Source organism: Paracoccus broussonetiae, assembly GCF_031854425.1.
In the GTDB taxonomy this organism is placed as follows: Bacteria; Pseudomonadota; Alphaproteobacteria; order Rhodobacterales; family Rhodobacteraceae; genus Paracoccus; species Paracoccus broussonetiae.
Window position 1 is genome coordinate 171,192 of the sequence record NZ_JAVRQI010000007.1, and the last position, 57,092, is coordinate 228,283.

52 protein-coding genes (2 of these 52 cut by a window edge) are annotated in these 57,092 nt (G+C 65.8%); 25 read left to right on the forward strand and 27 right to left on the reverse strand.

All coding sequences use genetic code 11. The features are described 5' to 3' along the window. Nucleotides 1–20, forward strand: the end of a protein-coding gene (locus tag RM190_RS10780) for a RidA family protein (RefSeq protein ID WP_311759441.1). Its footprint begins 490 nt before the window's first position; the window shows 20 of its 510 coding nt (coding positions 491–510); the start codon falls outside the window, past its left edge; the stop codon is at nt 18–20. Here the strand turns inward: RM190_RS10780 and RM190_RS10785 are convergent. Continuing rightward, on the reverse strand, nt 8–805 hold the full coding sequence (locus tag RM190_RS10785) for an IclR family transcriptional regulator (protein WP_311759442.1): 798 nt from the start codon (nt 803–805) through the stop codon (nt 8–10). The two genes, RM190_RS10780 and RM190_RS10785, sit on opposite strands and share 13 nt — an antisense overlap. A gap of 81 nt (nt 806–886) precedes the next feature. Here RM190_RS10785 and RM190_RS10790 point away from each other — a divergent pair, with 81 nt between their 5' ends. Then, a complete protein-coding gene (locus tag RM190_RS10790; RefSeq protein WP_311759443.1) occupies nt 887–2,110 on the forward strand; it encodes an aminotransferase class V-fold PLP-dependent enzyme in 1,224 nt (407 codons plus the stop codon). A 223-nt stretch (nt 2,111–2,333) separates the two neighbouring features. Continuing rightward, the gene (locus tag RM190_RS10795) at nt 2,334–2,996 is read left to right on the forward strand and encodes a sulfotransferase family 2 domain-containing protein (RefSeq protein WP_311759444.1); all 663 of its coding nucleotides are present in this window, start codon (nt 2,334–2,336) and stop codon (nt 2,994–2,996) included. Between the two features lie 14 nt (nt 2,997–3,010). Here RM190_RS10795 and RM190_RS10800 read toward each other — a convergent pair whose 3' ends face one another. Together RM190_RS10800 and RM190_RS10805 are read right to left on the reverse strand one after the other, a co-directional pair. Then, nucleotides 3,011–4,006, reverse strand: a complete 996-nt coding sequence (locus tag RM190_RS10800) for a DNA topoisomerase IB (protein WP_311759445.1) — start codon at nt 4,004–4,006, stop codon at nt 3,011–3,013. 3 nt (nt 4,007–4,009) lie between these two features. Further along, nucleotides 4,010–4,228 carry a hypothetical protein gene (locus RM190_RS10805; RefSeq protein ID WP_311759446.1) on the reverse strand — a complete coding sequence of 73 codons (219 nt, stop codon included), beginning with the start codon at nt 4,226–4,228 and terminating at the stop codon, nt 4,010–4,012. A 320-nt stretch (nt 4,229–4,548) separates the two neighbouring features. Between RM190_RS10805 and RM190_RS10810 the strand changes: the two genes are divergently transcribed. The 3 genes from RM190_RS10810 to RM190_RS10820 all read left to right on the forward strand — a co-directional run bounded on the left by RM190_RS10810 (nt 4,549) and on the right by RM190_RS10820 (nt 8,596). Beyond that, nucleotides 4,549–5,022: a pyridoxamine 5'-phosphate oxidase family protein gene (locus tag RM190_RS10810; protein WP_311759447.1), complete on the forward strand. Its 474-nt coding sequence runs from the start codon at nt 4,549–4,551 to the stop codon at nt 5,020–5,022. Nucleotides 5,023–5,198: 176 nt separating this feature from the next. Next, nucleotides 5,199–7,994 (forward strand): calcium-binding protein, encoded by a 2,796-nt coding sequence (locus tag RM190_RS10815; RefSeq protein ID WP_311759448.1) that lies wholly within the window; start codon nt 5,199–5,201, stop codon nt 7,992–7,994. A gap of 176 nt (nt 7,995–8,170) precedes the next feature. After that, nucleotides 8,171–8,596 (forward strand): globin domain-containing protein, encoded by a 426-nt coding sequence (locus RM190_RS10820; protein ID WP_311759449.1) that lies wholly within the window; start codon nt 8,171–8,173, stop codon nt 8,594–8,596. Between the two features lie 3 nt (nt 8,597–8,599). Here RM190_RS10820 and RM190_RS10825 read toward each other — a convergent pair whose 3' ends face one another. Then, on the reverse strand, nt 8,600–9,268 hold the full coding sequence (locus RM190_RS10825; RefSeq protein ID WP_311759450.1) for a response regulator transcription factor: 669 nt from the start codon (nt 9,266–9,268) through the stop codon (nt 8,600–8,602). 87 nt (nt 9,269–9,355) lie between these two features. On the opposite strand from RM190_RS10825, the gene RM190_RS10830 reads away from it, so the two are divergent. The 4 genes from RM190_RS10830 to RM190_RS10845 all read left to right on the forward strand — a co-directional run bounded on the left by RM190_RS10830 (nt 9,356) and on the right by RM190_RS10845 (nt 14,598). Continuing rightward, nucleotides 9,356–10,084: a response regulator transcription factor gene (locus RM190_RS10830; protein ID WP_311759451.1), complete on the forward strand. Its 729-nt coding sequence runs from the start codon at nt 9,356–9,358 to the stop codon at nt 10,082–10,084. Beyond that, entirely contained in the window at nt 10,081–13,215 is a 3,135-nt protein-coding gene (locus RM190_RS10835; protein ID WP_311759452.1) for a PAS domain S-box protein, read from the forward strand. Before RM190_RS10830 ends, RM190_RS10835 begins: the two co-directional genes overlap by 4 nt. A 119-nt stretch (nt 13,216–13,334) precedes the next feature. Then, nucleotides 13,335–13,640, forward strand: coding sequence for an antibiotic biosynthesis monooxygenase family protein (locus RM190_RS10840; protein ID WP_311759453.1), 306 nt, complete (start codon nt 13,335–13,337; stop codon nt 13,638–13,640). A gap of 100 nt (nt 13,641–13,740) precedes the next feature. Then, on the forward strand, nt 13,741–14,598 hold the full coding sequence (locus RM190_RS10845) for a sigma-70 family RNA polymerase sigma factor (protein WP_311759454.1): 858 nt from the start codon (nt 13,741–13,743) through the stop codon (nt 14,596–14,598). Nucleotides 14,599–14,649: 51 nt separating this feature from the next. Here the strand turns inward: RM190_RS10845 and RM190_RS10850 are convergent, their stop codons facing one another. The 3 genes from RM190_RS10850 to RM190_RS10860 all read right to left on the reverse strand — a co-directional run bounded on the left by RM190_RS10850 (nt 14,650) and on the right by RM190_RS10860 (nt 17,266). Continuing rightward, nucleotides 14,650–15,072, reverse strand: coding sequence for a glyoxalase superfamily protein (locus RM190_RS10850; RefSeq protein WP_311759455.1), 423 nt, complete (start codon nt 15,070–15,072; stop codon nt 14,650–14,652). Nucleotides 15,073–15,431: 359 nt separating this feature from the next. Continuing rightward, the gene (locus tag RM190_RS10855; protein WP_311759456.1) at nt 15,432–16,259 is read right to left on the reverse strand and encodes an aminoglycoside phosphotransferase family protein; all 828 of its coding nucleotides are present in this window, start codon (nt 16,257–16,259) and stop codon (nt 15,432–15,434) included. Between the two features lie 35 nt (nt 16,260–16,294). Further along, entirely contained in the window at nt 16,295–17,266 is a 972-nt protein-coding gene (locus RM190_RS10860) for a bile acid:sodium symporter family protein (protein ID WP_311759457.1), read from the reverse strand. 90 nt (nt 17,267–17,356) lie between these two features. On the opposite strand from RM190_RS10860, the gene RM190_RS10865 reads away from it, so the two are divergent. Next, entirely contained in the window at nt 17,357–18,082 is a 726-nt protein-coding gene (locus tag RM190_RS10865) for a FadR/GntR family transcriptional regulator (RefSeq protein WP_311759458.1), read from the forward strand. Here the strand turns inward: RM190_RS10865 and RM190_RS10870 are convergent. The 3 genes from RM190_RS10870 to RM190_RS10880 form a co-directional block, all read right to left on the reverse strand. Continuing rightward, on the reverse strand, nt 18,068–18,481 hold the full coding sequence (locus tag RM190_RS10870) for a VOC family protein (RefSeq protein ID WP_311759459.1): 414 nt from the start codon (nt 18,479–18,481) through the stop codon (nt 18,068–18,070). The genes RM190_RS10865 and RM190_RS10870 overlap by 15 nt on opposite strands. A gap of 152 nt (nt 18,482–18,633) precedes the next feature. After that, nucleotides 18,634–19,362, reverse strand: a complete 729-nt coding sequence (locus RM190_RS10875) for a hypothetical protein (protein ID WP_311759460.1) — start codon at nt 19,360–19,362, stop codon at nt 18,634–18,636. 182 nt (nt 19,363–19,544) lie between these two features. Continuing rightward, a complete protein-coding gene (locus tag RM190_RS10880; protein ID WP_311759461.1) occupies nt 19,545–20,447 on the reverse strand; it encodes an arginase family protein in 903 nt (300 codons plus the stop codon). A gap of 235 nt (nt 20,448–20,682) precedes the next feature. Between RM190_RS10880 and RM190_RS10885 the strand changes: the two genes are divergently transcribed. Both RM190_RS10885 and RM190_RS10890 read left to right on the forward strand, forming a co-directional pair. Further along, nucleotides 20,683–21,267 carry a hypothetical protein gene (locus RM190_RS10885; protein WP_311759462.1) on the forward strand — a complete coding sequence of 195 codons (585 nt, stop codon included), beginning with the start codon at nt 20,683–20,685 and terminating at the stop codon, nt 21,265–21,267. Between the two features lie 27 nt (nt 21,268–21,294). Continuing rightward, nucleotides 21,295–21,654 (forward strand): DUF1622 domain-containing protein, encoded by a 360-nt coding sequence (locus RM190_RS10890; RefSeq protein WP_311759463.1) that lies wholly within the window; start codon nt 21,295–21,297, stop codon nt 21,652–21,654. On the opposite strand, the gene RM190_RS10895 is transcribed toward RM190_RS10890, so the two are convergent. The 6 genes from RM190_RS10895 to RM190_RS10920 form a co-directional block, all read right to left on the reverse strand. Further along, the gene (locus tag RM190_RS10895; protein WP_311759464.1) at nt 21,645–24,764 is read right to left on the reverse strand and encodes an efflux RND transporter permease subunit; all 3,120 of its coding nucleotides are present in this window, start codon (nt 24,762–24,764) and stop codon (nt 21,645–21,647) included. The genes RM190_RS10890 and RM190_RS10895 overlap by 10 nt on opposite strands. Then, nucleotides 24,761–25,897, reverse strand: coding sequence for an efflux RND transporter periplasmic adaptor subunit (locus tag RM190_RS10900; protein ID WP_311759465.1), 1,137 nt, complete (start codon nt 25,895–25,897; stop codon nt 24,761–24,763). Before RM190_RS10900 ends, RM190_RS10895 begins: the two co-directional genes overlap by 4 nt. 214 nt (nt 25,898–26,111) lie before the next feature. Continuing rightward, nucleotides 26,112–28,556: an AMP-binding protein gene (locus tag RM190_RS10905; RefSeq protein ID WP_311759466.1), complete on the reverse strand. Its 2,445-nt coding sequence runs from the start codon at nt 28,554–28,556 to the stop codon at nt 26,112–26,114. A 396-nt stretch (nt 28,557–28,952) separates the two neighbouring features. Continuing rightward, the gene (locus RM190_RS10910; protein WP_311759467.1) at nt 28,953–29,777 is read right to left on the reverse strand and encodes an SDR family oxidoreductase; all 825 of its coding nucleotides are present in this window, start codon (nt 29,775–29,777) and stop codon (nt 28,953–28,955) included. A 24-nt stretch (nt 29,778–29,801) separates the two neighbouring features. Then, nucleotides 29,802–30,824 carry a zinc-dependent alcohol dehydrogenase family protein gene (locus tag RM190_RS10915; protein ID WP_311759468.1) on the reverse strand — a complete coding sequence of 341 codons (1,023 nt, stop codon included), beginning with the start codon at nt 30,822–30,824 and terminating at the stop codon, nt 29,802–29,804. A gap of 21 nt (nt 30,825–30,845) precedes the next feature. Continuing rightward, on the reverse strand, nt 30,846–31,241 hold the full coding sequence (locus RM190_RS10920) for a (R)-mandelonitrile lyase (RefSeq protein WP_311759469.1): 396 nt from the start codon (nt 31,239–31,241) through the stop codon (nt 30,846–30,848). A gap of 190 nt (nt 31,242–31,431) precedes the next feature. Between RM190_RS10920 and RM190_RS10925 the strand changes: the two genes are divergently transcribed. Continuing rightward, on the forward strand, nt 31,432–32,325 hold the full coding sequence (locus RM190_RS10925) for a LysR family transcriptional regulator (protein ID WP_311759470.1): 894 nt from the start codon (nt 31,432–31,434) through the stop codon (nt 32,323–32,325). 165 nt (nt 32,326–32,490) lie between these two features. Here RM190_RS10925 and RM190_RS10930 read toward each other — a convergent pair whose 3' ends face one another. Together RM190_RS10930 and RM190_RS10935 are read right to left on the reverse strand one after the other, a co-directional pair. Further along, nucleotides 32,491–33,828 carry a HipA domain-containing protein gene (locus tag RM190_RS10930; protein WP_311759471.1) on the reverse strand — a complete coding sequence of 446 codons (1,338 nt, stop codon included), beginning with the start codon at nt 33,826–33,828 and terminating at the stop codon, nt 32,491–32,493. Then, nucleotides 33,825–34,085, reverse strand: coding sequence for a helix-turn-helix domain-containing protein (locus RM190_RS10935; protein ID WP_311759472.1), 261 nt, complete (start codon nt 34,083–34,085; stop codon nt 33,825–33,827). Before RM190_RS10935 ends, RM190_RS10930 begins: the two co-directional genes overlap by 4 nt. 244 nt (nt 34,086–34,329) lie before the next feature. Here RM190_RS10935 and repA point away from each other — a divergent pair, with 244 nt between their 5' ends. The 4 genes from repA to RM190_RS10955 all read left to right on the forward strand — a co-directional run bounded on the left by repA (nt 34,330) and on the right by RM190_RS10955 (nt 38,814). Next, nucleotides 34,330–35,517: a plasmid partitioning protein RepA gene (repA, locus tag RM190_RS10940; RefSeq protein ID WP_311759473.1), complete on the forward strand. Its 1,188-nt coding sequence runs from the start codon at nt 34,330–34,332 to the stop codon at nt 35,515–35,517. Further along, nucleotides 35,514–36,461, forward strand: coding sequence for a plasmid partitioning protein RepB (gene repB, locus RM190_RS10945; RefSeq protein ID WP_311759474.1), 948 nt, complete (start codon nt 35,514–35,516; stop codon nt 36,459–36,461). The genes repA and repB overlap by 4 nt, the downstream gene beginning before the upstream one ends. A 175-nt stretch (nt 36,462–36,636) precedes the next feature. Continuing rightward, nucleotides 36,637–37,728, forward strand: coding sequence for a plasmid replication protein RepC (gene repC / locus RM190_RS10950; protein WP_311759475.1), 1,092 nt, complete (start codon nt 36,637–36,639; stop codon nt 37,726–37,728). A 690-nt stretch (nt 37,729–38,418) separates the two neighbouring features. Beyond that, nucleotides 38,419–38,814, forward strand: coding sequence for a MerR family transcriptional regulator (locus tag RM190_RS10955; protein ID WP_311759476.1), 396 nt, complete (start codon nt 38,419–38,421; stop codon nt 38,812–38,814). Here RM190_RS10955 and RM190_RS10960 read toward each other — a convergent pair. From RM190_RS10960 to RM190_RS10970, 3 genes are read right to left on the reverse strand one after another with little or no spacing between them, the layout of a single operon-like run. Continuing rightward, entirely contained in the window at nt 38,811–39,674 is an 864-nt protein-coding gene (locus RM190_RS10960; protein ID WP_311759477.1) for a DMT family transporter, read from the reverse strand. The two genes, RM190_RS10955 and RM190_RS10960, sit on opposite strands and share 4 nt — an antisense overlap. After that, nucleotides 39,674–42,001: a PIG-L family deacetylase gene (locus tag RM190_RS10965; RefSeq protein ID WP_311759478.1), complete on the reverse strand. Its 2,328-nt coding sequence runs from the start codon at nt 41,999–42,001 to the stop codon at nt 39,674–39,676. Before RM190_RS10965 ends, RM190_RS10960 begins: the two co-directional genes overlap by 1 nt. 56 nt (nt 42,002–42,057) lie before the next feature. Then, nucleotides 42,058–43,305 (reverse strand): ROK family protein, encoded by a 1,248-nt coding sequence (locus RM190_RS10970; RefSeq protein ID WP_311759479.1) that lies wholly within the window; start codon nt 43,303–43,305, stop codon nt 42,058–42,060. Between the two features lie 221 nt (nt 43,306–43,526). On the opposite strand from RM190_RS10970, the gene RM190_RS10975 reads away from it, so the two are divergent. The 6 genes from RM190_RS10975 to RM190_RS11000 are packed head-to-tail and all read left to right on the forward strand — an operon-like array spanning nt 43,527 to nt 50,095. Continuing rightward, a complete protein-coding gene (locus tag RM190_RS10975) occupies nt 43,527–44,786 on the forward strand; it encodes an extracellular solute-binding protein (protein WP_311759480.1) in 1,260 nt (419 codons plus the stop codon). Between the two features lie 60 nt (nt 44,787–44,846). Continuing rightward, on the forward strand, nt 44,847–45,779 hold the full coding sequence (locus tag RM190_RS10980) for a carbohydrate ABC transporter permease (protein ID WP_311759481.1): 933 nt from the start codon (nt 44,847–44,849) through the stop codon (nt 45,777–45,779). Then, complete coding sequence (locus RM190_RS10985; protein ID WP_311759482.1) at nt 45,779–46,621, forward strand: carbohydrate ABC transporter permease; 843 nt, start codon at nt 45,779–45,781, stop codon at nt 46,619–46,621. The genes RM190_RS10980 and RM190_RS10985 overlap by 1 nt, the downstream gene beginning before the upstream one ends. A gap of 2 nt (nt 46,622–46,623) precedes the next feature. Further along, nucleotides 46,624–48,138, forward strand: a complete 1,515-nt coding sequence (argH, locus tag RM190_RS10990; RefSeq protein ID WP_311759483.1) for an argininosuccinate lyase — start codon at nt 46,624–46,626, stop codon at nt 48,136–48,138. Next, nucleotides 48,138–49,175 carry an ABC transporter ATP-binding protein gene (locus tag RM190_RS10995; RefSeq protein ID WP_311759484.1) on the forward strand — a complete coding sequence of 346 codons (1,038 nt, stop codon included), beginning with the start codon at nt 48,138–48,140 and terminating at the stop codon, nt 49,173–49,175. The genes argH and RM190_RS10995 overlap by 1 nt, the downstream gene beginning before the upstream one ends. After that, nucleotides 49,175–50,095 carry an ROK family protein gene (locus tag RM190_RS11000; protein WP_311759485.1) on the forward strand — a complete coding sequence of 307 codons (921 nt, stop codon included), beginning with the start codon at nt 49,175–49,177 and terminating at the stop codon, nt 50,093–50,095. Before RM190_RS10995 ends, RM190_RS11000 begins: the two co-directional genes overlap by 1 nt. 18 nt (nt 50,096–50,113) lie before the next feature. On the opposite strand, the gene RM190_RS11005 is transcribed toward RM190_RS11000, so the two are convergent. Genes RM190_RS11005 through RM190_RS11030 form a run of 6 tightly spaced genes read right to left on the reverse strand, consistent with a single transcriptional unit; the run spans nt 50,114 to nt 56,307 of the window. Then, on the reverse strand, nt 50,114–51,712 hold the full coding sequence (locus RM190_RS11005; protein ID WP_311759486.1) for a GMC family oxidoreductase: 1,599 nt from the start codon (nt 51,710–51,712) through the stop codon (nt 50,114–50,116). Between the two features lie 24 nt (nt 51,713–51,736). Continuing rightward, on the reverse strand, nt 51,737–52,735 hold the full coding sequence (locus RM190_RS11010) for a branched-chain amino acid ABC transporter permease (RefSeq protein ID WP_311759487.1): 999 nt from the start codon (nt 52,733–52,735) through the stop codon (nt 51,737–51,739). Between the two features lies 1 nt (nt 52,736). After that, nucleotides 52,737–53,624, reverse strand: a complete 888-nt coding sequence (locus tag RM190_RS11015) for a branched-chain amino acid ABC transporter permease (RefSeq protein WP_311759488.1) — start codon at nt 53,622–53,624, stop codon at nt 52,737–52,739. Between the two features lies 1 nt (nt 53,625). Beyond that, entirely contained in the window at nt 53,626–54,330 is a 705-nt protein-coding gene (locus tag RM190_RS11020; protein WP_311759489.1) for an ABC transporter ATP-binding protein, read from the reverse strand. Next, the gene (locus RM190_RS11025) at nt 54,327–55,106 is read right to left on the reverse strand and encodes an ABC transporter ATP-binding protein (RefSeq protein ID WP_311759490.1); all 780 of its coding nucleotides are present in this window, start codon (nt 55,104–55,106) and stop codon (nt 54,327–54,329) included. The genes RM190_RS11020 and RM190_RS11025 overlap by 4 nt, the downstream gene beginning before the upstream one ends. Nucleotide 55,107: 1 nt before the next feature. Beyond that, nucleotides 55,108–56,307: an ABC transporter substrate-binding protein gene (locus RM190_RS11030; RefSeq protein ID WP_311759491.1), complete on the reverse strand. Its 1,200-nt coding sequence runs from the start codon at nt 56,305–56,307 to the stop codon at nt 55,108–55,110. 173 nt (nt 56,308–56,480) lie between these two features. Between RM190_RS11030 and RM190_RS11035 the strand changes: the two genes are divergently transcribed. Then, nucleotides 56,481–57,092: the 5' portion of a LysR family transcriptional regulator gene (locus RM190_RS11035; RefSeq protein ID WP_311759492.1), read on the forward strand. The gene runs 291 nt beyond the window's last position; 612 of the gene's 903 nt are visible here — the first part of the coding sequence; it begins with the start codon at nt 56,481–56,483; the stop codon falls past the right edge of the window.

Below are 57,092 nucleotides of genomic sequence, written 5' to 3' on the forward strand. Positions count from 1 at the left end.
AGCCGGATCAGTCGCGGTGATTCAGTCCCAGCGCCCTTTCGACGGACCGCGCGGCCTCGCGCACCGCGCGCGCCACATGGTCGAACTTGTCGGGCACGCGATGCTTGGGCATGACCACGGACAGCGTCAGCTCGCAGGTTCCGTCCAGCCCGCGAATGGGCGCGGCGATGCAGGCGACCTGATCTTCGGATGTGTCGATCTGGACGGAAAGCCCGTTCAGGAAATCCTCGCGCGAGGTCTGGGCCAGCTTTGCGGGATCGGTTTCGGCAAGCCCGGTATTCGACGGCCGGGCATAGTCGCGGAACACCGCCAGCCGGGCATCGTCGGGCAGATGGCCGATCAGCAGCCGCCCCGATGCGGTCCAGTTCAGCGGCACCCGCGTGCCCACGTCCGAGGTGACGCGGAACGGCCCGGTCCCCTCGGCCATCGCCACGACCTGCATCATGCCTTCGTCGCGGGCGCAGATCTGGACCATTTCGCCGACCTTCTCGTTCAGCGCGAACATCGCCCGCTCGGCCTCGCCAAAGGCGCTCATCCGGGCGCGATAGGCCAGGCCATAGCGCATCAGCCGCGGTCCCAGCCACACCCGGCCATCACCGCTGCGCGACAGGGCCGCGCGCTCTTCCAGCTCGTCGATCAGCTTGTAGATGGTCGAGGGCGGCGCACCCGCCACCTTGGCCAGTTCATAGGCCGTCATCGGCGTATGCCGTTCGGCCAGAATGTCCAGGATTTGCAATGCCCGGTCGATGCCGCTGGTGCGCGATCGCCGTTCCGTGCCGTCCGTCATCGCCATGTCGCCCTGCATGAGTTGCATACCGCCAAGTTATACGCAGTTTTGGCATAGATACTACAATTATGGAACTTCAAAGGACCGAAAGACGAAGCCATGCTTAGAAATACCGAATATCCCATCGACTGGTCTTGGCACGATTCCGAAGGCTTCAAGCGGCTTGTCAACGTCTCGGGGACGATGACATCGCTGGGCGGGTCGATTGCAACGCCGCGCGTCGCCGCGGCAACCGCCGCCGCCATGCCCCGCTTTGCCCGCATTCATGAAATGCAGGCCCGCGCGTCCGAGGTGATCGCTCGCCTGACCGGGGCCGAGGCCGGGTTCCTGACCGCTTCGGCCAGCGCCGGGATCACCCTTGCGGTGGCGGGCGCGATCACCGGCATGGACCCGGCGCGCGCCGAGGCGCTGCCGACCGCCCCCGGCGCACGCAGCGCGGTCGCCGTCCAGATGGGGCATCTGTGCGAATATGGCGCGGCCGTGTCGCAGGCCATCGCGCTGGCGGGGGGCAGCACGCGCATCGTGGGTCAGTCGACGCTGGCCAAGGATTACCAGCTTGCCGCCGCGCTGGACGAAACCTGCGCCGCGGCGCTTTATGTCGTGTCGCACCATGTCGTCGATTACGGGATGATCCCGCTGGAGACCTTTGCCGAGATCGCCCATGCCAGGGGCGTGCCGGTGATCGTCGATGCGGCCTCGGAATACGACCTGCGTGGCCTGCTGGCGAAGGGCGCGGACATCGTGATCTATTCCGGCCACAAGTTTTTGGGCGGGCCGACCTCGGGCATCGTCGCGGGACGCAAGGATCTGGTCCGCGCGGGCTATCTGCAGAATATCGGCATCGGTCGCGGCATGAAGATCGGCAAGGAAAGCATCGCCGGCGCAATCGCCGCCATGGAGCAGTGGCTGGAACGCGATCACGAGGCCGTCCGCGCCGAGGAAAACCGTGCGCTGGACCTGTGGCAGGACGCCATTTCCGGTCTGCCCGGCATCACCCCGGTGCGCATTCCCGACCCCACCGCGAACCCGCTGGAGCGGTTGCAGGTCTGGGTTGATCCCGCCAAGGCCGGTGCCAGCGCCGCGCAATTCGCGGAAGCCTTTGGTCGCAACGATCCGCCCCTGATCGTGCGCGGGCACGAGGTCGAACACGGCTATTTCCAGCTGGACCCCTGCAACCTGATGCAGGGCCAGGCAGAGCTGGTGCGCGATGCGCTGGTGAAAGTCCTGACGGATGCCGAAAGCGCGGCGCGGTTCGACACGCGGGCGGCGCTGGCAGCGGCACGCAATGGCGGAACCCAGGCCTATATGGACTGGCTGGCCTAGTCGGCGCAGGGCCGGGGCGGGCCGGGCGGCGCGAAAGGGTCAGCCCGGCGAACCAGCGCGACGCCTGAAGGGGGGGGCGGCTTTTCCCCGCCGACTCCCCGCCATCGGAACGCACAAAACCGCCTATTCAAAACGGCAGCTGGTCCGGTGTCTGGAGGCGTGGCGCCGCCCCTGCTATGCAGGCCGGCGGTGGCACAGAATGCCGGCAAAAGACCGAACGAACATGACGACCAAAACCACGGCCCCCGATTTTTGCCTGGGGGACGATCCGACGCCCCGCATCCCTGGTTTCGACAACCGCGACGCGGGATGGGGCGGCAAGCTGCACCTGCGGCTGACGCTGGGCGGAATGCGGATCCGATATGCCTATATCCGGAAAAACGGCTGTTCCAGCTTCAAGACAGCGCTGGGATACTCATCCACGGCGCGCGTCTCGGATCTGGCGCGCAGCAGTCGTGCGCCGCTGTTCCGGCGATACGATGCCACCATCTTCGTCTGGCGCGATCCGGTCGCGCGTCTGGTCAGCCTGTATCGCAACAAGATCCTGGATCGCCGCGGGGCCGAGGATATCCTGCGCCGTTACCGCGCGCGCATGAACGAAGAGCCGACAAGCTTTGAACGCTTTGTCGAGTTTGCGGGTCTGCAAGCCGATCCCCATTGCCTGCCTCAGGCGAAACACCTTTACCCGATCAGGTATACCCATGCGATCCCGCTGGAGCGCCTGCATGAAACGATGTCGGTGCTGGTCGGCAAGGATGCGGCGCGGCCCTTTGCCCGGCGCGTCAACGCCTCGGATGCGCAGCCGGTCACGGTCAGCCTGCGCGCGCGGCAGATGATCCGGTCGATCTATGCGGCGGATTACCAGCTGATCGACCAGTTGGCCTAGGGCCTTGCCCGGCCTCAGGAAGACGCGCCCAAAAATGCCAGCAGCCTGACCTCGCTTTTCCGCAGGTCGGCGATGTCGGGGCCGGTCAGGTTCTCGAACAGGGCAAGGCGCTGTTCCTGGGTCCGGTCGGCCAGCGCCAGAACCTTGGGGTGGATATAGGATTTCCGGCAGATCGTCGGGGTGTTGTACAGGCGTTCCGCTGCGGCCTCGCACATGGTGCGGGCCGTCAGGGGGACACCCGGCGCGGGGTCCAGCGCCAGTTCGAACCCCGCCAGCGTCCCACCCCAGGTGCGGAAGGTCTTGGCGGTCATCCCTTCGCCCGCAATCTCGGCAAGGTATTCGTTCACGTCCTGCGAATGCAGGCTGCGCGGCTCTCCCTCATCGTCGAGATAGGTGAAGATATTACGCCCCGGCAGATCGCCAATGCCCTGCAGGATGCGGTTCAGCCGCTTGTCGCGCAGCACATGGCGGCAAAACTTGCCGCCCTTGGCGCGGAACTTCAGCTGGACCAGCCCGTCGTCGCTGAGGCTGAGATGCCGGGTCAACAGCGTCGAGGCGCCAAAGCTGCGGTTCGCGGCGGTATAGGCGGGATTGCCGATGCGCAGATAGGTCCGGTCCAGCAGCAGGACCAGCGCGGCCAGGCTGAAGTCGCGGTCCCCGACCTCGGCGCGCAGGTCGCGCCGCAGGCGGCGGCGCAGGGCGGGCAAGGCCTGTCCGAAGGCCAGAAGCTGGTCGAACTTGGTCTTGGACCGGGTTTCGCTCCACCTCGGGTGATAGCGGTATTGCTTGCGCCCGCGTTCGTCGCGACCGGTCGCCTGCAAATGCCCGTTCGCCAGCGCGCAGATCCAGACATCGCGGTAGGCCGGAGGTACGGCCAGCGCCCGGATGCGCGCCAGCTCGTCCCGGTCCAGCGCCTCGCCCGTCGGGCCACGATAGCTGAAGCCCTTTCCCGCGCGGCGTCGGGAAATGCCGGGCTGGCTGTCCGAGACGAAGACCAGTCTTTCGCCCATGCCTCAGTAATTCGCCGGAGGGTCGCTGGCGGGAAAGGACTGGTCGGCCTGTTCATCGACCATGTCCCAGTCCGAGGGTGTCTCGCGCATCGCCTCGGGACCGGAATCGCGGACCTTTTCAAGGCGAGGCGTCGCCTGCATCCGCCGTGCGTCCAACGCCGATTTCAGCAAAAAGCCCGCGGCGATACCAAGGCCAAGGCGCAGGATCAGGTTGTTTGTCATGCTGGCTCCTCTTCAGGCTGGACCGCATCGAGGGCCCGGAAAGGGCCGGGATTCTGCGGTGCGTGGTGCCTTGGGGAAAACCCGCCTGCCGGTGCATGGTTCCAGCCCCGGTTCCAGCCCCGGTTCCGGTCCCGGTCATGGCCCCGGTCATGGCGCGGGGAACCATGACCGGCGCGGGACGTTCCAACTGCAAGCCGGGCAAGGTGGCGTCTCGGTCACCTGCTCAAGACGATAACCCGATCTCGATCAGCAGAAGCAGCGAACGCGTGGACCCCTGGGCCAACGCGGTGGCGGTGCTTGGCCAGCGAAAGGAACGCATCATGGCAGATGAACAGCAGACTTTCTGGAAGCGCCTGGACGGCATCAATGCCGGCATGCTGGGCACGCGCGACCGGCTGAAACTGGTCCCGATGTCGCATTATGCCGACCCGGACGAAAACGCCCTGTGGTTCATCACCGCCGAGGGCACGGATATCGTGGCGGAAGTGAAGCAGGGGCCGAAGCCGGCCTTGCACATTATCGGCGATGCGGGGGGCAAGCTTTGGGCGCAGATCGAAGGGCAGCTTGAGCTTTCCGCGGACCGCGAAAAGCTGGACGAGATCTGGAGCAGGGTCGCGGCGGCGTGGTTCGACGAAGGCAAGCAGGATCCCGATCTGCGCCTGCTGAAATTCAGCCTGGCACAGGCTGATGTCTGGTCAACCTCGGGCGGCCTCGGGTTTCTTTTCCAGATCGCCAAGGCCAACCTGACCGGGGACGAACCCGATATCGGCGAGCATTTTCACCTGAGCTTCTGAAGACGCGCCGCGTCCAGACTTGCACGCCATGCCGCGCGGCCCCCGCCGCGCGGCCTTGAAACACAGCTGCAATATCCGCCCCGCCGTGACGGCATCGCCCTGAAACACGCGGGGCGCAAAACCTTGCGCAGATCCATTCCGGGCGATCCCGCCCGCAGACATTCGGAGAGCGCGGCATGCCACAAACCCAGATCACCCTGACAGGCTCGGTCCATACCTGGACCGCGCCGGACAGCGGCAGCTATTACGTCACCGGGACGACCTTGGCGGATACCATCACCTCGGCGGGCGGGGACGACCTTCTTGACGGCGGGGCGGGCAATGATTTCCTGACCTCGGGCGATGGCGCGGACATCGTCTATGGCGGCGATGGCAACGACACCATCGAGGTCGGCGACAAGGGCGTCTACAACGATACCGGCGATGCGACCGTCTATGGCGGGCAAGGCGATGACCAGATCATTTCCCATGCCGACACGGCCCTGATCTATGGCGGGATCGGCAATGACCGCATCACCATCGACGGTCCCAGCGGCACCGCCTATGGCGAGGATGGCGACGACATCATCAGCATGCAGGCCGATGGCACGGTCAATGGCGGCAATGGCAACGACCAGTTCTTTCTGACCGAGGGCATCATCGATGTCGCCATCACCGCCAATGGCGATGCCGGCAATGACACCTTCACCTTTGGCATCGACAGCGCGTACAGCCCCGGTTCGACCTTCCGCGCCTATGGCGGGGCCGGCAATGACACCTATGTCAATGTCGGCAGCGACCAGTCCCACGACGTGACCATCGGCGAGAACGCGAATGGCGGCACCGATACCGTCGTCGTCCTGCTGGGCAACGACTACACGCTGGGCGCCAATATCGAAAACCTGCGCGTCGATACCTATGCCTATGACAAGTATTACTACGATACGCCCGAGGGCGGCAGCACGCTGACCGGGAACGCGCTGAACAATGTCATCACCGGCTCGATCCGCGCCGACAGCATCCGCGGCGATGCCGGAAACGACACCCTTGCGGGCGAGGCGGGCAATGACACGCTGCGCGGCGGCGCGGGGAACGACCAGATCGACGGCGGCGCCGGTTCGGACACGCTTTATGGCGAGGACGGCAATGACAGCCTGACCGGAGGTCCGGGCGACCGGCTGGAGGGCGGGAACGGCGATGACAGCTATCTGATCGGCAGCGCCACGACCGTCATCGCCGAGACCCTGACGGGCGGCACCGACACGGTGCGCGCGCTCGTGACCCATTCCCTGGCCGCGAATGTCGAAAATCTGGTGCTGCTGAATGACAGCGCGGCGACCAACGGCACCGGCAACGCGCTGGACAACCGCATCACCGGATCGGCCACCGCCAACGTCATCAGCGGCATGGCCGGGCGCGATTTCCTTTACGGCATGGGCGGGAATGACAGCATCCTTGGCGGCGACGGCAATGACGTCGCGCAGGGTGGCGACGGCAACGACACCATCATGGGCGATGCCGGGGACGATATCCTGAATGGCGGGACGGGCGGCGACTCGATGCGGGGCGGCGCGGGCATCGACATTCTGACTGGCGAGGACGGGAACGACTATCTGAACGGCGAAGGTGATGCCGATGCCATCAACGGCGGGGCCGGAAACGACGTCGGTGTCGGCATGGACGGCAACGACCAGCTGTTCGGCGGCGACGGCAACGACTCGCTTTACGGCGGAGCGGGGGCGGACAGCCTGCGCGGCGATGCCGGGGCGGATTACCTGGATGGCGGGACCGAGGCCGACAGCATGACCGGGGGTCTGGGCAACGACGTCTATATCGTCGACACCACGGCCGACAAGGTGATCGAGGCCGCGGGCGGCGGCACGGACGAGGTGCGGACCTGGACCTCCAGCTATTCCCTGGGGGCCGAGGTCGAGAACCTGATGAAGCTTGGCAGCGGCACCTTTCTGGGGACGGGCAATGCGCTGAACAACCTCATGACCGGAGGCATGGGGAATGACACGCTTTGGGGCATGGACGGCAATGACAGCCTGATCGGCGGCAGCGGCAATGACGTGCTGGACGGCGGGGCGGGAAACGACCTTGTCTTCGGCGGACAGGGGCTGGACACGATGATCGGCGGGGCGGGCAATGATACCGTCAGCTTTGCCGCCAATGCCTATGGCGTCGGCGTGAACCTGCAGACGAATTTCGTCGGAGGCACCGATGCGACTGGCGAAAGGATCTCGGGGTTCGAGAACGTGATCGGCAGCAATGCCGCAGACCAGATCGTCGGCTCGGCCGAGGCGAATATCCTGAACGGCGGCGATGGTAATGACATCCTGACCGGCGGCGCGGGCGCGGACCGGCTGGACGGCGATGGCGGCATCGACATCGCCAGCTATGCAAATTCGGCGGCCGCCGTGACCGTTGCCCTGGATAGCGCGTCCAGCACCCAGGTGCAGGGCTATTACGGCACCGGCAGCGGGGGCGACGCCCAGGGCGACATGCTTCTGGATATCGAATCCCTTTATGGCTCGGCCTTTGGCGACCGGCTGACGGGGGCAATGGCGGGTGGCAGCCTTTACGGCCTTGCGGGCAATGACCGGCTGGAGGGGCGCGATGCGGTCGACCTGCTGTCGGGCGGGGACGGCGCCGACCAACTGATCGGGAATGGCGGCGCCGACGTGCTGAACGGCGGTGCGGGCAATGACAAGCTGACCGGCGGGGCTGGCAACGACCAGCTGACGGGCGGCGCGGATGTCGATCAGTTCATCTTCACCTCTGGCGCCATCGCCGGACAGACCGACACCATCACCGACTTCCAGGACGGGACCGACCGGCTGGTCTTCGACGCCGCGCTTCAGGGCCATGTCACCGCCACCGACGTGGCGGGCGGCACGCAGCTTCACGTCGATACCGGCGCGGGCGATTTCACCGTCTTCGTGCAGAATGTCACGGGTGCCCAGGTCATGGACCAGCTGGCCTATATCTGACCCGCCCGGCCAGAAGCGCTGACCAACCCGCCCCTTGGGGCGGGTTTTTCCGTGCCTGCATTGCAACGCCTGTAACGCGGCCCGCGCCCGCGCGGCATCAAGCGGAAACACCCACGCGGCATGTTGGGGCCAAGAAGCCGCCCCGCGCCGGGACGGCCGGGAGACAGGAGGAACCCATGCTCCCCTCGGACATCGCCTTGATCAGACGCCAGTTCGCCACCGTCAAAGGGCAGGAGGCCGCTTTCGGCGCCGCCTTTTACGCGCGGCTTTTCCAGGATGCGCCCCGGTTGCGGGTGCTGTTCCCGCCGGATCTGGCCGACCAGTCGCGCAAGCTGATGATGACGCTGGGCTTTGCCGTCGCAAGCCTTGACCGGGTCGAGGCCCTGCGCCCGGTCGTGGTCGAACTGGGTTGCCGTCACGTGGCTTACGGCGTCGATGCAGGCATGCTTGCCCCGGTCGGACATGCGCTGCTGGCGACGCTGGCCGATACCTTCGGCCCCGGCTTCGACACGGATGCCCGCGCGGCCTGGCTTTCGGCCTATTCCACGCTGGCGGCGATGATGGCCGAGGGGCTTGATGCGGCGCGCAACCGCGTCGCCTGACCCCTAGTCCGGCTCATAGCGAAAGCCCCGCCCCCGCAGCGTGACGATCTGCGCGGTGCCCAGCTTGCGGCGAAGCCGGGCGATGCGGCTGTCGATGGCGCGGTCCAGCGCCTCGGTCGTCTCGGCCGGGGCAAGCTCCAGAAGCTGGTCGCGGTCCAGCACGCGATGGGGGTTTTCGGCAAAGGTGCGGATCAGCGCGACCTCGCCCGGCGACAGGGGCGCGGTCAGCCCGTCAGGATACAGGATCCGGGCCGCGGTCAGGTCGGCGCTGGCATTCTCGAAACTGACGATCTGGCGCTGCCGTCCCAGCCGGCGCGCAAGGACGCTGCCGATCCGCGCCGCCAGCTCGCGCAGATCGACCGGCTTGACCAGATAGTCATCTGCCCCGGCCTCAAGCCCCACGATCCGCTCGACCGCGTCGGGATTGCCGGTCAGGACGATCACCGCCGCCCTGCCGATCAGGTCGCTGTCATCCAGCAGGTCGAATCCGGTCCGGCCCGGCAGGCCAAGGTCAAGCAGGATCAGGTCGCGCGGACCGGCGCGCAGGGCCGCGTCCAGCGCGATGCCGGTCGCCACGATCTCGGTCTGATAGCCAAGATCCTGAAGGAATTCGGCCAGGGCTGATGCAAAATCGGGCTCATCCTCGGCGATCAGGATACGGGCGCGCAACATCTTCAATCCCAACCCGAAATTAATTACCGCCCGAACCCCCGCATCGTATAATCGCCACCGCCGGATGTCGAGTTGCGCAGGGGAATCGTGGTCTACAGGGTCGCCATCGCCGATGACGAGATCGATCTTCTGGAAGCTGTCGCGGAATATCTGCGCGGCCACGGCTATGAGGTCCTGACCGCCGCCAATGCCGCCCAGTTCCGCGCGCTGGTCGCGGACCACGCCATCGACGTCGCGATTCTGGATATCGCCATGCCCGGAGAGGACGGGCTGTCGCTGGCAAGATGGGTCCGGCGGCAGGGCCATACCGGGATCATCTTCGCCTCGGCCTCGGGCAGCGCGATGGACCGGATCGTCGGGCTGGAGATCGGGGGCGACGACTACATGTCGAAACCCTATGACCTGCGCGAGCTTCTGGCGCGCATCCGCAGCGTCCTGCGTCGGCTGGATGCGCGTCCTTCGGCGGTGCCTTCGCCAGCCGTTGTGGCGCCTGCCGCCCGCCCGGTCAGCTTCGGCCCCTATCGCATCGATATCGACGCCCGGCGCCTGTTTCATGCCGAGCGGGGCGAGATCGTCCTGACGGCGGCCGAATTCGACCTGCTTGCCGTGCTGGCCCGGCGCCCCAATCGCGTCCTGCCACGCGGACAACTGGTCGAGCTGCTGGGCGACGAGGTTCCGGACAGCGAAAGCGACCGGCGCATCGACGTGCGGATCGCCCGCCTGCGCCGCAAGATCGAACCCGAAAGCGACCGCCCGACCTTTATCCGCACCATCCGGGGACTGGGCTATGTCCTTGATACCGACGGTGCCGCGTGAACGGGCAGGCCCAGGGCCCCGCGCAGCGCCTGCGCCGCCAGTTCGGCTGGCTGATGCTGGCCGCCGCCGTGCCGCTGGTCAGCGCGATGCTGTTTCTGGGCTGGCGCGAATTCGGGGCCGCCCGCACGGCGATCCTGAAGGACCTTGAAAACGCGCAGGGTCTGCGCCGGGCGCGGCTGGAGCAGATCGTCGATGTCGTCGATACCCATGTCGACACGATGCGCGCCTTTGTCGCGCAGAACCTGACGCATGAGGGGACGCTGCCGGAATATGCCGAGCCGCTGGATTGGCCGGGCGAAACCCGCGATCCCGCGGCCAGCCAAGGGCTGGTCATGGGCGATCCCGCCCGCATGACCCCCGCGATCCGGCGCGAGATCACCGCCGTGACACCGCTTTTCGCGCTGGCCCGCGCCATGCAGGCCTCGCGCCCCTATCTGCGCTGGAGCTATTTCTTCTCGGACAGCCGCGGCTTCGTCGCCATCTATCCGTGGAGCGACCCATCCGCGATGATCGACCCCGCCGATCCGCACAAGTCCCTGCAAGGCTATTTCGATTACCCGCTTTACACGCTGGGCCTGCCGGTCAACGACCCCGAGAAATCCGCCTATTGGTCGCCGGTCTATGTCGATGCCGGGGGCGCGGGGCTGATGGTCACCTATGCCGCCCCGGTCTGGAGCGGCGGGCGCTTTCGCGGCGTGGTCGGCACCGATGTTCTGCTATCCTATCTGTCAACGCTGCTGGCGGACTTCCCCGAGAACGAGGGCACTTTCGCGGTGATCGACCAGGACGGCAACCTGATCGCGACGCGCGACGGCGGCGCGGCCCATGCCCCGTCCCCGGTCCCGGCGCGCGGGGTGTTCGGCGCGACCGACCTGTCGCCGACACAAGGTGGATTTGACCGGCGCGGGGCGGATCTGGTCTCCAGCGATCCCATTGCGGGCACGCCCTGGCGGCTGGTCGTGACAATCCCCAATGAACGGGTCGGCTGGCTGGCGCTGAAGCGGCTTTTGCCCTTTGCGATCCTGCTTCTGGGGCTGGCGGTCTTGCTGGCGCTGGTCATGCGCGCCTTTACCCGTCGTTTCGTCGGCCCGGCGATGCGGCTGGCGGATTTCGGCGCGATGCCCCCTGATCAGGCCGCCGCCGCCCCGGTCCCGCAGGGCCTGCCCGCACCCTTCCGCGCGCTGGCCGCAAAGATCGGCGAGGCCGCGCGCAGCCATGTCGCGCAGACCAATCACCTGCGCGCGATGGTCGATGGCGTCCCACTGCGCGTCGCCTATCTGGACCCGGAGCTTGTCTATCGCGACGTGAACGCGGAATTCCTGAACTTCCTTGGGCTGGCACGCGATCAGGTCATCGGCCATCATGTGGCCGAGATCCTGGGCCCCGAGGTCGTCCGCCAGTATGAACGCGTGACCCCGGCGATCCGCCGCGGAGAGTTCGGCCGCTTCGACGGCTGGATCGACTATGTCCACCACGGTCGGCGCTATCTGCAGGTCTCGGTCCTGCCCTATCAGGGTGGCGACGCGCAGCTTCCGGGCTTTCTGACCTTCACGCTGGACCTGACGGAACATCGCAAGACGCAGGAAGCCGCGCTGAGCCACCTTGCCGCCCTGACCGAACGCGAGGAACGCTATCGCTCGGTCGTGGCGTCGGCGCTGGACGCGATCATCGTCATGGACGAGGCCGGGGTCGTGGTCGAATTCAATCCCGCGGCCGAACGTATCTTCGGTTATTCCGCCGCCGAAGCGGTCGGGCGCAGCGTCGGCGCGCTGATCGTGCCCGACGAATTCCGCGCCGCCCATGAACAGGGCCTGACCCGCTATCTGAACGGGGGCGTGGCCCGGGTGGTCGGCAAGCGGGTCGAGGTGCGGGGCCGGAACCGCGCGGGCGCGCTTTTGCCGATCGAACTGACGGTGACCGAAATGCGGCTGGCCGGTCAGCGCCTGTTCGTGTCGCATCTGCGCGACCTGACCGAGGCCAAGCGGCTGGAACGCGAGATGCAGGAAGGGCGAGACCGGCTTTATCAGGTCGAGAAGCTGTCGGCGATGGGCTCGCTTCTGGCGGGCGTCGCGCATGAGTTGAACAACCCCCTTGCCATTGTCGTGGCGCAGGCGACGCTTCTGGCGGACAAGGCCACCGACCCCGACATGCAGACGCGCGGCGAACGCATTCGCGCCGCCGCCGATCGCTGCGGCCGGATCGTGAAAAGCTTTCTGGCCATGGCCCGGCAGAAGCCCGCGCAGCGGCAATTGCTGGACATTGCCGAGGTCATCCGCACCTCGTTCGAGGTCGTGGGATACGGGCTGCGCAGTTCGGGCGTCGAAACCGCGTTCGACCTGCCCGACACGCTGCCTCGGGTTCTGGGCGACCGCGACCTGCTGGGGCAGGTCTTCGCCAATCTGGCGATCAACGCGCAGCAGGCGCTGGCCAGCCGCCCCCTGCCCCGCCTGATCCGGGTGACGGCCCGAGGCGAAGGCGGGCAAATCATCATCCGGTTCGAGGACAATGGCCCCGGCATCGCGAAGGATCTGGCTGAGCGGGTCTTTGACCCTTATTTCACCACCAAGGCGGTTGATGTCGGCACCGGGATCGGGCTGTCGATTTCCCGAAGCGTCATCGAGTCCCACGGCGGCAGCATTGCCCTGACCCAAGGCTCGCTTCCGGGTGCCTGTCTGCAGGTCGTGCTGCCCTGTGCCGATGGGGTGCCGCAGGCCCAGCCCGTCCAGCCCGCGACCGGGGGCAGGGCGATGACCGTGCTTGTCGTCGATGACGAACCCGATGTCGGCGCAAGCCTTGCCGAACTGATCGCACGCGAAGGACATGCGACGCAGTGCACGACCTCGCCGCAAGAGGCGCTGGCAATGCTGGGCAAGACACGGTTCGACGCGATGTTCACCGATCTGCGGATGCCCGGCATGGACGGTGCCGACCTTGCCCGGCAGGCGCTTTTGCTTCAGCCCGGTCTGAAGGGCCGGATCGTCGCGGTCACCGGGGCCATCCTGACAAACCTGGGCTCCATGGCGCCGGGGATGGAGCAGGGGCTGATCCTTCTGGAAAAGCCGTTTTCGACCGAAGAGGTCGCACTTGCCCTGCAAACACTTGCGGCGGGGAACGCATCCCACGCCCCCTAGGCCGGTCAGGTTGCAATTCTGCCCGGCCGTTCTCGCGTCCCCAAAATAAAACCGCGCCACCCGATCCGTTTTCGGTCGCCGCTTCGTCCTTGGTGTGTCTCTCAGGAAAGGAACCACCGATGACAAGCAAACCCGTGGTGCTGATCAATCTGCTGAAGGTCCGGCCGGGCCAGCAGCAGGCGCTGATCGCGCTTTTGCAGCGCAATATCGAAACCGTCGTCAGCACGCTTGGCGGCTGGCGGGCAAGCCGACTTATCGCCGGTGGCGACGGCGCAAGCGTCGTCATTCATTCCGAATGGGACACGCCCGAGGCCGTCGCCGCAATGCGCAACGACCCGCGCATGAAGGCCTATTTCCCGAAGATCCTGGAAATGGCCAGCTTCGAGTCGGTCATGGGCGAGGCGGTGTTTGGCGACAGCAAGTGACATTCGGGCAGAACCAAACGCGGCCCGCTTGACGGGCGGGTCGCGGATATTCTTACCTCCGGCGTCGGGGACAAGTCCGCAGGCTGATGGGACAGGGGACATGACGACCCAGGAACTGGAAGACCGCCTGAACACGCTTCGGCCGCGGCTGCACCGTTATTGCGCGCGCATGACCGGCTCAACCGTGGATGGCGAGGATATGGTGCAGGACACGCTGCTCAAGGCGCTGCGCGCCAGGGCCGCGGGGACGCAGGTTGACGACCTTGAGCCCTGGCTGCTGCGGATTGCGCATAACACCTGCCTTGATTTCCTGCGCCGCAGGTCGCGCCACGGCACCACCCCCCTTGTCGAGGATGTCGCCGATGCGCCCCTGCCCGAAGGCGAGATCGTCTCGGTCGGGTTCCACAGCTTCCTGCGCCTGCCCGAACTGCAACGCTGCGCCGTCATCCTGAAGGACGTCCTTGGCCATTCGGTCGAAGAGGTGGCGGTGATCGCCGGCTGCTCGCCCGCCGCCGCCAAGTCCGCGCTGCAACGCGGCCGCGCGGCCCTGCGCAAGCTGGCCGAATTGCCCGAGGATACCCGGCTGCCCCTGCTGCCGGATGCGCAGCGTCAGAAGATGGCGGCCTATGTCGCCCTGTTCCAGCGCGGAGAATTCGATACGATCCGGGACATGCTGGCCGAGGATGTCAGGCTTGAACTGGTCAACCGGCTGAGGCTTGAGGGTCGCCAGAATGTCGGGCTGTACCTCACCCGCTATGCCGAAGCGACGCAATGGACCTTTGCATTCGGGGCTGTTGATGGGCATCCGGCGATGCTGGTCTTCGACAAGACCGGTGCCATGGAACGCCCCGCGCATTTCGTCCTGATCGACTGGCAGGATGGCAGGATCGCGGCGATCCGCGATTTCCTGTTCGCGCCCTATGGGATCGCAGCCGCCGAATGGGTGCGGCTGGACTGAAGGCCGCCCCGGACGGCGATGCGGCATTGACCTCCGGGGCGGTTTTTCGATCTAGGCGCCGGCCAGTTCGACCACCAGTTGCGGCTGGCCGTCCGAGGTGTGGCGATGCGACCGGCCGTGTTCGTCGATCACAGCCCTGATCTGGCGGCGCAGGTTCGAAAAGCTTTCGAACCGCACGACGTCCACCGGCTGGTCAAAGCGGATCTCGATCTGGCGGTGGCTGGCCGGGCCGGACAGGCCGATGACGGTGCCGGAAAAGCCCTGCCCCAGATAACGGCCCCGCACCTGATCGCCGACCGCCAGTTCGGGCGGCGCATTGCCAAGCGCCAGCCGCGCGTGAAGCGTGTTCCAGTCCCTTGCCCCATGCTGGCGCGCGACCAGTTCCAACGCCTGCGCGTGGCTGATCGCGGTTCCCTGCTCGGAAAGCGCCGCGCGCAGCGCCCTTGCCTGCGCCTTGGCTTCATCGATGGTCATAGGCTGCACTCCCGATGCGCCAGCGCCTTCGGCGCGCCAAGGCGACCGACGCGATCTGGACCGGGTGAAGACGGATTAACTTGTTGGACAGCGTGCCGGACAGACATCGCCCACTCCTCTTGCAGAGGCATTTCAGGATGGATGGGAGCCTGCATTGCCCACCACGCGAAATGCTTCGAGGGTGAGATGTCGTCGTCTTCCGGGCTTCACCGTGACTCGCGTCCGCAGGCGGCAGGTGCCCGGCACCTTGATGCGGCTGGTAACGCGCCGCAGCCCTCGGGTCAAGCCGTCGCGGGCGCAGCTCTTGCGCAGCATGATGACGGTGCCGGCCAGCCGCAACTTGTCCGGTCCCTCCGCCGCTATCGCACCAGTTCCGCCGCAGCAAGGGAGGCAATTTCCAGATCTACCCGGACCAGAGGGTCGTTGTCCTGTAGAAACCACGCAGCCGACAATCCGGTCCATGCCAGGATCCACTGCAGCAGGCGGCGACGATCCATGCGAGCCGCCCCGGCCACCACCTCAAGCCGTTGCTGAAAGTGGCCGGGCAGCGTGGCGACGGGTCGCGTCGGATCGCTCAGGTCGGGATTGGTGAAGATGTTCGCGAAGTCGAAGCCGCGTTCGCCAAACAGCGCGTGCGGATCGATGGCTAGCCAGCCCCGCGGCCCGAAATCAAGCACGTTGTCGTGGTGCAGATCGCCGTGCAGGACGACCTGATCCCTTGGATCGGCCAGCAGCATCCGCGCGGTTTCAAGGCTGTGGGTCAGGATCCCCCCATGCGCCGCCACAGCGGGCTCAAGGTCGCGGAACCAGTGTGGCAGGGGCACCAGCTCGGGGATCGGGCCGGGTCTTTTGCGATGCAGCCGGGCGGCGGTGGCGCAAAGGATGCGACAGGCCCTGGCATCGTCGCCGCCACGGGCCATGTCGCCAAGGGACCGGCCACCCGTGGCGCGTTCGATCAGCAGCGCGGTTTCGTCGCGCGCGATGATCCGCGCCGCCCCATCGCCACCCCACCACTCCATCAGCGCGGCGCCGCGCCGCTGATCGGGGTTCGAGGACAGTTTCAGCATCGCGCGGGTGCCGTTCTGCAGCACCGGAACAAGCCGGGCCGCCGGGGTGGTGATCGGCTGTCCATCCGCGACAAGGTTCCACCGGTCCAGATATGGCTTGAACATCGCGCCCCCTGTCATGCGACCCGCATGTTGGCAAAAGACTTGGCCGGGATTCAAGCCGATGTGGCGGCAGCCCGTTCGGCATATCGCCGGGCCAGGACCGCGCCGACCATGATCTGGATCTGGTTGTACAGCATGATCGGCAGGACGATCATGCCAAAACCGGTCGCCCCCGCGAACAGCACCTGCGCCAAGGGCAACCCCGAAGCCAGGCTTTTCTTTGACCCGCAGAACACGGCCGCGATCTCATCCTCGCGCGACAGGCCCAGGAAGCGCGCGCCTCTGGTGGTGAAGGCGATGACGACCAGAAGGATCGCAAGGCAAAGCGCACAGGCCATGACCAATCCGCCCAAAGGCAGGACCTGCCAAAGCCCGCCGGTGACGGATTGCGAAAAGGCGGCATAGATGATCAGCACGATGACGCCCTGGTCATAGTTCGACAGCCACCTGCCATTCCGTTGCAGGGTATTTCCGATCCAGCGATGGGCCAGCTGGCCAAGGCCGAAGGGCAGCAGAAGCTGCAGGCAGACATCGCGCAGGGTCTGGCCCAGATCCATCGCTCCGCTGGCGGCCGAGCCGATCAGAAGGCTCATCAGCAGCGGCGTGAGCAGCAGCCCAAGGACGTTCGATCCCGCCGAGTTGCAGACCGCCGCCGGCACATTGCCCCGCGCCATCGCCGTATAGGCGATCGACGAGGACACGGCCGAAGGCAGCACCCCCAGATAGACGAAGCCCAGGGCCAGGTCGGCGGGCAGGATCGCCTCTGGCAGCAGGCGCAGCGGCAGGACGATCACCGGAAAGACCACGAAGGTGCTCATCAGGATGAACAGATGCAGCTGCCACTGCTTCAGCCCGTCCAGGATGGTGCGCGGCGACAGCGCCGCCCCGTGCAGGAAGAACAGCATCGCAACCGCAGCCGTCCCAAGGCCATCGACGACACCCGCCGCCCGTCCCGTGGCGGGGGCCAGCGTGGCCAGCACAACCGCGCCGATCATCAACATCAGGAACGGATCCAGTTTCTTCACGGCGGCGACCTCCTTCGGTGGACACAAAGCTTGCACGGCGATGCGCCAGCCTTATGAGAGGAATGGATTGGTCTGCAAATTGGTCTGTTCATGAACGAAATCCCGGCTTCCCGCCGCAATCATGCCGAAGTCACCGCGACATTGCGGGGCTGGATCGAGGCCGGGCGCTGGCAGCCGCAAGAAGCCCTGCCGCCCGAACGCGCGCTGGCAGTCGAGCTTGCCTGCAGCCGTGAAACCCTGCGCCGCGCATTGCACACCCTCAGCGCCGAGGGGCAGATCTGGCGCCATCAGGGCAAGGGCACCTTTCTTGGACCCGGCGCCGCCGACCGGACATTGCCCTTGCAGGTGCTGATCGAAAGCGCCTCGACCCATGATCTGATCGAGGCGCGGCTGGTCTTTGAACCGGCCCTTGCCGCGGCGGCGGCGCTGGCCGCAAAGGACAGCGACATCAGCCGGATGCGCGAACTGGCGACCGCGACCGGGACGGCGGCGAACTGGCGGGATTACGAACGTCTGGATGACGCATTCCACAGGTCGATCGCGCAGGCCAGCGCCAACGCGCTGCTGATCGGGCTTTACACCAACCTGGTCGCAATGCGCGGACGCGCGCGCTGGCAAAGGCACCATGACGCGGTCTATCGCAAGGCGCAGAAGCTGGAATATGCCACCGCCCAAAGGGCGCTGCACCTGGCCATCGTCGAGGCCATCGCAGCCCGCGACCAGACCGCGGCGCATCGGGCCATGACCGAACACCTGACCGCGATCCGCAGGCTTTTGCGGGAAGCAGAGGATGGGTTGCGGTCAGGCCGCGCCTGATCCCTGGCCGGGCGGGACGGGAATGTCCTCGTGCAGGCAAAGGATGTTTCCCTCGGTATCGTTGAACCATGCCGCTTTTTCGGAACCCAGGACGCAGACATGGCCCTCGGTCTTGAAGCCCGGAAGGTCATAATCGGAAAACACCACGCCACGGCTTTCCAGCTGGTCGATCGACGACCGAATGTCCTCGACCCGGAAACTTAGCGCGGTGTGTTCGGCCTTGGTGCCCTCGTCCCTGGGGAAAAGCGCGATCTCGGTGTTGCCGCAGCGATAAACCACCTTGCCGTCCGGGCGCGCCTGACCCGCCGGCAGGGCCAGCAGCCGTTCATAGAAATCCCGCGCCCGGGCAAGATCCCGGACCGGCAGCATCACGGTGACCTGACTGCTTTCCAGTTGCATGGCCTTGCCCGCCTTGGACCGTCGCCAACGATCTTACGCCGGGAACTGATTCCAGACCAGCGCCGTCAGGGGGCATTCCCCGGCGCGCAGGATAAAGGGCCGGGGGATTTGCGCCCCGGCCCCTTGCCCTTCGCGTCCGTCTTGCAAGCCGATCAGCCGCCAGCCCCTTCCGAGTCCGAGCCGCCGTCGCTGCCCGATCCTCCATCGCCGGAGCCGCCATCGCTGGACCCACCGTCGCTGGAGCCGCCATCACTACCCGAGCCGCTGTCGCTGCCCGAACCACTGTCGCTACCGGAATCGGTGCCGCCGCCCGTATCGGTGCCGCTGCCGCCGTCATCGGTGCCACCACCGTCCATGCCGCCGTCGTCCGATCCGGTTCCGCCGTCATCGGTTCCACCGTCGGTCGCGCCATCATCGTCGGTATCGTCACCCGGCGTCGCACCCGCCCCCGGGTCCACGGCCGAGGGGCTGGCGGCATCATCGGTGCCGTTCGCCTTCTGGTCCTCTTCGCCCAGAATACGCTCGCCATTCACCTTGATCAGGCGGCCCTCGACAAGGTTATAGACCAGGTTGATGTCATTGTTGTCGCGTGTCGCGGTGATGGTCATCAACGAGCCTTCGCGCAGAATATGGATATTCTGGAAACCCTGCGCGACAAGCGTGCTCGCGATGTTTTCGTCGTTCATGGATTGATTGAAGGCCGGATATTCCGAAATCACCTGAGTCGCGACGGGCGGAACGCCCTTCGCCTCGGTGGCGGCTTGCGGCACCACCGTCGTCTGGCCATTTCCGGTCACGACCTCCGCGGCGGCCTGGGCCATTGCATAGCTGCTTGCTCCAGCCGTCAGAACAACCGCGGTCAGCATCCCTTTCACAAACATGTCGCCACTCCCATACACTTTGCGACCGCTCAACGCCGTCTAGGGGCCGCGGGTTCTGGCATGTAACGGGAACGTCAATTGACGGCATACGCGGGGCGATTGCGGATCGCGCCCCGGCTCGGAGGGTTCGGGAGGGATTTCGCGGCCCGTCCGACCGCCGATGACGCCGCCTGCCGGTCCCGCTATCGCAGCGGCAGGCGCGACAGGATATCCACGATGACCGCGGCATAGGCGCCATCGGGATCAAGGTCGGGATCGAACACGGTCAGGGTCATTCCGATGCAGCCCGGTTCCGCCACGCACCGGCCAAGGACATGGACGACCTCATCGACGTCCAGGCCCGGAGAGCCGGGCGAATCCACCGCGGGCATGATCCTTTGGTCAAGGACATCGACATCGAAATGGACCCAGAACCCCCGGCCCGGCAGCCTGTCCAGGGTCTGGCGGATCCTGTCGACGACGGCGGGCATGCCGATCCGCCTCGCCTCGAATATGTCCAGGCGCTCGATCTCGGTCAGGTTCACGTCGGGCCAGGCGAAGTCGGGATCCCGGCTTTCCCTTTCCCCCAGCTGGACCACGTTCCGGTCCTGAACCAGCGGACCGGTCACGCCCGGCCAATCGGTCATCAGCGCCTCGCCGCGCCCGGTGGCCAGGGCAAGGTCCATCCCGGCGACCGCGCCCAGCACCGAGGCCGGATCGTAATTGCCGGGATGGCGGAAATCGCTGTGGCCGTCGACATGCACCAGCGACAGCTGCCCGTGCCGCCGCGCCCCGGCCAGCGCGCCCAGAAGGACCGAGCAATCGCCCCCGACCACCAGCGCAAACCGGCCGTCCTGCACCGCCCGGTCGACCTCATCGGCCAGCACAAGGTTGAAGCGGCGCATTTGGGGGCCATTCCTCAGCCGCGTTCCCGGCTGTGCCGCCGCCGAGTAATCGGGGCGCGCAAGTTCGACGATCCCGCCGGGATCGGTGGCGCTTTTCAGCCCCGCAGCCATAAGGGCGGCGGGCGCGCGCCACGCACCGGGTTCGTGGCCGGGCCGCAGTGGCCGCAGGCCAAGGTTCGAAGGCGCAAGGATGATCCGCATCCGGCAGTCCTGCTTGGGGTCTTGTCGCCCGCAAGGTTAGACAGGTTTCCCGACCTTGTCCGCTTCGATCGCTTGGCCCGGACGAACGCGCGAAACCGGCATGCCCGCGCCGCGTGGCGGAAAAGTCGCGGTCGGGGCGCGGCACCGCGTCATCCGGTCATTCCCCTGTTGAGCGGGGCCGAGTCACGCTTCACCCTGAAAACACCCACGGACCACGAGGATGACGGACTTGCGATTGACCGCGCTCGCCCTCTCGATCGGCCTTGTCGCCTCTGCCGCTGCCGCGCAGGAGGCCCCGGCCGGTCCCGACCGGAACTTCTTCGTCTTCACCGGCCGTATGCTGGACGCCGATATGGGGGAAAGCGTCAACGTGATCGGTGCCGATTACGAGGACAATTACATCACGGGGCTGGGCGTCCAGAGCTTTTTCCTGCATTCGCGCCGGACCAGCGTCGGATATGAACTGGGGATCGCCACGCGCTATGGCGAGGATCGCACGACCGAGGCTTGGGGTGGGCTGGTGGCGCGGATCGACAATTGGCAACTGGCCCGCAACATCTTTCTTTCGCCCTCGATCGTCTTCGGGCTCAGCTATGTCGACGCCGCCCATGCCGGGCGCGAACAGCGGCTTGAGGCCGAATATGACGGGGACGCGCAACTGGTATTCTATCTCAGCCCAGAGCTGGATTTCAAAGTGTCGCCGGAATCCCGCTACAGCTTCTTCTGGCGGCTTCACCATCGCTCGGGCGCGTGGAAGACCTTGGGCGACATGAAGGGCGCGTCGAATGCCAATGTCTTTGGCCTGCGCGTCAGGTTCTGACCATCCGGCCCTGCAACGGGGGAATACATGATCGAAGCCGCCGCCGACGTGATCGACGTCCTTGCCTTCCTGATCCTCGTCTGGGGGATCATCCTGTCCGTAATCATGTCGATGCGCACCTTTGCCGAGGCGCAGGGCCATTGGATGGACCGGCTGGTCGGCCCCACCCTCGTCAGGTTCCGCCTGACGCTGGGGCGGTGGATGCTGACCGGGCTGGAGGTGCTGATCATCTCGGACATCCTGCATTCGATCGTTCACCGGACGCTCAGCGAGGTCGGCATCCTGATGGTCATCGTCGTGATCCGGGTTGCCATGGCCTATTTCCTGGACATGGAGCTGTCCCGGATCGAACAGCAGATCAGCCACCGGGACCAGGATCACCCCTGATCGCCGCCCTGCCGCGCCCGCCGGGCCGCAGCCTCGCGCCGCCGCCCGTCCCAGGCCAGCAGCGTCGGCGTCAGGCACGAGGTGATGATCGTGCCGACGATCAGCCCGCCGACGATGGTTGTCGACAGCTGCACCCAGAACTGCCCCGAGGGCGCGCCGAAATACGCGTCGCGGTCGAAGAAATCGACGGTCAGCCCGATCGCCATAGGGATCAGCCCGGTGATCGTGGTAAAGGCCGTCAGCAGGATCGGACGCAGCCGTTCGCGCGCCGCGCGCAGGGCCGCGCTGTCGGGATCAAGCCCCTGGGCGCGCAATTCGTTATAGGCGTCGATCAGGATGATGTTGTTGTTCAGCACGACACCCGCCAGCGCCATGACCCCCATGCCGCCCATCACCATCGAGAACGGCGCCTGCGTGACGATCAGCATGATCAGCACGCCGGGGATCGAACAGACGATGGCCGACAGCACCAGAAAGCTTTGCAGGAAGCTGTTCAGTTGGGTCAGCATGACCATGAACATCAGGAAAAGTGCAGCGACGAAGGCCACCACAAGGAAGCGCAGGGTGTCCTGCTGATCCTCGATCTCGCCGCGGAAACGCCAGTCGACCGCGCCAAGACCGACCCCGTCCAGACGCTCTTGCAGGCGCTGAAGCTCTTCGGCCAGCCCGCGACCCGGCGCGAGCCCGGCCGAGATGTTCTGCACGATCCGGCCGCCCGAATATTTCACGATGGCCGGCGCCTCGGAGGGCACGATCGTGGCGAAATTCGAAACCGGGATCATGCCCATCGGGGTCAGGACGCGCAGCGCGCTGAGTTCGGTGAAATTGCGGTCCTGCAGGGGATAGCGCAGGACGATGTCGACCTCGTCATCGACATCGGGCGGCAGGTATGACCCAAGGATGACGCCATTCGTCATCAACCTGACCGCGTTGCCAAGCGTGGCCACATCCGCCCCGTAATGGGCGGCCCTGGCGCGGTCGATGACCAGCCGCGCCTCGACCCCCGGCACCGGGACGTCGCTGGATATATCGGTGAAGCCGCCCAGTTCCTCCATGAGGTGGGTGACGATGCTTGCGGCCGCGGGCAAGGCCGCAAGGTCGTCAGAGGACAGCTCAAGCTCGACCGGGCGCGAGGATACCGGACCCGTGCGCTGCTCCTGGATCTGCACGCCGACACCGGGGACCGACGCGGCCTTTGCCTCAAGCTCATTCAGGATTTCCCTTGCGGGCCTGCGGCTGCGCCAGTCCACCAGATCAAGCTGGATGGTGCCAATGACGTCGGGATCGACATTTGCGGCAAGCCGCCCCTCGACCGTGCCGATGGTGCGGGCATAGGACAGCTCGATCCCCTCGGTCCCGGCCACCGCGCGTTCGACCAGACGGACAAGGCGATCCGCCTCGAACACGGACAGGTTGCCATCCGCGCGGATCTGGATCTGGGCGCGCTCGGCCTCGATCGCGGGAAAGAACTCGACGCCGGGACCAAGCCGCCCATAGGCTAGGAAGGACGCCACCAGAACCGCGACGGTCAGCACCACGGTTCGCAAGGGATGGCGCAGGGTGCGCGACAGGATCGTGTCGTAAAAGGCGGGAACGCTGATTTCGGCCTGCGCGGATGCGGTGGCGCCGCCCTTGCCCCTGCCCTTGCCGGCGATCAGCCCGCCGATTACCGGGACAAAGACCAGCGCGACGACCAGCGACATGATCAGGGTGACAAGCACGGTCGCCGGCAGGAACATCATGAAGCGACCGGCGGTGCCGGGCCAGAACAGCAGCGGAAAGAACACGGCAAGCGAGGTGGCGATGGCCGCGATGACCGGCCAGGCCATGCGGGACGCGGCCTCGCGATAGGCGTCGGGTCCGGACATGCCCTGGGATTGCAGGCGCTCGGCCTTTTCGACGACCACCATCGTGCCGTCGACCAGCATCCCGATGACAAGGATCAGGCCGAACAGCACGATGATGTTCAGCGTGAAGCCCATCAGATAGATGACAAGGATCCCGCCGAAGAACGCGCTGGGGATCGATATGCCGATCATCAACGAAGGCTTCAGCCCCAAAATCAGGATGGTCGGCAGCATCACCATGATCACGGCAAGGATCACGCCGTTTTCAAGGTCGCCCAGCATGCTGGCGATGTCCTCGGCCTGGTTCTGCATGACATGGATTTGCAGGGCCAGCGGCATATGGGCCTTTTCCTCGGCCAGCACGGCCTGCACCGCGGCCACGGTTTCCAGGATATTGGCGTTCGTGCTGCGGGTGATGTCGATGGCGACGGTGGGCTCTCCCCCGATCCGGGCGAAGCTGGTCGGGTCGCGGAAGGTCTGGCGCACCTCGGCCACGTCCTGAATGCGGACCACCGTATCGGGGGTGACGACCACCGGCATGACCAGGACATCGGCCAGCGACCGCACCATGCCGGGAATCGAGGCCCCGATCCGGCCCGCGCCGGTATCGAAAGACCCGGCGGGAACAAGCTGGTTGTTGCTTTGCACGGCGCGGGCAAGGTCGGGGGCCGAGATGCCATAGGATTGCATGGCCAACGGATCGGCGTTGACCTCAAGCAGATCCTCGCGATCGCCGGAAAGCTGGGCTTCCAGAACCCCCGGAACGGATTCGATGCGCTGTGCCAGATCGCGGCCAAGCCGGATCAGGTCGCGTTCCGGGATGGGACCGGACAGGCCCACGGTCAGGATCGGGAAAAGCGACAGATCAATTTCGCTGACCACGGGCGCGTTGGCCCCGACGGGAAGATCCGGGACCGCACGGTCGACCTCGTCGCGTACATCGGTCAATGCCGTGGCCTGATCGTGCCCCGGCTCGAACTCCAGCCGCAGGTTGGCAAAGCCGTCGCCCGCCTGGCCGGTCAGCCTGCGCAGGCCCGAGATCGCCTGCAAGCGCCGCTCCAGCGGTTCGATCAGCAGCCGCGCGCTGTCCTCGGCAGAGATGCCGGGATAGGTCACGCTGACCGAAAAGAACGGGATCTCGATCGTCGGCGTCGATTCCTTCGGAATCGCTGCATAGGCGAAGATCCCGGCAAACAGCAGAAGAAAGAACAGCAGGACCGTCGTCCGCGCCCTGGCGAATGCCGCCGCGATCAGCGCATTCATGGGGCCTGCTCCTGCGGGCCTGCATCAACCTCGATGATGCCCGGCGCTTGCGGGGCTTCGGGCAGGCTGAATTCGGGCGGCGTCTCGCGGACCTCGACCTCTTCGCCTTCGGCGATGGCGCCGTGGCTGATCGTCACCAGATGCTCGCGCGCATCAAGGCCACCCACCCAGACTCCCGCCGCATCGGCCGCGACGAACCCGACCGGGTGGAACAGGATGCGGTTGTCGTCGCCCACCGCCAGCACGCCCGTCCGGCCATGCTGGTCAAGACGCACCAGCGAGGCCGAGATGTAATGCGCCGGAACGGTTTCAGCGATCAGCGTCACCTCGGCGCTGATGCCGGCGGGAATGGCGGCGTCGGGATTGGGAATCTCGATTTCGACCCGGAAGGTGCGGGTGGCCGCATCCGCGACCGGAGCGACGAAGCTGACCTTGCCCTGATGGACCTTGCCGCCGATGACCCCGACGCGGGCGGCCATTCCGGGGTGCACGTTCGCGATTTCGGACTGCTGGACCTGGACGATCGCCAGCAGTGGATCGTTGTTGACGATCTCCAGCACCTCGCCGCCGCGCGCGACAAAGCTGCCCGCCTCAACGATCAGGCGGCTGACCGTGCCGTCGAACGGCGCCTGCAAGGTCGTGTTCTCGATATCGATCTCGACCGCCTGCAGCGCGGCGCGCGCCGCCTCCAGCTCGGCCTGCCGGGCCTGCGCCTCAAGGTTGGATCGCACGCCGCGATTGGCAAGCTGCTCGGACGCCTCGGCATTGCGCTGGACCGAGGCCAGGTTGGCCTGGGCCTGGGCAATCCGCGCGGGGCGGTCATCCATGCTGAGCTGGCCAAGCGCGTCACCCGCATGGACCCTGGTTCCCTGCGCCACGATGTCCTGCAGCTGACCTTCGGTCCGCGCCCGCAGGATGACGCTGTTGCGCGGTTGCAGGGCCCCGTAAAGGAAAAGCGTCCTGTCAACGGATCGCGCCTCGCTCCAGCTTGCGGCGACGACCGGCACCCGGCTTTGCGGCGCGGCCATCTGCTCGGGGGTCCTGCCGATCATGCCACTGCCGATCCAAAGGACGATCAGAATGACGATTGCGGCAAAAACCAGAACTGCGGGGGTAAAGGCGCGACGCTGCATCCGTCCCTACTTTCTCAAAAAATCCAGAAAATGTCTGTGATCATTTGCCCTTTCCCGATTGTTGGCAGCTTGGAACAGGCCTCGCAACCTGAAACAATCGGAATTGGCCGGAAAGGTTGGGGCCGTGACTTTGACCTTATGCGCGCGAATGAAACCAGCGCCGCAAGCCGCCGCCAATTGCAGTGCCGGGGGCAATGCCCCCGGAATGGGTCGATCAGGCAGGCGACCTTGGCAGGGCGTTCGTCCGGCTGACGCCCCTGAGCCGGTCGATCGTGTTGACGAATTTCCGCGAGGACCAGGCATAAAGATGGCTGAGAACCACGCCCACGATCAGCGAGGAAATCAGCGCCAGCCAGGGTTTCTCCACGCCGAATATCTTTCGGACCACGGAAATCATCACGTAATGGGTCAGATAGATGAACAACGACGCCCCGGCGATTTCCGCCACCAGAACCTTGACCGGCGCGGGCACCACCAGGGACTGAACGAACAGCACCATGACGCAGCCCCCGGCAACGTAGAACCCGGCCGAGGTCATGCCCCATTTCATCAGGATCGCCACCGTCGCGACGACCATGGCAAACAGCCGGGTGCGCCCGTCCTTTGCGGTCGCCAGCACCACGCCCAGGGCAAAGATCCAGGCATAATTCCAGGGCGAGCGGTGATAATTGTAGTCACCGTTCCAGAAGAACTCGATGACCTGATCCAGCGCCGCGGCCGTCAGAAGCAGGCCGATCGCGCTGAGCATGGGCCGGAGCCTGAACATTTCCCGCACTTTCGCGATCGAGAACAGGATCGCCATGATGACCAGGATCTGGACGTAGAACTCGACGAAATACAGCAGGAAACCCTTGAGCTGATGCGGATCGAGATAGTTCGAGATCAGAAGCAGGGGCAAGATCTCGAACCGGTGCGTCGCCACCTGCAGGAAGGCGACCATCAGCACGGTCGGGATCGCCACATATCTGATGGTTCCGCGCAGGGTCTTGACGCTGCCGCTGCGAATGATCTCGGGCAATTGGAAGCGCGCGACCGAATACCCGGCCAGCAGGACCAGGAAATAGGCCGCGCCCCAGTTCTTGCTGTAGACAAAGGCATTGGTGTGCAGGGCGACGATGCAGACGATGAAAAAGGCCCGCGTCAGGGTCGCCGATTCAAGACGACGCCAGGCCGTTTTTTGCGCCTGCCCCAGCCCTTGCTGCAATTGCGACACGCTGAGCTTGGCCCAGTCATCCGGCAAGGGGCCGAAGCGCTGCTCGAAGCTCAGCGAAAACTGGATGTAAAGAAGCGAATCCCCGCCCAGGGATTCGAAAGAATCCTCGGGCGTGATGGTCTGGCCGACGAATTCGCGCCGGAACAGGGACAGCACGTCCCGGATCTCGGTCGCCTTTGCCGGAGTCCGGTCAGGTGCGGCAGGCTGCTGCGACAGGAACTGGTCGGCCAGCACGCGCCTTTGCACCTTGCCGGTGCCCGTGACGGGAATGGCGCCGACGGCCGTGACATGCAGGGCGCTGCCCGCGGCCACGCCCATGCCGTGCAGGGCGGCGATAGCGCGGTCCCGGACCGGCGCGACCTGGGCGGCATCGCCCCGGACCGCGACCAGAATGCCGTCGCCGCGCTGCGCATCGGGAACCTTCGCGACCGCAATCTGCGTTCCCGGTTCTAGCCCCGTGCGGATCTGTTCCTCAAGCTGGTCGGGAGAGATCTTCACGCCGCCGCAATTGATCAGGTCATCGGCGCGGCCATCGAAAAACAGGTGGCCGTCCCGTATGTGCCCAAGGTCGTTCGTCTGCAACCATCCCTGGGCGTCCTGCAGGTCGTGCAGGCCGTCAGCATCGATACGTGATTTCGCGACATGGGGCCCGCGGATCCGGATCCGACCGTCGGGACCAAGCCCGATTTCGCTGCGACCCACCGGTTGTCCGACCGAGGTCAGCAGATCCTCGGGCGCGTCCGAGACCTGCAGGAAGGTGCTGCGCGATGCCTCTGTCAGCCCATAGTGCTGCACGATGCGGGCATTGGGGAACATCTGACGGATGCGCCGCTTTTCATCCGCGGTCATGTGCTGAGAGCCTATTTCCATCCAGCGCAGCTGCCCGCCTTCGGCCCCGATCAGGCCGGGCGCGTCCAGCAGGATGCGCAGAAGCGTCGGTACGGCGGACAGCGCATTGACCTGACCCGCGGCCAGCATCCGCGAAAGCTCCAGCGGGTCGAAGCCGCGCGTGGGCATATAGGTCTGCCCGCCCACCGCACTGACCGCGCGATAGCGGGCCATGCCGAAGCTGAAGGTCGCCGGAACCCCGACATATTCCCGGATCTCGGCCGTCATCTGCATTTCATCGATGATCCGCGACGCGGCATCCGCCAGGTTCGCATAGGTCAGCAGGATGCCCTTGGGCTTGCCCTCGGTCCCCGAGGTATAGCTGACCTGCGCGGGCAGATCGTCATGGATCAGGGAATGGCGGGCGGTATACCAGCCCGACCGATCTTCCGGGTTGATGCAGCGATCGATGTCGATGCCGGCAAGCGTCGCGGCCTCGGCCTCGTCCGTCACCATGACCAGCGGGCGACGGGCTTCGTTCAGGACGAACATCGTCTCGATAAAGGCGAGCGAGTTCTTGCGGACCACCGCGGTCGCGTCGAGCGTCTTGAAACTCATGGGACTAAGTAAATCCATCACTTGGTAACACCGCATTCAGTAATATGAGCCCCAATTCAGCCCACCACGTCCCGCACAGGGAATCACCCAAACATTCGATTTGGAACTTTCGACCCCCTCTTTTATTCCACAAGAAGGGGTTGGATCAATTTCCATGCGCAATGCCTCCTGTTGCAGAAAAGTCGCTTCTGCCCTTGCGTGGGACGTGTTGATGTTTTTAAGGCGCGACAGGAAAACCGCCCGGCGAAAGCCGAGCGGCCAATACTCCCGCAGGTATATCGGGTGGAGCCGCCGCGTTCATTCGCGAAGCGAATTCGCGAAAGCCCGCGCGGAAACATAAGCGGTGCCGGCGACAGGGCTTTTCAGAAAACTGCGATCCCCCGCGCTGTCGGCCGTTCAGGTTCCTTGCGCGTCGGGGCCATGAAAGAAATTGGCCGTCGCCCCGCCGTCGATCAGGAAATCGCTGCCGGTGATATAGCCGCCCTCTGGGCCTGCGATCAGTGCGGCAAGCGCCGCGATCTCGTCCGGGGTTCCGGCGCGCCCGGCCGGGCTCCGGGCCAGCATGTCGCGGTAAAAGGCGGCGCGCTCTCCGTTCAGCTCGTCCCAGGCCAGCGGGGTGATGACGATGCCGGGACTGATCGCGTTCACGCGTGCGCCCCGCCTGCCCCAGCGCGGCGCCTGACCCCGCACGCGCAGGGAATTGCAGCGCTTCGAGATCTGATAGGCCAGCAGCGTGTCGTCGATTTCCCTGACGAAAGGCAGATCCAGCAGCTCCTCGGCCGGGGCGGTGGCAAGCTGGCGGTCCTGTCCGGGCGTCAGCGCGGGTAGGCGGTGGCCGGATTGCGACGAGATCACGATGGCCGAGCCGCCGCTGGCGATCACCTCGCCGAATTCCTCAAGCAGCATGGCCGTTCCATACAGATCGACCTTCAGGATCGTCGCCACAGGGGCCTGGCTGGGCGAGACGCCCGCCGCCTGCACCAGCAGCTTCACGTCCCCAAGCCCGGTCACGGTCCGGATCAGCGCCCGGACCGAGTCCCGGTCCGAGACGTCGACCGTCGTGGCCGTGGTGGTGAAGCCCGCCAGTTCCAGCACCCTTGCGGCCTGTTCGGCATTGTCCCGCTTCAGGTCCGCCAGCACGACATGGCGGCCGCTGCTGACGCGCCGGGCAATGGCCTGCCCGATCGCGCCCGCACCGACGACAACCGTGACATCCGTCATGCCGTGCCCCGGTTCTTCACAGGATCACGCATCGACGCGCAGCATGGTCTTGATGGCGCGGCGTTCATCCATGGCCTTGTAGCCTTCGGCGACCTGCTCGATGGGCAGGACCAGATCGAAGACCCGGCCGGGCTGGATCCTGCCCTGCAGGACGCGATCCATCAGGTCGGGCAGGAAGCGGCGCACCGGGGCCGGCCCGCCCAGCATCCGCTGCTGGTTGAAGAACAGCTTCTGCCCGTCCAGATTGACGCCATGCGGGACGCCGACATAGCCGATGGTGCCGCCGGGACGGCAGATGCCCATGGCCTGCTGCATCGACTGTTCCATGCCGACGCATTCCAGCACCGATTCCGCGCCGATCCCGTTCGTCATGTCCATGATGCGGGCGATACCGTCCTCGCCCCGCTCCTCGACGATCTCGGTCGCGCCGAAGTCGCGGGCCAGCTTCTGGCGGTCGGGGTGGCGGCTCATGGCGATGATGCGGGCCGCGCCCATCTGCGATGCGGCCAGGACGCCCATCAGTCCGACCGCGCCATCCCCCACCACGACGACGGTGCCCCCTTCGCGGACGCCCGCGGCATCTGCGGCATACCAGCCGGTGCCCAGCACGTCCGAGACCGCCAGCATATGCGGGATCATGTCCGCATCCGGCATCTCGGCCGTGGCGACCAGGGTGCCGTCGGCCAGCGGCACGCGGGCATAGGGCGCCTGCGCGCCGGACATGAATTCCCGCTGCTGGCACGAGGACTGGAACCCGAACTGGCAATGCGGGCAGGTATTGTCGGACAGGCAGAACGAGCCGACGACGAACTGCCCGGGTCGGATCGTACGGACATCCGCGCCGACCTCGACCACGGTGCCGCAATATTCATGGCCCATATGCGCCGGGCCATTCTGCGGCTGAAGCCCGCGATAGGGCCACAGGTCAGACCCGCAGATGCAGGTCGCCGACAGCTTGATGATCGCGTCGGTCGGCTTCAGGATCGAGGGGTCCTCGACCCGCTCATAGCGGACGTCGCCGGGGCCGTGCATGACGGTTGCGTACATGATCTGTCCTTTCGTGAGGGTTCAGGCGCGGTAATCCGCATCGGTGACGTGATCCATCCAGGTGACGACCTGGCCGTCCTTGACCTCCTGGATCGCGACATGGCTCATGCCGGCATCGGGTGCGGCGCCGTGCCAGTGACGTTCATCCGGGGCGAACCAGACGACGTCGCCCTGACGGATCTCTTCGATCGGGCCGCCCTCGCGCTGAACAAGGCCGCGCCCGAAGGTCACGATCAGCGTCTGGCCCAGCGGATGCGTGTGCCATGCAGTGCGCGCGCCCGGATCAAAGGTCACATGCGCGCCCTGCACCCGGTCGGGCGCTGCGGGGTTGAACAGCGGGTCGATGCGGACCTTTCCGGTGAACCAGTCAGCCGGTCCCGCGCCCGATGGCCTGCTGCCCGCACGAAAGATTTCCATGATGCTCTCCTGTGATGGTCGTTGCCGGATGGTCGCCGCGATGATCGGGCGCTACCGCTGGGGGCGCGCGGGAAACCTTGCGCCGAAACCCGGTCATCGTCTGCGCCATTCGCTTGCCGCGCAATATAGGTGGTGCCGCGACGGGGATTAAATGCTAGATCCGCAACACACTCATATCTGGATAATATGAATGCGACGCGACGAGATGAGCGACCTGATGGCTTTCCTTGCCGTTGCCGAAGAGCGCAGCTTCACCCGCGCCGCGGCCCGGCTGGGCACCTCGCAAAGCGCGGTCAGCGCCGTGGTGCGCCGGCTGGAGGAACGGCTGGACGTGCGGCTTTTGACCCGGACGACGCGCGCCGTCTCGCCGACCGAGGCGGGCATCCGGCTGGTCGACACGCTGCGCCCCGCCTTCGACGGGATCGAGGCGCAGTTGGCGGCGCTGGACGACATGCGCAGCACGCCATCGGGGACGATCCGCATCACCGCCAGCCGGGCCCCGGCACGCCAGATCGTGATGCCGGTCGTCAGCCGCCTGATGGCCGCCCATCCCGATGTCCGAATCGAGATCGCCGTGGATTCCCGCTTCGTCGACATCGCCAAGGAAGGCTTCGACGCCGGTATCCGGCTGGGCGAAAGTCTGGACCGGGACATGATCGGAGTGCGGATATCGCAGGACATGCAGATGGTGGTTGCCGGATCGCCGGATTATTTCCGCACCCACCCGATCCCCGACACGCCGCAGGATCTGGCCGGGCACAGCTGTATCAACCTGCGCCTGCCGACGCTGGGCGGGCTTTACGCGTGGGAGTTCGAAAAGGACGGCCGCCCGTTGAACGTGCGGGTGGACGGGCAATTCACCAGCAGCGATCCCGATCTGGTGGTTCAGGCAGCACTGGCCGGGTGCGGGCTGGCCTGCCTGCCCTCGGATCACCTTGACCCGCATGTCCGTGCGGGAAGGTTGGTGCGCGTGCTGGCGGACTGGTGTCCGCCCTTTGCCGGCTACTATCTTTACTATCCCAGCCGCCGGCAGGTCACCTCGGCCTTTCGCCTGCTGATCGACGCCCTGCGGTGGCGGGATTAGGGGGCGCCCCTTTCAAGTTGCTCATGCGGGATAGTGTGAAGCGAGCGCCGCCGATTTGCCCCGCTTGTCAGCGTCGAAGCCCTTATCTGTCCGCACCAGTCGTCGGCGCTGCTTCGATATATCCGCAATACACATGTGTTTTGCGGATCACTTGCGTTACCGGTTTCAGCCCGGGCCCAATCGTCCGGAGATGCGCAGGGCGTTGCCTTCAATCAGGTCGCGGACATGCTCGACCATCGGGCGGCTGGCAGCTGGGTTTTCGCTGACGGCGCGGGCGACTGGATGGCCGTGGTGGACGATGCCGTCGACCAGTTCCTGCACGCGAAGACGCAGTTGGCGAGGATTGAATCCCGCGCTTTCGGCGATGGCATCCCAGTGGCGGCGCGCGATATCGCCCGGCTTGCGCTTGCGCCCCGCAAGGTTCTGGGCGTGATACTGGTTGACGTGATCCCAGCCCAGCACGGTCGAGACGTCGTAAAGCGGCGCCAGCCTCGGCGTGCCGTCCAGCAGCAGCGAATAATTCTTGGCATGGGCGTCGGTATTGGCGACCAGGATGTTGAAGATCACCTGATCCAGCAGGCGTGCCCGCCCTGCCCCGCCCAGCCCTGCATCCGCGCCGAATGCCGCGCGCCAATCCGGGCCGCCGGTGGTCAGCAGATCGGACAGCGACGGACCGGGCAGCGTGCCGCGTTCGTATTTGCGTTCCGGGGGGATGGCGCGGACCTGGGCCAGATCCTCTTGATGCAGGCGGCGGATGGTGCCGTCGGCGCGCAGCGCGCGATCATAGCGCGCCACGATCAGGGCGGTTCGCCCACCCGCACGTGCGATCGAGGCCGGAGCGGCGGGAATGCCGATGGCCTGGGCAAGCGCAAGGCAATAAGCCTCATTCTCGACAATTCCCGGAAGGTTGGGGTTGTCGGGCTTGATGATGACGGTCGAGGGCGCGCCATCGCGCGGAATGACCAACTGGTCGCCGGATTCCGGCAGGCCCAGTCTGGGGCGTCCGTCCCCGTCCAGCACCGCCAGCGCGGATTTCTGCTGTCCGCCGGCCAGGGACAGGCGGACGCCGTCCTCTCCGATCAAGAAGGGGCGTTGGCGCAGGTCCTCGAAATGGCGGGCCAGGGCCTGTTCGGGATCGTCGCTGCGATAATGCCGGGTCAGCGGCAGCCAATCCCAGGCCGCGCGCAGCGACGGCGCGCCAAAGGACAATGCCCCGGCCGTGTCCCCGCCGATCTCGCGCAGGATCGCGACGGTATCGCCCTGCGCGACGCCCAGCCGGCGGGCCAGCGTGGCAAGCTGCCCCTCTTCTGGCAGCAGGTTCGCGATCCAGGGATGGACGCGTTCGGGCGCGTGGTCACGGCGCGACAGGGGCATCGTCAGCGACAGGGGAAAGGCCCCCCTTGCCGCCTGCCAGCGGGGATCATAGGCAAAGGAGACCGCCCCCTGCCCGTCCACGACCAGATCACCCACCTGGAATCGATCATAGAAGACCGGGATCTTCACAGCGCGTCGTCCAGGTCATAGCCTTCGCCGCTGTCCGGCCGGGCCGGCAGTGCGGTGATCGCGGCCGAATCGATACCCAGGGCGTCGAAGACCCGCTGATACGAGGAAAGCCGCGTGTCCCGGGTCGAGTTTTCCAGATCGGACAGCGTCGCCAGCGCCACCCCGCTGAGACGCGACAGGTCGACCAGTCTCAATCCCTGCGCCCGGCGCGTGTCGCGGATCAGCCCACCCAGTCTTTGTGCAAGCGTGTTTGTCATCGCGTCCGTTTCCAACATATTGGATAATGTGGCGCTTCTTTGGCGTGAAATCAAGTCACTTTCCAATATATTGGAAATTCGTGAAAGCTGAAGGCCAACGCATGGTCGATTACAACATATTGGAAAACAGGCTCGCCACGATCAGGATCAAAGCGAAAAAAGCTTGCGAGTCGAATGACCTTGGGCAATATTCACGAAAATTACCATCCAAACGACAAAAAGCGTGAACACGCGGAGCGGGCAGATGACGACAGACCTATTCGCCGAGGACCTCAACTCGGTCATCAGGCAGCATTCCGAGACCCTTGCCAAGCAGCTTTATGCGCAGCGCGAATCGCTGTTCCCTCCGGATGCGAAAAAGCAGATGCGCAAGTTCACCTCGGGCGAGGCTGCGGCGCTGCTGGGTGTAAATGACAGCTATCTGCGCAAGCTGCATCTGGACGGCAAAGGGCCGTCACCCGAAACCACCGCGGGAAACCGACGGCTGTATTCGGCCCGGGATCTGCAGGATCTTCGGCAATTGCTTGAAAAGACGGCCAGAAAGCCGGGCGATTACCTGCCGGGACGGCGCGAAGGCGACCATTTGCAGATCATCGGCGTGATGAATTTCAAGGGCGGTTCGGGCAAGACCACGACCTCGGCCCACCTGGCGCAGCGACTGGCCCTGACCGGGTATCGGGTGCTCGCCATCGACCTGGATCCGCAGGCGTCGATGACGGCGCTGCATGGGGTCCAGCCGGAATTCGACCTGCCCGAAGGCGGGACGCTTTACGACGCGATCCGCTATGAATCCCCTGCCCCGATCCAGTCTGTGATCCGCCGGACCTATATCCCGAATCTGGACCTGATTCCCGGCAACCTGGAGCTGATGGAGTTCGAGCATGAAACTCCCCGCGCACTGGCGCAGGGCAATGCCGGACTGTTCTTTTTCCGCGTACGCGATGCCTTGGCGCAGGTCGACGCGGATTACGACGTGGTGGTCATCGACTGCCCGCCGCAACTGGGCTTTCTGACCATGTCGGCACTGTCGGCCGCAACGGGCGTGCTGGTCACCATCCATCCCGAGATGCTGGACGTCATGTCGATGAGCCAGTTCCTGCGGATGACCGCCGACCTGATGGACGTGATCGCCGATAGCGGCGCGGACATGTCCCATGACTGGATGCGCTATCTTCTGACGCGCTATGAGCCCTCGGACGCGCCGCAGAACCGTATCGTCGCCTTCCTGCGCACGATGTATGGCGACAACGTGCTGAACGCGCCGATGCTGAAATCCACCGCGATTTCCGATGCGGGCCTGACCAAGCAGACGCTTTACGAGGTGGATCGCAGCGCCTTTACCCGTTCGACCTATGACCGGGCGGTGGAAAGCCTGAATGCCGTCAATGACGAGATTTCGGCCCTGATTCAAAAGACCTGGAGGCGCGGATGAGCGACGGCAAGAAACGCCGCATGTCGATGCTGGACAGCATGGCGGGCGCGGCCCCGGCAGCACCGATGATGGCGAACCGGGCGCTTCGTTCGGCCCGCGATGCCGTTGATACGCACCGGATCTGGGATCTGGACCCCGAGTCGATCACCGACGATCGCAGCGCCGACCGGCTGGATCCTGAGGATGTGGCCGATCTGCGCAGCTCGATCGAGGCGGTGGGCCAGACGGTGCCGATTCTGGTCCGGCGCGACCCGATGCGGCCCGATCGCTATCTGCTGGTCTATGGCCGCAGGCGGCTTGAGGCGGTGCGCGGTTCGCAACATGTCGGCAAGGTCCGCGCAATGATCGCCGCGATGGACGACCGCGCGGCCGTGATGGCGCAAGCCTCTGAAAACACGGGCCGACGTGACCTGAGCTTCATCGAGAAGGCGCTGTTCGCGCAAGAGCTTCTGGATACCGATTTCGGCACCCAGGCCGAGGTGGCCGAGGTTCTGAACCTGACCAAATCCGCGATTTCGATGGCCCTGTCCGTGTCCCGAGGGGTCGGGCGTGATCTCGCCTCGGCCATCGGCCCGGCGCATGGGATCGGCCGTCCGCGCTGGGAAGCGCTGGCCAAGGACCTGCAGACCGACGCCCTGCCCGTCCCCGAACTGATCGAACTGGCGATGCAGGTGCGCGCACATGCGGCACCCGATGTTGCCGATCCCTCGGTTGCGGCGTTCGATGCCGTAAGCCTTCGTTTACGCAAGGCGTTGATGGTGCCCACGCAGCGTCGCGATGCGCGAAAGCTGCCGCTGGGCAAGGACGCTGCGCTGCGGCTGACACGGACAAAGGACGGCCTGCGGATCGATCTGCAGACCAAGGATCAGGAATTGGCGGATTGGCTGCTGGAACATGCCGGCCCCGCCCTTGAGGAGCTTCACGCCCACTACAAGAGGCGCTGAGGAGAGGCAGTAGAAACTTACGAGGAGGCACGGACTAGCCAAAGAAAAGGTCCCGCGAAGCATACACCCCACGAGACCCCTTTGATCTTAGCACATCCAAGGTAGTCGGTTGGTGCGACATCTGCAAGTCCATCGTGATTCGCAGGACAGGATTTCTTTGTCTTCGTGATAAAAAATGCTTTACCAGCCGATCACGTCATTCCGGCGTGCGATGGATGCTGCCCCGGTGCAGCCCCGATCCTCGCGCGCTTTGCCCGCATTTGCCGTCGACAAATGGGATGCGCTGCGCGAGCTTGCGGTGGCCCGCAAGCATTTCGGCCTGTCCGACCGCGACCTGACCGTCTTGCAGGCGCTGCTGAGCTTTCACCCCGGCACCAAGCTGGAAGATCCGGCCCGAATGGTCGTCTTTCCGTCAAACGCCACGCTTTGCGAGCGGCTGAACGGAATGCCGTGTTCGACGATGCGCAGGCACCTTGCCCGGCTGGTTGATACCGGCCTGATCACGCGCCGCGACAGCCCGAACGGTAAGCGTTATCGCCGTCGTGAAGGCCCGGCCTTCGGCTTTGACCTGACCCCCCTTGCCTGCCGTTTCGGCGCGATCCAGAGCGCCGCAAATGCCTTGCGCGAAGAACAACATCGCATCCGGACCCTGCGCGAGCAAATCATCCTGATCCGGCGCGATCTGCTTGGGCTTCTGCAGGTTGCCCCCGATGACTCGCTGAACGCACTGGCCGAGAATGCGGCCAAGGCCCTGCGTCGCAAGCTGACGCTGGAACAGCTGGAATCCCTGCAAGCAATGCTGAACTCGGTGGTAGAAAAACTGACGGAAAGCGCCCCTTCAGCAGACGATCTGGGCAGCAGCGACAGCCAAAATGAGCACCACCAATACAATAAAAATAAATATATTCCTGATTCTGATTCTTGCCATGAACAGGCAGATGAGAAACCTGACCTGGAATTTCAGGAAGTGATCGCGAGCTGCAACCAGATCCAGGAACTGGCCTCCGAGCCGATCCGGGACTGGCTGTCACTGGTCCGGGTGGCCGAGGAAGTCCGACCAATGATGGGAATATGTGCCTCTGCCTGGCAACAGGCGGTGGACAGCATGGGGAAAATTGCATCAGCTGTCGCGCTGGCCGCGATGCTGCAGCGGTTTGACCAGATCCGTGCACCGGGCGCCTATCTGAGGGATCTATCAGCCAAGGCTCTCAGACGCGAATTTTTCCCCGTTGCCATGGTCCGGTCCTTGCAAGGTTCACAGCTGTGAACTTCTGGGAAGCGACTGCTGCGTCCATAAACCCCGACAACTCAGAAGTTCGCCGTTTCCTCATACGTCGTGTTCGAAGCGGGAAGGGCGATGGGGCTGGGGATGGGATGCGCGGCGATTTCATGGCCAATGTCCGTCCCGGTGACCGCAATGTCCGGTTCACCCCGTGATCCGCTTCGAGCATCGGCTTAAATAACGATGAGAGACACCAACCCGATAGACCCCATCGCGAATCCGGCGGGACTGTCTAGGCGGGAACTCCCCGAGAACCTGCAAGGGCATTGTGAAGGGGGATGGCCCCTTCGTTGTCTGACCAAAACTCCGGCGACCGGGAGGATTGTTCTTGCTTCCATAGGCACGCAATCCCAGACAGGGGAACGGTCAAGGGTCCAGACGGGAACGTCTCAGCCAGGGCGAAGGCGTTCGGGGATAGCCAAGAAGACTGCCAGCGGCCTCCATTGCGCGCTGCTCCTGGTTTATCTAGAGTAGGGGCATTGCAGTCAGCCGCCCAGCCGAGACCAAGGACATCGACCGAGGCTCTTGCGGTTCATTCGCCAGACGGTGCGACACTCGCCAACGACGACGGCTGGGACGGCCTTGGTCCGCCAGAAATCCGATACTCTGCCGATCCATTGCTTCTGCTCATCGTTCGACATAAGCTTCAACCACGGTTTAAGGTCTGGGGGAGCGATGAAGATCGGCGAGATCGCCAATGCGGCCGGGGTGACGACGTCACGCATCCGGTTCTATGAAAAGCGAGGGATCATCGCACCGGCGCTGCGCGGGCCGAATGGCTATCGCGATTATCCGGCCGAGTTGGTGGCGCTGTTGCGTTTCATCGAACAGGCGCAGGGCTTGGGCTTTACCCTCAGCGAGATAGCGAGCGTCGAAATCCGCAACGACCCGCAACCTATCTCCGGTGAGCAGGCGATCCATATGCTCATGGCAAAGCGCGATGCTGTCGATGCCCTGATCGAAGAGGCCACGCAGCGCAGGCACATGATCGATGCCTTGATTGAAGACTTGCGCACAAGTGGGGGCGACCGGGCCGACGGGGCAGGGGGCGCGCGCGGACCCCGGACCTAGCCCTTGCGGGTCAGCATCCGGATCACGACGAGCAGGATCAGCGTGCCCAGTGGAAAACCGATGCCGGGCCGGTCGCCAAAGGCAAGCCAACCGGCAAAGGCTGCCAGCAGAATGGACAGATAGGATAGCGGGGCCAGCAAGCTTGCCTCGTGGCTGCGATAGGCACGCAGGAAGCAGTACTGGCCCGCCTGCGCAAGTATCCCGATGGCAAGCAGCGTGGGCCAATCCGCCGACGCGACCGGCCGCCAGACGATGATGGCGGGAATTGCCGTCAGCACGGCCAGGCCGACCGTATAGAACAGCATCATGACCGCGGGGCTTTCCGTCGCCAACGCCCGTGTCTGCACGACGGCGGTCGCTCCGAACAGGGTCGCGCCCAGTGCGGCGACAAGGCCGGTCAGGGAGATCGCGCTGCCACCCTGGGGCATCGGATAGGCGATCAGGCAGGCCGCGAGAAGGGCGCAAAGACCCGCAACCCAGCGGCGCCGGACCACGTGTTCGTGCAGCAGCACACTGGCCAGCGCCATCGTCACCAGCGGCCGCGAAAAACCGATGGCGTTCACCATCGCAATCGGCAACTGCGCCAATGCCACGAAGTTCAACGTCAACGCCAGCGCGTTGCAGGCGACGCGCAGCGCATTGCGACCGGGCTGGCGCATCGCCGCGATCTCGTGCCGCCTGAGCCACAGCAACGGCGCGATTGCCACCAGCCCGATCAGCGCGCGCAGGAACACCAGCTGGATCGCCGGATAGGTTACGCCCTGGATCTTCACCAGCACCTGCATGGTGGTAACCAGCGTCATGTCGGTCATCAGCCAGGCGACGCCTGCCGCGACCGAGGAAGGGCCGGCGCGGGACATCAGGCCGGTTGCAGCAGGTTCGCCAGCAGGCGGAACGCACCGGGGACCAACTGGTCAAGCTGATGGTGCAGCGTCAGCGCGCAATGGCTGTGTCGCCCACGTCCGACCCGTGCCGAAAGCAGGGCGCCCAGCAGCGGCGGCTCGCCCGGATCGGAACAGGACAGCAAGGGCACATAGGCGGGGTCCCAGTCCGACGCGAAATACAGCCCACGTTCTTTGTGCCAGCCCAGGAAGTCCTCGGGGCCGATCCGGTTCGGCCCGGTCAGCAGCGGGTGGTCCGGGGCCAGGACCGTGACCGGGGCGTCGGGATTGGTGACGCGCCACCGGACCGAGGGGCGGCCGACGGTCAGCGGCAGCGGCGGTGTCCGGTCGGGTTGCCAACCCTGATCCGGGCGCTGGTAGAAGGTGACAAGATGCCCGCCCGCCCGGACGAAGCGATGCAGGGCTGGCAGCACCGGGGGCAGGTCGGGGCGCGCACCGAAGGCGACCACCCCGACCAGCACGGTGGCATAGGCCGAAAAATCCTCGGCCGGATCGATCGCATCCAGCGCGGTGACATCCAGTCCCATGCGCCGCAGCCACGGCCCCGCGTCATCCGTCCCGCGGATATAGGCGACGCGGGCATCCGGCAGCAACAGATCAAGGCGCAGCAGCCGCAGCAGGGCAGGGCGGGCAAGCGCGAAGGAGCCGACATGGGGATAACTGCCGTGGGTTTCGGTCAGCACAGGCCGCTGTTGCAGCCGAAGCGGGATTTCAACCTTGCCTGCGGGCAGATCCGCTGGCGGGGTCAGGGTCAGGCGATCCTCGTGTAGGACCGATTTCCAGCCGGGGGGCAAGTCAAGGTCAAGGGGGGCCTCGGGGTTGGTCAGGCGAAGCTCCAATGCGTCGGACGAGGTCATCAGCGCAAGATCGGGGCGGATTGCAGGACCGGCAGCCGGGCGCAGCGCCAGCGGCTGGTCAAGGTCCAGATCAAGCGTCACCTGCACCCCCTCGATCCGGGTTCCGATGCGCAGATGCCCCGGCCCGTTGCCGCCAAGGGCATCCCAATGGGGGTGAAATTGCGGGGTGTCGGGGGCATCCGGCGCGACCACGATCGGGATGGCGAGCACGCCCGGCGCGGGCAGCGTGACCTCTTGCGCGTTGGCCCCAAGCGGCAGGGCTGGACGGATGTCGAGCGATAGGGCAGGGCCCCGCGCGGTGAGGTGGATCTCTCCGCCGCTGCCCGGTGCAAGACGCCGCGCGCTTGTGGTGGCGAACAGGCGCAACCCGGTAGCCTCGGCAAGCGCATGGCCGATTTCGCGTCGCTTGCGGTGCAGGCGGTGCCCATGCGCCGCCATGAACCCGTCGGACGCGCCGGCCAGCGCCGCATCGACGCACATGCCCGCCCGCGCAAGCGCCTTGCAGCAGGCGGAGGGATGGGGAAAGGCCGCCAGCGCATCCTCGATCGCTTGGGCCGCATCGGTCAGGGACGGTGCGGCCGGACCGGCAAGCGAAGCCAGCTCGGCCAGATTGCGGGGCAGCCCCTCGGCCATGACCGTCTCAAGGGTGCCGCCGCGAAGATGCAGGGACCAGCTTTGGCGGGGAACGTCCCGCCATTCGCCCATCCCCTGCGAGGCATGGCGGCGGCGGGACCATTCCCCGATCTCGTCATACTCGGCCCCGGTGGCGGGATCGGTTCCCGTCGCGGTGATCCGCAGGGTTTCGGGCGGCGGCGGCTCGGTGTCGTCATAGGTGCCACCCGCCCCGGACCAGGCGGGCAGATAGAAGCGCGCGACCTGCCAGGGATCCGGGCCCTGCGCGGCCAGCGCCAGCGCGGCCTCTGCCGCGCGGGTCATGGCGCGGTGGTGGCCGTGCTGGCCGGGCACGTCCAGAAAGGTCGGGATCACCACGTCCGGCCGCCAGCGGCGATAGGCGTCGGCCAGCCGCGCGGTGATACGCGCCTCTCCCCAGCGGGCAAAGGTCTGGTCGCCATCCTTTGAAAACCCGAAGTCATGGACAGGGTCGTCGGGCCCATGCCCAAGCCACGCGATGTCGCTGTCCAGAACCCGCGCCGCCTCTTCCAGTTCGCGGCTGCGCAGCAGGCCCAGCAGGCCGCCGCGTTCGGGGCCAAGGATGTTCTGGCCGCCTTCCCCCCGCGTCGAGCAGGCGATGACAAGGCGCATGCCCTGGCCAAAGCGCAGCCAGGCCAGCAGGCAGCTTTGTTCGTCATCGGGATGCGCGCCGGTATTCATCACCGTCAGCACCGAGGTCAGCCGGGTCAATGCGCGGTGCAGGCGCAGCAGGGCAGGGGCGGCCTCGCTGCGGGCCAGGCGGTCTTGTGGGGTCATGACAGGCTCCTCCTTCCTGTGCTGATCCGATACGGGCTTGGGCGGGCACGGGACCGCTAGGCGCTTTCGGACGGGGGGATTTCGGGGGCATCGCCCGCGGGTTCGGCCAGATCCAGCCGGGGCATGATGGCGTCGTAAAGGGGCAGGGCGGCCGCGCCAAGCGCCGCTGTCAGCCGCCCGGTCTGTCCCCGCAGAACCCGCGGCTGGCGGCGGGCGGCACGGCTGGCGATCGAGGTGCCGATGGCAAGGCGGTCAAGGATCGCGTCGATCACCGGGTCAGGCAGGTTGCCACCCAGGATGACGGTTTCCGGATCGAAGATGTTTTCAAGGACCGCGATCACCAGCGACAGGTGGCGGGCCGCGTCCGTGATCCAGCCGTCCAGCACGGGGTCGGCCCCGGCATGCAGCGCCTCGACACTGGCCAGATCGGCGGCGCGGCCGGTCGCGGCCAGGCATTCCTGCAGCGCATGGGGCGAGGCGTAGCGCTCAAGGCAGCCGGACTGGCCGCAGATACAGGGCCTGCCATCGGGGACGACGATGAAATGGCCGATCTCTCCGGCATTGCCGTTCGCGCCGCGCAGGGGCTGCCCGCCGGTGATGACCCCCAGCCCGACACCGGTGCCGAAATAGACCAGGCAGAAATCCGGAAGCGAGCGACCGGCCCCGAACAGGCTTTCGCCCACGGCCGCGGCATTGGCGTCGTTTTCGACGATGACCGGCACGCCGATCGCCTCGGACAAGGCCTGCGCCGCCGCCGGGGCCGACCAGCCGGGCAGGTTGTAGGGACCGACGCCCGACAGCCCCTCGATCCCGAAGGGGCCGGGCATCACCAGCCCCACGCCCAGCAGTGGCAGTGCCAGATCCCGGCGCAGGTCCGCCACGCGTTCGGCCATCATCGGGACCAGCGCCTCAAGCGGCAGATCCCCGATCCGGGTGCGGCTTTCGTGACGACGCACCCCGCCCAGATCAAGGACCGTCACCGTCAGATGCGTCACCGACAGCTCCATCCCGATGGTCATCGCACCCTCGGGGTTGATCGCGTATTGCAGCGGCGGCTGGCCGCGCCCGGACCGGCGGCGGCCAAGGTCCAGAAGCAGCCCCTCGGCCAGCAGCTCATCGATGATATTGGCGACGGCCTGGGTCGACAGCTGCGTCATCTCGGCCAGTTCCTTGCGGCCAAGCGCGCCCATGCTGCGCAAAAGGTTCAGCACCACGCGGCGATTGTGGCTGCGGCTGCGCCCCGGATTGTTGCCACGCGCGGTGCGGGGTCGGTCGGCGCCGGGGGTTTCCGATCTTGCTGTCACGACGGCCTCCCTGAAGATCCGACCCCTTGTCGTGACCGGGATGGACGGGCCAAGCATCGCGCCCGGAATGAATAACGCAAGTAAATTATTTTATTGACAGGTGGGCGCGCGGTGGCAAGCATGAACCCCGACAGGGGAGGAGTGCGCCCACCCGGGCCGTCCCTGGACTTCACAACAGCAAGCGCCCGCCAGCGAAGCGGGGCGCATAGGAGGGTATTGCCGTGACGACGCGCCTGCTTCTTGCCGCGCTGACTGCCGGGACCGCCCTGGCGGGCGCGACGCTCGCCTCGACCTCGACCGCAGAGGCGGTCGAGATCGAATATTGGCAATACATCTTCGACAGCCGCGTTCAGGCGATGGACCAGCTGATCGCCGCCTTCCAGCAGGCGAATCCGGACATCACCGTGAAGCAGGTGACCTTCCCCTATGCCGATTACCAGACCCGCGTGACCGCGGCGACCATGGCCCGCAAGGGACCGGACGTCATGCAGCTTTACTATGGCTGGGCCGACAAGTTCATCGACGGCAAGGTCGTCCAGCCGCTGCCCGAGGACATGTTCCCCGCCGCCACCATCGATGCCGAGTTCTTCCCCTTCGTCCAGGTGATGAAGCGCGACGGCGTCTATTACGGCATTCCGACCGCCGTCCGGTCGCTGGGACTGTTCTACAACAAGAAGCTGTTCGCCGATGCCGGCATCGACGCGCCCCCCGCGACGCTGGATGAGCTGGTCGCCGACGGCAAGAAGCTGGCCCAGAAGGACAGCGGCGGCAATTTCACCACCGTCGGCATCACCATGGACATGGGCGGACAGGACCATCACTGGTGGCGCGAGGTGCTGCTGCGCCAGTTCGGGGCCGCGCCCTATGACGACAACACGACCAAGGTGACCTATGACAGCGAGGGCGGCGCGGCCGCGCTGGACTGGTATGCCGGTCTGCACTCGAAAGAGCAGATCTCGACCCCCGGCTTCATGGACGAAGGGCAGGCAGCCTTCCGTGCGGGCCGGGCGGCGATGACCGTGGACGGCACCTTCCGGCTGGGCGCCTTCAACAAGATCACCGATTTCGAATGGGGCGTGACCGAGCTTCCGGCCGGGCCGGACGGGACGAAATCCAACTTCGCCAGCTTCTTCGCCAATGCGATCGGCGCCGGTGCCGAGGGTGAAGAGCTGGAGGCGTCGAAGAAGTTCCTGGCCTATATCTCGTCGCCCGAAGCGATGGAGATCTGGATGAAGACGGTTGGCGAACTGCCGGCCCGGCGCGACGTCGCCCTGACCGAGGCGAATCTGGCCGATCCCGTCTATGGCCCGTTCATCCGGGGCCTCGACTATGCCAAGACCACTATCTTCAAGGATGAGATGGCGCAGCGCCAGGTCGCGATGGACATGGTGAACCGGATGGAGCTTCAGGGCCAGTCGGCGGCGGATTCGCTGGCCGAGGCAGCCAAGGCCGAACAGGAAATCCTTGATCGCGCGAACTGAGGCGGTGACGCGCAGGCGGGCGCTGGCCCCTTGCGCGGCCCGGACCCGAAGCGAGGCAGAATGAGCTTTTCGGACCCTTCCCCCGCCGGGGCGCATCCGCCCCGGCCCCGCGCCAGGCTGTCGATGCGGATGCGCCGCGCGCTGTGGGTCTGGGGCTTTCTGGCGCTGCCAGTGCTGTTTTACAGCGTGATCCGGTTCTATCCGACCGGCTATGCCTTCTGGCTGTCCTTGACGGACTGGGACCTGATGAGCCCGCCGGCCTTCATCGGGCTGGAGAATTACCAGCGGTTGCTGGACGACCCGCAGTTCTGGAAGGTCTTTCGCAATACCTTCGCCTATCTGGTCATCGGCACGCCGATCAGCCTGGTCCTGTCCTTTGCCGTGGCCTATTTCCTGGACCGGGTGCGGACCGGGCACGGGCTGATCCGGGCGCTGTATTTCCTGCCTTTCATCACCACCGCCTCGGCGATGGCCTGGGTCTGGCGCTGGTTCTATCAGCCCGCGCCCACCGGGATCATCAATTCCCTGCTGGGCCGGATCGGCCTGCCGCAGCTGGACTTCCTGAATTCGACCACCTGGGCGCTTCCCTCGATCATGGTCACGGCGATCTGGGCGGGACTGGGGTTCCAGATCATCATCTTTCTGGCCGGCTTGCGGTCGATCCCCACGACCTTTCACGAGGCGGCGCGGATCGACGGGCTGGGCGAGGGCGCGATCCTGTGGCGGATCACCTTGCCGTTGCTGAAGCCCACGACGGTGTTCCTTGTGGTCTTTTCCTCGATCGGGTTCCTGCGGATCTTCGATCAGGTCTACAACATGACCACGAACGATCCCGGCGGCCCGCTGGGATCGACCAAGCCGCTGGTGCTGATGATCTATCAGACGGCCTTTTCATCCTATGACATGGGCTATGCGGCGGCGCAGACGGTGGTGCTGTTCACGATCCTGCTGATCGTGTCCCTGCTGCAGCTCTGGATCCTGAGGAAACGCTGATGGATGCGCCGAAACCCCTTGCCATGTCGCGCATCCGTCCGGGGGCGGTGCTGGCCTGGACGGTGCTGTTCATCGGCGGCGTGCTGATGGTGACGCCGCTTCTGTTCATGTTCTCGACCTCGCTGAAGACCTCGGGGCAGATTTACGACCTGCGACTGATCCCGGCGCATCCGACGCTGGCGAATTATGTGCAGGTGCTGTCCGATGGCCGCTTTCTGCGCTGGTTCCTGAATTCTGCGCTGGTCGCGATCTGCGTCACCGCCTCGAACGTGTTCTTCGACAGCCTTGTCGGCTATACGCTGGCCAAGTTCCGCTTCCGGGGCCGCAACCTGGTCTTCATCGCGATCCTGTCGACGCTGATGATCCCGACCGAGATGCTGGTGATCCCCTGGTATGTGATGTCCGCCAATCTCGGCTGGCTCGACAGCTATTGGGGCATCATGTTTCCGGGGATGATGACCGCCTTCGGCACCTTCCTGATGAAGCAGTTCTTCGAGACGCTGCCCGATGATTTCCTTGAGGCGGCGCGGATCGACGGGCTGAACGAATTCACCATCTGGTGGAAGATCGCGATGCCGCTGGTGACGCCCGCGATCTCGGCGCTGGCCATCTTTACCTTTCTGGGGAACTGGACGGCGTTCTTCTGGCCGCTGATCGTGACCACCAGCAAAGAGCTTTACACCCTGCCCATCGGCCTGACGAGCTTTGCGGTCGAGCAGGAAATCCAGTGGGAGATGATCATGACCGGCGCGGCGCTGGCGACGATTCCCACGCTGATCGTGTTCCTCGTCCTGCAGCGCTATATCGTGCGCGGCGTGATGCTGGCGGGGCTGAAAGGATGACCATGACCCTTCCCGATCCGCGGCGCGACGACGTCTCACGTTTTCCCGACCCGACCTATGTGGAAACCGTGCTGAAGCCGCTTTTCGACGCGGCCAAGGGCGATCACGTCGATCACTTCCGCCGCGTCGATAGGGCGCATCTGGTGATGCTGGCGGAAACCGGCATCCTGCCCGGTCCGGTGGCCGGTCGCATCGCCCGCGCGCTGGCCGGGATCGAGGCCGAACTGGACCCGGCATCGCTGGTCTATGACGGCTCGGTCGAGGATTTCTTCTTCGCCATCGAGCGTGAGCTGAAGGCCCGGATCGGCGCGGACGATGGCGGGCGGCTGCACACCGCGCGGTCGCGCAACGACATCGACCACACGCTGTTCAAGATGGCGCTCAAGGAACGGCTGGACACATTGCTGGCCCAGGCCCGCACCCTGCTGGCCGCTCTGATCGACACGGCCGAACGCGAAAGCGCCACGCTGATCGTCGCCTATACACACGGCCAGCCCGCGCAACCCACCACCTTTGGCCATTACCTTGGCGCCGCGATCGAAGTGCTGATCCGCGATATCGAACGGCTTGAGGCGGCGCGGGCGGTCGCGGACCTGTCGTCGATGGGGGCGGCCGCGATCACCACCTCGGGCTTTCCGATCGACCGGGCGCGGGTGGCGGAACTGCTGGGTTTTGCGGCCGCGCAGCGCAACAGCTATTCCTGCATCGCGGCGGTTGATTACACCACCGGCGCCTATTCGGCCGTGGCACTGCTGTTCCTGCATCTGGGGCGGCTGATCCAGGATTTTCAGGTCTGGTCGTCCTTCGAGGTCGGACAGATCCATGTCCCGAATGCCTTCGTGCAGATTTCCTCGATCATGCCGCAGAAGCGCAACCCGGTCCCGATCGAGCATATGCGCCATCTGGCCAGCCAGACCGTGGGCCGGGCGCAGATGATGCTGACGATCATGCACAACACCCCCTTCACCGACATGAACGACAGCGAAGGGGAAAGCCAGGGCGCGGGCTATGGCGCCTTTGACAGCGGCGGGCGGGTGCTGCGATTGCTGGCGGCGTTTGTCCCGGCGCTGCGCATCGACGGACGCCGGGTCCGCGAGAATGCGGCGCGGTCCTGCATCACCATCACCGAACTGGCCGACAGCCTTGTGCGGCGCGAGGGTCTTTCCTTTCGCCAGGCGCATGAGATCGCGGCCGCCACCGCCCGTGCCGTGGTCGGTGCCGACAGCGATCTGGTCAGCGGCGGCTACGCCCCGTTCCGCGCCGCCTTTGCCGAGGCCGCCGGGCGCGAGACCACGCTTGGCCCGGCTGAATTCGCGGAAGTCGTCTCGCCCGAATATTTCGTCGCCGTCCGCTCCCGCTTTGGCGGTCCCGCGCCAGATCCGATGGCGGATGCGCTGCGGTCGTATTCGGCGACTCTGGCGGGCTTTTCCGACCGCGCGGCAGCAATCATGACGCGCGAGACGGCGGCGGCGGCCGAACTGGCCCGCGCCTTCGATGCCTTGCAGGAGATCCGCTGATGGCCACGATCGAGCTGCGCAACCTGGTCAAGTCCTATGGCAAGGTCGACGTGATCCACGGCATCGACCTGCAGGTCGCGGATGGGGAATTCGTGGTTTTCGTCGGCCCCTCTGGTTGCGGGAAATCCACCACCCTGCGGATGATCGCCGGGCTGGAAGAGGTCTCGGGCGGGCAGATCCTGATCGGCGGCGACGTGGTGAACGAACTCGACCCGAAAAGCCGCAATATCGCGATGGTGTTCCAGAACTACGCGATCTATCCGCACCTGACCGTGCGCCAGAACATCGCCTTTGGGCTTTACACCTCGCGGCTGGACAAGGCCGCCAAGGCCGCGCGCGTGGAAGAGGCCGGGCGCGCGCTGGAACTGACGCATCTGCTGGACCGCCGCCCCTCGGCGCTGTCGGGCGGGCAGCGGCAGCGGGTGGCCATCGGCCGCGCCATGGTCCGCTCGCCCGTGGCCTTCCTGTTCGACGAACCGCTGTCGAACCTTGATGCGCAATTGCGCAGCCAGATGCGGATCGAGATCAAGGCCCTGCACCAGCGGTTGGGCACCACCATCGCCTATGTCACCCATGACCAGGTCGAGGCGATGACCATGGCCGACCGCATCGTGGTGATGAAGGATGGCCATATCCTGCAGCAGGGCGCGCCGATGCAGATCTATGACAGTCCCGTCGATGTCTTTACCGCGCGCTTCATCGGCACGCCCTCGATGAACATCCTGCCCGTGACCGAGGCGGGCGGCGTGCTGACCCCGGCGGGGCAGGGGGCCGCGCTGCTGGCCGGGATCAGGCCCCATGCCCTTCGGATCGGGGCCGACGGACAGGCAGCCGTCCAGCTCAGCGGTGCGGTTACTGCGGTCGAGCCATTGGGTCCGGAAACCCTGGTGCATTTCAGGGCCGCCGACCGCGCCCTGATCGCCACGGCGCCCGCCCATATGGTGCCCCAGATCGGCAGCACCGTCACCGCGACCGCTGCGCCCGGCGCGGTCCACCTGTTCGACGCGGCCAGCGAACGGGCGGTGGGACGGCGCTGATGGTTCTCAAACCCGATCCGGCCCCCGGCGGAACCACCCCGCCGGATGCGATGCCTGCCGACGGGACGTTGGTCCTTGGCTGCGATGTCGGGGGGACCAAGGTCCATTCGATTCTGGCCACTGCGACGGGCCGCGTGCTGGCCGAATTCAGCGAACCGACCGCATCCCATGATGCCGAGGCGCTGCTTGCCCAGATCGCGCGGCACCGCGACCGGCTGGCCTTGGGGCAGGCGCGGATTGCCGCTGCGGGGATCGGCCTGCCGGGGGCGGTGCATCCGCAAAGCGGGGTGCTGACCGACGCGCCGCATCTGCCGGACCTGGGCGACCGCGACCTGCGGCAATGCATGGCCGCGCGTCTGGGCCTGCCGGTGCGGATCGGCAATGACGTCAGCCTTGCCGCCCTTGGCGAGGCCTGGCTGGGCGAGGGGCGCGGCGCGCGCAGCCTTGCGTTCCTTGCGCTTGGCACCGGCGTCGGACTGGGTCTGATCGAGGACGGCCGCATCCTGCGCGGCGCGCGCGGCGCGGCCGGAGAGATTGGCGACCTGCCCATTCCCGGCCCCGGCGGCGCCGCGCGGCTTGAGGATCTGGTCTCCAGCCGCGCGCTGCTGGCGGATTACCGCACCCGTGGCGGTCAGACGGTGGGCACCTTGCGCGATGTCTTTGCCGCCGCCCGGACCGACCCTGTCCTGCCCGGCCTGCTGGACGCGCTGGCCGGGCGGCTGGCGCTGGCGCTGCGCGCGGTCATCGCCCTGACCGATCCCGAACGCATCGTGATCGGGGGCGGGCTGGGCGGCCGACCCGAGGTGTTCAGCCGCCTTGCCGCCGCGCTTGGGCCGGGGCCGGTGCTTCTGCCGACGGCGCTTGGCCCCCGCGCCGGGGCGCTTGGCGCCGCCCGGCTGGCGCTTGGCGGCGGGTGCTGACCGGCCCGCCGTGACCCCTTAACGCCGCGCGTCCTCAAGGATCATGCGGGCGGCTTTTTCGGCGATCATCATGGTCGGAGCATTGGTATTGCCGCTGGTGATCCGCGGCATGACCGAGGCATCCGCGATCCGCAGCCGACCCAACGCGCGCATCCGCAGGCGGGGATCGACGACCGAGCCATCGTCCGCGCCCATGCGGCAGGTGCCGACCGGGTGGAAGATCGTCGTGCCGATGGCGCCGGCGGCCTTGACCAGATCTTCCTCGGACTGAAAGGCGATGCCGGGAAGATGCTCTTGCGGGGTGAAGCGGTCGAAGGCCGGTTGCGCGGTGATCCTGCGGGTCAGGCGGATCGCGCGCATCGCGACATCCTGATCGCCCGGTGTCGACAGGTAATTCGGCCGGATCGCCGGATGGGCGCGGAAATCCGGCCCCGTCACATGGACCGAGCCGCGGCTTTCCGGGCGCAGGTTGCAGACGCTGGCCGTCATTGCCGGAAAGCTGTGAACCGGGTCACCGAACTTGTCCAGGCTGACCGGCTGGACGTGATATTCCAGATCCGCCGTCGCCTTGTCGGCCCCGGATTTCGTGAAGATCCCGACCTGGCTTGGCGCCATCGACATCGGGCCCGAGCGTTTCAGCAGATACTCCAGCCCGATCGCCGCCTTGCCCATCAGGTGCGAGGCCTTTTCGTTCAGCGTCGGCACGCCCTGCACCTTGTAGACCATCCGAAGTTGCAGGTGATCCTGCAGGTTCTCGCCCAAAGCGGGGACCTCGACCAGCGGGTCGATGCCCGCGGCCTGCAAGGCATCGCCCCGACCGATACCGGAATGTTCAAGCACCTGGACCGAGCCGATGGACCCGGCGGCAAGCACGGTTTCGTTCAGCGCGCGCGCCTCGACCCGCTGGCCCTGATGGTGAAAGACCACGCCCCGGACCTCGCCGGTTTCGATGACCAGCCGCTCGACTTCGGCCCCGGTCAGGATGCGCAGGTTCGGGCGGTTCCGCGCCGGGCGCAGGAAGGCCTTCGTCGCGCTCCACCGCCAGCCATTGCGCTGGGTGACGTCGAAATAGCCGCTGCCCTCATTGTCGCCGCGGTTGAAATCGGCGGTGCGGGGAATGCCCGCCTGTTCCGCCGCTTCGATGAAGGCGTCAAGCACCGCCCAGCGGACCCGCGCGGTTTCGACCCGCAACTCGCCCTGTGCGCCGTGCATGTCGTCGCCGCCGCGGTAATGGTCCTCTTGCGCCTTGAACATGGGCAGCACGTCGTCCCAGCCCCAGCCGGTGCAGCCCATCTGCCGCCATTGGTCATAATCCGCCGCTTGCCCGCGCATATAGATCATGCCGTTGATCGACGAACAGCCGCCCAGCACCCGGCCGCGCGGGTAAAGCAGGCTGCGCCCGTTCAGCCCGGCCTCGGCCTGGGTGCGGAAGCCCCAGTCGGTGCGCGGATTGCCGATGCAGTAAAGATAACCGACCGGGATGTGGATCCAGTGGTAATTGTCGCGCCCCCCCGCCTCAAGCAGCAGGACGCGGTTTCTGGGATCGGCGCTCAGGCGGTTGGCCAGCACGCAGCCTGCGCTGCCCGCGCCGATCACGATATAGTCGTAGCTTTCCATCGGTTACCCCATGTCCGCCGCTGGTCAGGAACCAGAGCGGAACCCCAGCCTGCGCCCCATTTTCGAGGCGAAGAATTCGCCGATCAGCCCACGGCGGAACAGCAGGACGCAGACCATGAAGACGACGCCCGTGATGATCGTCACCGGGAAATCCGAGGTGGCGAGGAAGTTCTGCAGACTGACGACCAGCCCGGCGCCAAAGACCGGCCCCGCCAACGTGCCGATCCCGCCCAGCAGCGTCATCAGGATCACCTCTCCCGACATCTGCCAGGCGACATCGGTCAGCGTGGCGAACTGGAAGATCAGCGCCTTGAGGCCCCCGGCCAGTCCCGCCAGCGCAGCCGACATGACAAAGGCGGCCAGCTTGTAGCGCGCCACGGAGTAGCCTAGCGAGATGGCCCGCTGTTCATTCTCGCGGATGGATTTCAGGATCATCCCGAAGGGCGAGTTGACGAAGCGCCAGATGATGACCAGCCCGATGACAAAGACGGCAAGCACGAAGTAATACATGTTCATCACCTCGTTCAGGTCGATCAGCCCGAACAGGTGGCCGCGCGGCACGGACTGGATCCCGTCCTCGCCATGCGTGAAGCGGGCCTGCAGGCAGAAGAAGAAGAACATCTGCGACAGGGCCAGCGTGATCATGGCGAAATAGATGCCCTGCCGGCGGATGGCGATCGCGCCCATCACCAGCCCCAGCCCGGCCGCGCCGACGACGCCCAGAGCCAGCCCAGCTTCGGGCGACCAGCCCCAGACCTTGACGGCATGGGCGGTGAAATAGGCGGCCCCGCCGAAAAAGGCGGCATGGCCGAAGCTGAGCAGCCCCGTATAGCCCAGAAGCAGGTTGAAGGCCGAGGCAAACAGCGCGAAGGCCAGCAGCTTCATCAGGAAGATGGGATACAGGAATTGCGGCGCCAGCAGCGCGGCCACCGCCGCCACGGCCAGCAGCAGCAGCTGGATCTGGCCCGCCCGGGGATGGACCGCGATCTGCGGCGTCGCGATGGGTTCGGATTTCCCGGCCATGTCAGGCCTCCTTTCCGAATAGGCCCGCGGGCCGCAGGATCAGGACGATCGCCATGATGACGAAGATGACGATATTGGACGCCTCGGGGTAGAAGACCTTGGTCAGCCCCTCGACCACGCCCAGAAGATAGCCGGTGACGATGGCCCCAAGGATCGATCCCATGCCGCCCACGACGACAACGGCGAAGACGATGATGATGAGGTTCGACCCCATCAGCGGGCTGACCTGATAGACCGGCGCGGCCAGAACGCCCGCGAAGGCTGCAAGCCCCGCCCCCAGCGCATAGGTCAGCGTCAGCAGCAGAGGCACGTTCACCCCGAAGGCCTGGACCAGCACCGGGTTTTCGGTCGCCGCGCGCAGATAGGCGCCAAGCTTGGTCTTCTCGATCAGCAGCCAGACCGCGATGCAGACCGCGGCCGAGGCCACGACCACCCAGCCGCGATAGATCGGCAGGAACATGAAGCCCAGGTTCACCGCCCCCGAAAGCTGCGCGGGCGGGGCATATGGCTTGCCAGACGCGCCGTAGAAATAGCGGAAGGTGCCCTCGATCGCCAGCGCAAGGCCAAAGGTGAACAGCAGCCCGTAAAGCGGGTCCAGATTGTAAAGCCGCGACAGCATCGTGCGTTCGACCAGCGCGGCCAGCAGCCCGACGATCAGCGGGGCCAGGATCAGCGCCAGCCAATAGTTGACGCCCCCCACCGTCAGCAGCAGCAGCGCCGCGAATGCGCCCAGCATGTATTGCGCGCCATGGGCAAAGTTGATGACGCGCAGCAGGCCGAATATGACCGCCAGCCCCAGGGACAGCAGCGCATAGAACGAGCCGTTGATCAGCCCGACCAGAAGCTGGCCCATCAGGGCCTGCAGGGGCACGCCGAAGATCATGGTCATGTCACACCCCCAGTTCGCGGTGCAGCAGGTCCATCTGCTGCGGCAGGTCCTGGACCGGGAATTCCGCAATCATGCGCCCGTGGTCCATCAGATAGAAGCGGTCGGCCACCTTGGCGGCAAAGCGGAAGTTCTGCTCGACCAGCACGACGGTCATGCCGCGCTGCTTCAGCTTGACCAGCACCTCGCCGATGGCCTGGATGATGACGGGGGCCAGCCCCTCGGTCGGTTCGTCCAGAAGCAGGCAGCGCGCGCCGGTGCGCAGGATGCGGGCCAGCGCCAGCATCTGCTGTTCGCCCCCCGAAAGCTTGGTGCCGGGACTGGCCCGGCGTTCCCGAAGGTTTGGGAAAAGCTGATAGATCTCGTCCACCGACATGCCGCCTTCGGCGACCTTGGGCGGCAGCATCAGGTTTTCCTCGACCGAGAGGCTGGCGAAGATGCCGCGCTCTTCGGGGATGAAGCCCAGTCCGACGCGGGCGGTCCGGTGCAGGGGCACGGACATCATGTCCTGCCCGGAAAATTCGATCCGGCCGCTGCGCTTGCGCAGGATGCCCATGATGGTGCGCAGCGTCGTGGTCTTGCCCATGCCGTTGCGGCCAAGGATGCAGATCATCTCGCCTTCGCGGACATGCAGATCGACGCCATGCAGCACGTGGCTTTCGCCATACCAGGCCTGCAGGCCGGAAACGTTCAGAAGCGGCGCGGTCATGCGTCGGTCCCCATATAGGCGGTGCGCACGCGCGGATCGGCCGAGACGGTGGCGTAATCGCCCCGCGCGATGATCTCGCCACGTTGCAGGACGGTGACGTGGTCGCAGATATCCGCGACGACATTCAGGTTGTGTTCGACCATCAGCACGGCGCGCTCGGCGGCGACGTCGCGGATGATGCGGGCGACCATCTGCACGTCCTCTTGTCCCATGCCGGCCATCGGCTCGTCCAGCAGCAGGACCTGGGGGTCAAGCGCCAGCGTCGTCGCGATTTCCAGCACGCGCTTCCTGCCATAGGACAGGTCGGCGGCGCGGTGGTCGCGCCAGGCGGCAAGGCCAAGCCGGCCGATCAGTTCATCCGCGCGCGCGTCCAGCCGGTCCAGCGCGGACAGGGGCAGCCAGAATTGGGTGGCCAGCCCGCTGGGGCGTTGCAGCGCGACCTTGACGTTCTCGCGCACGGTCAGGTTAGGGAACACGGCCGAGATCTGGAAGGACCGCACCAGCCCCATGCGCGCCACCTTGTCGGGTGGCGTGCGGGTGATGTCGGTCCCCCTCAGTGTGATCTGGCCGCGCGTCGGTTGCAGGAACTTGGTCAGCAGGTTGAAGACGGTGGTCTTGCCCGCCCCGTTCGGGCCGATCAGCGCATGGATGCGGGCATGATGCACATCCAGATCGACATTGTTGACGGCGCTGAAGCCCCCGAAATCCTTGCCAAGGCCGCGGGCGGAAAGCACCACCTGCGGCTGGTCCTGCATCGCGGCAGAATGCGCGGTCATCTTACTTGACCAGCGGGCAGCCGCTTTTGGCCGGATCGAGATAGGCCTGATCGCCGGGAATGGTGGCCAGCACCTTGTAGTAATCCCAGTCCTCGGTCACTTCGGAGGGCTTCTTCACCTCCATCAGGTAGACGTCCGAGATCATCCGGCCATTGGCCGCGACCTTGCCGTTCTGGGCAAAGACGTCGTTCACCGGCAGTTCATGCAGCTTGGCCGAGACCGCGTCGGCATCGTCCGAGCCCGCCGCCTGAATGGCCTTCAGGTATTGCGTCACGGCGGAATAGGTGCCGGCATGGATCATGTTCGGCATGACGCCGGTGCGTTCCTTGAAGCGCTTGCCGAATTCGGCCGTTTCCGGGGTGCGGTTCCAGTAGAAGCTTTCGGTCAGGTTCAGGCCCTGCGCGGCCTCAAGCCCCAGCCCGTGGACCTCGGCCAGCGTGAACAGCAGCGCCGCCAGCTTCTGCCCGCCCTGGGTGATGCCGAATTCGGCGGCCTGCTTGATGGCGTTCTGCGTGTCCATGCCGGCATTGGCCAGGCCGATGACCTTGGCACCCGAGGCCTGGGCCTGCAGCAGGAAGGACGAAAAGTCGGTCGTCGCCAGCGGATGACGGACCGAACCCACGACCGAGCCGCCCTGCGACTTCACGAAATTGCCGGTGTTTTCCTCAAGCGAATAGCCGAAGGCATAGTCGGCGGTCAGGAAAAACCAGCTGTCGCCGCCTTCCTTGACCAGCGCGCCGCCGGTGCCGACGGCCAGCGCATGGGTGTCATAGGCCCAGTGGAAGCCATAGGGCGAACATTGCGCGCCGGTCAGTTCGGTCGTGGCGGCGCCGGTGTTGATGGTGATCTTCTTCTTGTCCTTGGACAGCGCCTGCACGGCCAGCCCGACCGAGGACGAGGTCAGCTCCATGATGCTGTCCACCTGCTCGGTGTCATACCATTGCCGGGCGATGTTCGAGGCGATGTCGGCCTTGTTCTGGTGGTCGGCGGTGACGACCTCGACCGGGGCGTCCAGAACCTTGCCGCCGAAATCCTCGACCGCCATCTTCGCGGCCTCATAGGAATACTTGCCGCCGAAATCGGCATAGACCCCGGACTGGTCGTTCAGGATGCCGATCTTGACCTTGCCGTCCGAAATTTCGGCCAAGGCGGGCGTGGCGACAAGACCCACCGCAGCGGTGGTCAGCAGAATGTTACGCATGTTTCCTCCCAAGGTCGCCCCTTGCTCTGGCGGGGTGACCGCCGGACGGGACATTTTATGACAAGAGGCACTCTCCCCAGCGCCTCCCTTGGAAAACGATGCCGGGAAAGCCGCTTTGACACAAGCGTTCAGGAAGGTTAAATTTCTTACAGAACCTGTCCATTTATGAACACATGTCGACTCTAAGCTGGGATGACCTGCAATTCTTTCTGGCGGTGATGCGCGAACGGCAGCTGTCGCGGGCGGCGCGGGTGCTGGGCACGTCGCATGTCACCGTCTCGCGCCGGATCGACCGGCTGGAGCAGGCGCTGAACACCCGCCTGTTCGAGCGCAACCCCCGCGGCTATGAACCGACCCCGGCAAGCCAGCGCCTGCTGGAAACCGCCGAACGGATGGAGGAGGCAGCGCGGCAGCTGCCGCTGAAGCAGGGCGCGGCGCCGGGACAGGCGCGGTCGCTGCGGCTGGCCATGCCCGAGGGGTTCGCCAGCCTGTTCTCGACCCACCTGCTGCCGGAGTTCATCGCCCGCTTTCCGCTGCTTTCGCCCGAAATCATCACCATGCCGCAGGTGCTGTCGCTGTCCCGGCGCGAGGCCGATATCTGGATCACGCTGGACCCGGTGATGCACGGCCCCTATCGCTCGCAGCGGCTGGCGGATTACACGCTGCATCTTTACGCGACGCCCGGCTATCTTCAGGGGGCCGCGGCGATCCACGTCCCGCAGGACCTGCTTTCGCATCGCATCATCGGCTATATTGAGGAGATGATCTTCGCCCCCGGACTTGAT

Bases quoted from the DNA above. Each gene is read 5' to 3' on its own strand.
- RM190_RS10795 (WP_311759444.1), top strand. From the start codon at position 2,334: ATGACGACCAAAACCACGGCCCCCGATTTTTGCCTGGGGGACGATCCG.
- RM190_RS10915 (WP_311759468.1), bottom strand. From the start codon at position 30,824: ATGTACGCAACCGTCATGCACGGCCCCGGCGACGTCCGCTATGAGCGG.
- RM190_RS10890 (WP_311759463.1), top strand. From the start codon at position 21,295: ATGATCGAAGCCGCCGCCGACGTGATCGACGTCCTTGCCTTCCTGATC.
- RM190_RS11010 (WP_311759487.1), bottom strand. From the start codon at position 52,735: ATGGCCGGGAAATCCGAACCCATCGCGACGCCGCAGATCGCGGTCCAT.
- RM190_RS10920 (WP_311759469.1), bottom strand. From the start codon at position 31,241: ATGGAAATCTTTCGTGCGGGCAGCAGGCCATCGGGCGCGGGACCGGCT.
- RM190_RS10790 (WP_311759443.1), top strand. From the start codon at position 887: ATGCTTAGAAATACCGAATATCCCATCGACTGGTCTTGGCACGATTCC.
- repC (WP_311759475.1), top strand. From the start codon at position 36,637: ATGCTTTACCAGCCGATCACGTCATTCCGGCGTGCGATGGATGCTGCC.
- RM190_RS10910 (WP_311759467.1), bottom strand. From the start codon at position 29,777: ATGACGGATGTCACGGTTGTCGTCGGTGCGGGCGCGATCGGGCAGGCC.
- RM190_RS10850 (WP_311759455.1), bottom strand. From the start codon at position 15,072: ATGACCATCGATGAAGCCAAGGCGCAGGCAAGGGCGCTGCGCGCGGCG.
- RM190_RS10960 (WP_311759477.1), bottom strand. From the start codon at position 39,674: ATGTCCCGCGCCGGCCCTTCCTCGGTCGCGGCAGGCGTCGCCTGGCTG.
- RM190_RS11020 (WP_311759489.1), bottom strand. From the start codon at position 54,330: ATGACCGCGCCGCTTCTGAACGTTTCCGGCCTGCAGGCCTGGTATGGC.
- repA (WP_311759473.1), top strand. From the start codon at position 34,330: ATGACGACAGACCTATTCGCCGAGGACCTCAACTCGGTCATCAGGCAG.
- RM190_RS10870 (WP_311759459.1), bottom strand. From the start codon at position 18,481: ATGCAACTGGAAAGCAGTCAGGTCACCGTGATGCTGCCGGTCCGGGAT.
- RM190_RS10995 (WP_311759484.1), top strand. From the start codon at position 48,138: ATGGCCACGATCGAGCTGCGCAACCTGGTCAAGTCCTATGGCAAGGTC.
- RM190_RS10900 (WP_311759465.1), bottom strand. From the start codon at position 25,897: ATGCAGCGTCGCGCCTTTACCCCCGCAGTTCTGGTTTTTGCCGCAATC.
- RM190_RS10805 (WP_311759446.1), bottom strand. From the start codon at position 4,228: ATGACAAACAACCTGATCCTGCGCCTTGGCCTTGGTATCGCCGCGGGC.
- RM190_RS10880 (WP_311759461.1), bottom strand. From the start codon at position 20,447: ATGCGGATCATCCTTGCGCCTTCGAACCTTGGCCTGCGGCCACTGCGG.
- repB (WP_311759474.1), top strand. From the start codon at position 35,514: ATGAGCGACGGCAAGAAACGCCGCATGTCGATGCTGGACAGCATGGCG.
- RM190_RS10965 (WP_311759478.1), bottom strand. From the start codon at position 42,001: ATGACCCCACAAGACCGCCTGGCCCGCAGCGAGGCCGCCCCTGCCCTG.
- RM190_RS11000 (WP_311759485.1), top strand. From the start codon at position 49,175: ATGGTTCTCAAACCCGATCCGGCCCCCGGCGGAACCACCCCGCCGGAT.
- RM190_RS11015 (WP_311759488.1), bottom strand. From the start codon at position 53,624: ATGACCATGATCTTCGGCGTGCCCCTGCAGGCCCTGATGGGCCAGCTT.
- RM190_RS10875 (WP_311759460.1), bottom strand. From the start codon at position 19,362: ATGTTTGTGAAAGGGATGCTGACCGCGGTTGTTCTGACGGCTGGAGCA.
- RM190_RS10985 (WP_311759482.1), top strand. From the start codon at position 45,779: ATGGATGCGCCGAAACCCCTTGCCATGTCGCGCATCCGTCCGGGGGCG.
- RM190_RS11030 (WP_311759491.1), bottom strand. From the start codon at position 56,307: ATGCGTAACATTCTGCTGACCACCGCTGCGGTGGGTCTTGTCGCCACG.
- RM190_RS10825 (WP_311759450.1), bottom strand. From the start codon at position 9,268: ATGTTGCGCGCCCGTATCCTGATCGCCGAGGATGAGCCCGATTTTGCA.
- RM190_RS10840 (WP_311759453.1), top strand. From the start codon at position 13,335: ATGACAAGCAAACCCGTGGTGCTGATCAATCTGCTGAAGGTCCGGCCG.
- RM190_RS10955 (WP_311759476.1), top strand. From the start codon at position 38,419: ATGAAGATCGGCGAGATCGCCAATGCGGCCGGGGTGACGACGTCACGC.
- RM190_RS11025 (WP_311759490.1), bottom strand. From the start codon at position 55,106: ATGACCGCGCATTCTGCCGCGATGCAGGACCAGCCGCAGGTGGTGCTT.
- RM190_RS10845 (WP_311759454.1), top strand. From the start codon at position 13,741: ATGACGACCCAGGAACTGGAAGACCGCCTGAACACGCTTCGGCCGCGG.
- argH (WP_311759483.1), top strand. From the start codon at position 46,624: ATGACCCTTCCCGATCCGCGGCGCGACGACGTCTCACGTTTTCCCGAC.
- RM190_RS10905 (WP_311759466.1), bottom strand. From the start codon at position 28,556: ATGAGTTTCAAGACGCTCGACGCGACCGCGGTGGTCCGCAAGAACTCG.
- RM190_RS10855 (WP_311759456.1), bottom strand. From the start codon at position 16,259: ATGACAGGGGGCGCGATGTTCAAGCCATATCTGGACCGGTGGAACCTT.
- RM190_RS10895 (WP_311759464.1), bottom strand. From the start codon at position 24,764: ATGAATGCGCTGATCGCGGCGGCATTCGCCAGGGCGCGGACGACGGTC.
- RM190_RS10800 (WP_311759445.1), bottom strand. From the start codon at position 4,006: ATGGGCGAAAGACTGGTCTTCGTCTCGGACAGCCAGCCCGGCATTTCC.
- RM190_RS10810 (WP_311759447.1), top strand. From the start codon at position 4,549: ATGGCAGATGAACAGCAGACTTTCTGGAAGCGCCTGGACGGCATCAAT.
- RM190_RS10935 (WP_311759472.1), bottom strand. From the start codon at position 34,085: ATGACAAACACGCTTGCACAAAGACTGGGTGGGCTGATCCGCGACACG.
- RM190_RS10865 (WP_311759458.1), top strand. From the start codon at position 17,357: ATGAACGAAATCCCGGCTTCCCGCCGCAATCATGCCGAAGTCACCGCG.
- RM190_RS10815 (WP_311759448.1), top strand. From the start codon at position 5,199: ATGCCACAAACCCAGATCACCCTGACAGGCTCGGTCCATACCTGGACC.
- RM190_RS10785 (WP_311759442.1), bottom strand. From the start codon at position 805: ATGCAGGGCGACATGGCGATGACGGACGGCACGGAACGGCGATCGCGC.
- RM190_RS11005 (WP_311759486.1), bottom strand. From the start codon at position 51,712: ATGGAAAGCTACGACTATATCGTGATCGGCGCGGGCAGCGCAGGCTGC.
- RM190_RS10980 (WP_311759481.1), top strand. From the start codon at position 44,847: ATGAGCTTTTCGGACCCTTCCCCCGCCGGGGCGCATCCGCCCCGGCCC.
- RM190_RS10820 (WP_311759449.1), top strand. From the start codon at position 8,171: ATGCTCCCCTCGGACATCGCCTTGATCAGACGCCAGTTCGCCACCGTC.
- RM190_RS10925 (WP_311759470.1), top strand. From the start codon at position 31,432: ATGCGACGCGACGAGATGAGCGACCTGATGGCTTTCCTTGCCGTTGCC.